The organism is Streptomyces sp. RKAG293 (genome assembly GCF_023701745.1).
GTDB lineage: Bacteria > Actinomycetota > Actinomycetes > Streptomycetales > Streptomycetaceae > Actinacidiphila.
Genome location: NZ_JAJOZB010000001.1, coordinates 6,137,008 through 6,194,678, shown reverse-complemented (window position 1 = coordinate 6,194,678; position 57,671 = coordinate 6,137,008). Strand labels below are relative to the sequence as shown.

Below are 57,671 nucleotides of genomic sequence, written 5' to 3'. Positions count from 1 at the left end.
GCCGAGGTCCGCGCCGATGGACGGCAGCGCCACGTTGATGATCGCGGTGTCGAGGATCAGCAGCAGTTGGGTCGAGGCCAGCAGGGCGAGCGCGTGGCTGCGTCTATGCACCATCGCCTCAGGCCCGGGGCAGCGGCTGCAGTTCGTACCCGTCGAGGCAGGTCCTGGCCAGGCTCTCGCAGGCACCGGTGTCGCCCTCCCACGCCTGCTGCAGCAGATAGACGTGCGGGGCACCGTGGTAGAAGCGCTCGTACTGCTCGTGCCGTCCGGCGAACTCCGTGCCGAGCGCGTCCCAGGCGAGCTTGAGCAGCTTGACGCGGTCCTGCGCCGGGTGTCCCGGCGAGCGGATGTACTTCGCGATGACGGGGCCGATCTCCGGGTGCAGCAGGTCCTGCGCGGAGGCGGGGAGCTGGATGACGCCGCCGCCGGCCAGCAGCTTGATCTCGCTGATCGCCCTGGGGTAGAGGTCACCGGCCATGATCCGGTGGGCGTAGGAGATCTCCTTGTCGGGCATCACGCCGCCGCGTCCGCCGTCGACCTGCTCGTATCCGGCCTCGGCCGCCAGCACCATCGACTTGGCCTGCGCCACCCAGCCCATCAGCCGGCCGATCTGGGTCTGCACCGGCGGCAGCTGGTAGGTGTTGTTGGCCTTGGCGAGCAGGATCGCGACGCCGGTGAGGAACTCCAGCTTGGTCCAGAAGCGGGTGGCGGCCTGGTGGACGAAGTTCACGTACGCGGGGGTCTGCCACCACTGGCCGAAGCAGACGTCGACATTGCGGTACGCGAGCACGTTCTCCCACGGGACGAAGACGTCCTCGCAGACCAGCAGGGCGTCGTTCTCGTCGAAGCGCGAGGAGAGCGGGTTGTCGAAGACGCTGCGCGCCTGGGCCTCGTAGGAGGTGCGGGAGATGAACTTCAGGCCCGGGGTGTCGACCGGTATCGAGAAGCACAGCGCGTGCTCGACGTCCTGCGGGGCCAGCGGCTCGATGGTGCCGACGAGGACCTCGTTGCCGAAGACCGCCGCGGTGCCGATCATCTTGGCGCCGCGGACGACGATGCCGCCGTCGCGCTCCGCCACCACCCGGACGACGAGGTCGTCGCGCTCCTGCTCGGCCGCGGACTTCGTCCGGTCGATCTGCGGATTGGTGATGGTGAACGTCGGGTACAGATCGCCCTCCGACATCCGCCGGTGGTAGGCCGCGACGTTCGGGGCGCCGTCGAAGGTGTCCGTGGTGAACAGCGCGGGCGCCGCCGCGAAGCCCGCGATCCCGGCCGCCATGTAGTCGGGGGTGCGGCCCAGATAGCCGAAACTCGCCTCCGCCCACACCTTGTGCGCCGTGCGACGGGCGACCAGGTCCTCGTACGAACGGGGTATCAGGAAGGCGCGGTGGACGCCGCCTTCGGTGAGTACGGCCGAGTGCGCGGAGTCGTGGGAGAGGTCGTACAGTCCCGCGATGGAGTCGACGGTGTTGCGGAAGGCCGGGTGGCGGGTGATGTCCTTGACCCGCTCCCCGTCGATCCATATCTCGCGTCCGTCGCGCAGCGAATCCTTGTACTCCTGGCCGGACCTGGTCACCGTGTCTCCTCAACGATCTTCGACGCGCCGTTGAAGAGACTGCCTCATACACGTGTGCTAATCAATGAACGTCCTGCCGGTCCCGTTTATGAACCGGCCAGTTGCCGCGGTATTCACCGGGCGTTGTCCCGAACCACTTGCGGAACGCGAGATGGAACCCGACCGCGCTCTGATAGCCGACGCGGGGCGGCACGGCCGCCTGCGGAACCGCCGTCTCGGTCAGCAGCCGGGCGGCCTCCTGCATCCGACGCCCGGTCAGATGCCGGGCCGGCGCCTCGCCCACCAGCTCGCGGAAGGTGGCGGTGAAGGCGGACCGCGACATGCCGACCTCACGGGCCAGCGCCTCGATCGTCCACGGTTCGGAGAAGCGGGTGGAGACGATGATGAGCGCCCTGCTGATGCCCGGGTGGCGCAGTGCGGGCAGCACGGCCGGGTTGTCGGAGAGCTCGCGCAGCAGCGGGCGCAGCGCCAGCACGAAGGCCATCTCGAACGCCCGCAGGGTGACCAGTTGCGATCCCGGCTCGCCGCGCCGCTCGGCGGCGGCGAGCGAGGCCAGGGTGTCGCGCAGCAGCGGTTCCTTGTCGACCTGCGTGCGGTCCAGCACCAGCGACCACGGCAGCGCCCGGTACAGCGAGGTCGCGGCCGTCGCGTCGTAGTGCAGTCCGGCGCACAGGATGCGGCTCCGCTCCCCGGTGCCCTCCACGACGAGCACCCCTGACGTGCCGGGTTCGCGCTCCGGGAGCACCGCCCTGAGCGGGACGCCCTGCCGGCCGGGCAGATCGGAGAGGCGGTGCGCGGTCCCGGTGGGGAAGACCGCCAAGTCGCCCTGGTGGAGCTGGATCGGCGGGCAGTCGCCCGTGCTGATCCAGCAGTCGCCCTCGACCATGTAGTGCAGGATCGCGCAGCTCTGCTCGGAGTCCCCTTCGATCGCCCAGGGCGCCCGCACCGTCCAGAGGCTGTCGAACACGCCGGTCAGGCGCAGTGGCCTGAGCAGTTCACTGAGGAGGTCGTTCCCGCCAGATTCCATGGACGAACCCTTAATCCCCGTCCCGGTTTGCTTATTGCCGCCCCTGTGCGCCCCGACCAGCCTGAGGTGAGGCGGAATCGCTGATTCATTCTAGCGAAGGGCGACACACCGATGTCGGAGGAGATACACCAGCGTTGCTTGGTCGTGGGAGCGACCGGCTTCCAGGGGGGCGCCGTGGCCCGGCTGCTCGCCGGACGCGGGCACCGGGTCCGCAGCCTGACACGGCGGCCGGCCGTAGCGCGCCCGGACATCGCGGGGGTCTCGTTCGTGGCCGGTGACCTCGGTAGCCGGGACGACGTGATGTGGGCGTTCAAGGGCGCCACACACGCAGTAGTGACCATGCCGTTGGAGTACGACCCACTACGTATTGAGACGTATGCGATCCACATCGCGGAGGCCGCGCTCGAATCCGGGGTGACCCGGATCGTGTACAACGCGAACACCCGCGTGCCGTCGGACACCGCCGGAGTGGCCGCGTTCGAGACCCGCCGGATCGCCGAGGCGGTGCTCGCCGACTGCGGGGTGCCGCTGGTCGTGCTGCGGCCCCCGGTGTACCTGGACAACCTGTTCAGTCCCTGGAACGGGCCGGCCCTGGTCGACGAGGGCGTGCTCGCGTACCCGCTGCCGGCCGACCGGCGGGTCGCGTGGATCTCACACGACGACCTGGCGGTCGCGGTGGCCGCCGCGCTCTTCAACGACGGCCTCGACGGCCGGGTCCTGGACATCGGCGGCGGACAGGCCGTCGACGGGAACGAACTCGCCGCCGCGTTCGCCGAGGGCCTCGGCCGGCCCGTCGCCTACCAGGCCCTGCCGCCGGCCGCCTTCGAGGCCGCGCTGGCCAAGGCCATCGGCCCGAACGCGGCCGCCGGCGTGGCCGGGATCTACCACTACATGGCGGAGGGTGCGGACGAGCGGCTGATGGACGGCGACCCCCGGGAGGCCGAGCAGGCGCTGGGGATCAAGCTCACCTCCATCGCCGACTGGGTGGCGTCGCAGCCCTGGCAGACCTGGTCCAGCCGCCCGCTCTGACCGTCCTCCGGCATATTCACCGACCAGCCGTCCGGCCCCTCCCGTCCTGCGGGGCCGGACGGCTTCTCCAACTCCCCGCAAAGTACGCACCGGTACCCCTTCCCGGGAGCTTTTGACTGCCATCCAATGGGAAGGCTCCCGGCAATGCGGAGTCACTCCATCCCCCTCATGACTCCGCCATTCGCCCGACCCTCCAACCGAGTGAACGCGGACAGGAGCGGCCATGCACGCGAGAACACGTCCACAGGAGCAGATACAAAGAGCGGGAGCACGCAAGGAAGCCGCCCGCCGCGCCGCCGCCCGCCGGCGCAAGCAGCCTCCGGAGCATCCCCCTCCTGTCCACTCCCCAGCGCTCCCAGGTGAGGCAATGATCGGTCGCATCCCCGTCCTCGACGTCCGCCCGCTCGTGGACTGCGGCCGCCGGCCCGCCAAAGCGGTCGCCGGCGAGACCTTCCAGGTCACCGCCACGGTCTTCCGTGAAGGCCATGACGCGGTCGCCGCCAATGTCGTACTGCGCGACCCCAACGGCCGTTCGGGACCCTGGACCCCCATGCGGGAGCTGGCCCCCGGCACCGACCGGTGGGGCGCGGACGTCACCCCGCCGGCGGAAGGCCGCTGGACGTACACGGTGGAGGCCTGGAGCGATCCGGTCACCACCTGGCGGCATGTCGCCGGCATCAAGATCCCGGCCGGGATCGACACCGCCCTGGTCCTCGCCGAGGGCGCCCGGCTGCACGAGCTGGCCGCCGCCGGGGTGCCCAAGAACGACGGCCGGGCCGCCGTGCTGGCCGCCGTGGACGCGCTGCTCGACGAGAACAGGACCGCGGCGGAGCGGCACGCCGCGGCCGTGGCCCCCGCGGTCACCGCCGTCCTCGACCGCTTCCCGCTGCGGGAGCTGGTCACCGCCTCCCGTCCGATGCTGCTGCAGGTCGAGCGCCGGCGGGCGCTGTTCGGGTCCTGGTACGAGCTGTTCCCGCGCTCCGAGGGCGCGGTCGTCGAGGCGGGCCGCCCGCCGCGGTCCGGCACCTTCCGCACCGCCGCGGAACGGCTGCCGGCCGTCGCCGCGATGGGCTTCGACGTGCTGTACCTGCCGCCGATCCACCCGATCGGCACCGCCTTCCGCAAGGGCCCGGACAACAGCCTCGTCGCGGGCCCGGACGATGTCGGCTGCCCCTGGGCGATCGGCTCGCCGGAGGGCGGGCACGACGCGATCCACCCCGATCTGGGCACCATCGAGGACTTCGACTTCTTCGTGGCGCAGGCCCGCGAGCTGCGGCTGGAGATCGCCCTCGACTTCGCCCTGCAGTGCTCCCCCGACCACCCCTGGGTCGACAAGCACCCGGAGTGGTTCGCCCACCGGCCGGACGGCAGCATCGCCTACGCCGAGAACCCGCCGAAGAAGTACCAGGACATCTACCCCATCGCCTTCGACGCCGACATGCCCGGCATCGTGCGCGAGACGCTGCGCGTCCTGCGGTACTGGATGGAGCACGGCGTACGGATCTTCCGGGTCGACAACCCGCACACCAAGCCGGTGGTCTTCTGGGAGAAGGTCATCGCCGACATCAACCGCACCGACCCCGACGTGCTCTTCCTGGCCGAGGCGTTCACCCGGCCGGCGATGATGCACACCCTGGCGAAGATCGGCTTCCAGCAGTCGTACACGTACTTCACCTGGCGCACCGCCAAGGAGGAGCTGACCGACTACCTGACGGAGCTGTCCGGGGACGCGGCGAGTTACATGCGGCCGAATTTCTTTGTCAACACGCCGGACATCCTGCACGCGTACCTTCAGCACGGTGGCCGCCCCGCGTTCGAGGTGCGCGCCGTGCTGGCTGCGACGATGTCACCCACCTGGGGGGTCTACGCGGGCTTCGAGCTGTACGAGGGCGACGCCGTACGACACGGCGGCGAGGAATACCTGCACTCCGAGAAGTACGAGCTGCGTCCCCGCGACTGGGCCGCGGCCGAGGCGGAAGGACGCTCGCTGGCCCCGTTCATCACCCGGCTCAACCGGCTGCGGCGCCGCCATCCGGCCCTGCAGCAGCTGCGTGAGCTGGCTTTTCACCCCACGGACAACGACGCGGTGCTCGCGTACTCCAAGCGCAGCGGCGAGGACGTCGTACTGGTGGTCGTCAACCTCGACGCCCACCACACCCAGGAGGCCACCGTCTCGTTGAACATGCCGGAACTCGGCCTGACCTGGCACGAGTCCGTCCCGGTGCGCGACGAGCTCACCGGCGAGACCTACCACTGGGGCAGGGAAAACTATGTGCGCCTCGAACCGGGCCGTACGCCCGCGCACATCGTTCATCTGCGACCGTCTCCTTCGATCGGAGGGTCACTCAGTTGATCGTCAACGAACCCGTTCCCGACACCTTCGAGGACACACCGGCAAAGGACCGAGATCCCGACTGGTTCAAACGGGCGGTGTTCTACGAAGTCCTCGTGCGGTCCTTCCAGGACAGCAACGGCGATGGTGTCGGTGACCTGAAGGGCATCACCGCCAAGCTCGACTACCTGCAATGGCTCGGGGTGGACTGCCTGTGGCTGCCGCCCTTCTTCGCCTCGCCGCTGCGCGACGGGGGCTACGACGTCTCCGACTACACCGCGGTGCTCCCGGAATTCGGCGACCTCGCCGACTTCGTGGAGTTCGTGGACGCGGCGCACCAGCGCGGCATGCGCGTGATCATCGACTTCGTCATGAACCACACGAGTGACCAGCACGACTGGTTCCAGCAGTCCCGTTCCGACCCGGACGGCCCGTACGGCGACTACTACACCTGGGCGGACGACGACAAGGAGTTCCAGGACGCGCGGATCATCTTCGTCGACACCGAGACGTCGAACTGGACCTTCGACCCGGTGCGCAAGCAGTACTACTGGCACCGGTTCTTCTCCCACCAGCCGGATCTCAACTATGAGAACCCGCAGGTCCAGGAGGAGATCCTGGCCGCGCTGCGGTTCTGGCTCGATCTGGGGATCGACGGCTTCCGGCTCGACGCGGTGCCCTACCTCTACCAGCAGGAGGGCACCAACTGCGAGAACCTGCCGCAGACCCACCAGTTCCTGAAGCGGGTCCGCGCCGACATCGAACTGCACTACCCGGACACCGTGCTGCTCGCCGAGGCCAACCAGTGGCCCGAGGACGTCGTCGACTACTTCGGCGACTTCCAGAAGGGCGGCGACGAGTGCCACATGGCGTTCCACTTCCCGGTGATGCCGCGCATCTTCATGGCGGTGCGCCGCGAGTCGCGCTACCCCGTCTCGGAAATCCTGGCCAAGACCCCGGCCATCCCGCAGACCTGCCAGTGGGGCATCTTCCTGCGCAACCATGACGAGCTGACCCTCGAAATGGTCACCGACGAAGAGCGCGACTACATGTACGCGGAGTACGCCAAGGACCCGCGGATGCGGGCCAACATCGGCATCCGCCGCCGGCTCGCCCCGCTGCTGGACAACGACCGGAACCAGATCGAACTGTTCACGGCACTGCTGCTCTCGCTGCCCGGCTCGCCGATCCTGTACTACGGCGACGAGATCGGCATGGGCGACAACATCTGGCTCGGCGACCGGGACGCGGTCCGCACCCCCATGCAGTGGACGCCCGACCGCAACGCGGGCTTCTCCTCGTGCGACCCCGGCCGGCTCTACCTGCCGACCATCATGGATCCGGTCTACGGCTACCAGGTCACCAACGTCGAAGCGGCGATGAGCAGCCCGTCCTCGTTGCTGCACTGGACCCGGCGCATGATCGAGATCCGTAAGCAGAACCCGGCCTTCGGCCTCGGCTCCTACACGGAACTGCCCTCCAGCAACCCCGCTGTGCTGGCGTTCCTGCGGGAATACGGCGACGACCTCGTCCTCTGTGTGCACAACTTCTCCCGCTTCCCCCAGCCCACCGAGCTGGATCTGCGGACGTTCAGCGGCCGGCACCCGGTCGAGCTCATCGGCGGAGTGCGGTTCCCCGCCATCGGCGAACTGCCCTATCTGCTGACCCTCGCCGGTCACGGCTTCTACTGGTTCCGGCTGCGCCGCGACCCGGTGTAGTCCCCCAGCTAACGCTGGGAGGTGCCCCCACAGCTAACGCTGGGAGGTGCCCTCACGGCTACCGCTGGGGGGGGTGCCCCAAGCCCTCAGGCCCCCAGGCCCCCGGCCGGGCGGGCCCGCGGGCCCGCCCGGAACACCCTCCGGGCGGGCCCGTACGGCGGTTTCCTGTCACCCGGCCGGGGCAGGCTCCCCGTGTCGCCGGACAGCCACCGCCCGTCATCCGGGAGGCTTACGCGCACTCCCCGCCGCACGCTTCCGGGCAGGGTGCGCGATTCCCCGGGGAAAGGACGTCATGTCGGACAGCTCCTGGACCCGCACCTCTCCTACCACCGGCCGTTCACCGGCCACAGCCCCCGGGCTGCTGCACTCGCTCAGCCCACTGCTGCTGGAATGGCTACCGCAGCAGCGCTGGTTCGCCGGCAAGGGCCGGCCGATCACCGGCTTCGACCTGGTGTCGGTGACCGAACTGCTGCCCATGGGCGGCCGGCTGGGCACCCCGGGCCTGCTCCATCTGCTGCTCGACGTCGAGCAGGCCGGCCGCCGTGCCGACTGCTACCAACTGCTGCTCGGCACCCGCACCCTGCTGCCGCCCGCGCTCGCGCCCGCCGCCGTCGGCCAGGCCACCGGCGGGCCGCTCGACGGGCTGACGATCTACGAGGGGCTGTACGACCCGCGGCTCACCGCGGTGCTGCTGGAACGTCTCCGCGCCCCCGGCCGCACCGGACGGCTGCGCTTCCTCACCGAGCCCTCGGCCACCGTCCCGGCCGGGCTGGCGCCGCGGCTGTCCACCGCCGAGCAGTCGAACACCTCGGTCATCTACGGCGACGAGTACATCCTCAAGGTGTTCCGCCGGGTCTCCCCCGGCGCCAACCCGGACCTCGAACTCTCCCTCGCCCTGGCCCGTGACGGCTCCCGGCGGGTCGCGGCGCCGGCCGCGTGGTTCGAGGCGCTGGAACTGCCGGAGCCGGCGGGCACCCCGGACGGCATCGGCGCGGAACCGGCGACGCTCGGCGTGCTGCAGCGCTATCTGCCCGGTTCGGCCGACGGCTGGGAGCTGGCCCTGCGGGCCATGGACGACGGTACGGAGTTCACCGCCGACGCCCGCGCCCTGGGCGCCGCCACCGCCGAGGTCCATGCCGCGCTGGCCCGCGCGCTGCCCACCGGTTCACTGGACCGCCGCAGGATCCAGCTGATCGCCGCCACCATGGCGCAGCGGCTGGACACCGCCGCGGCCGAGGTCCCGGAGCTGCGCCCGTACCGCACCCGGCTGCGGGCGGCCTTCCACGACCTGTCGGAACTCGGCGGCACCGGGGCGCGGGTGGCCGCCCAGCGCATCCACGGCGATCTGCACCTCGGCCAGGCGCTGCGCACCGCGGACCACGACTGGCTGCTGATCGACTTCGAGGGCGAGCCCTCGCGCCCGCTGTCGGAGCGCCGGCTGCCCGCACCACCGGTCCAGGACGTCGCGGGCATGCTGCGCTCCTTCGACTACGCCGCCCGGCACCGCGACCCGGCCGCGCCGACGGCCGGCGCGTGGGCGGAACGGCACCGGGACGCGTTCTGCGCGGGCTACGCCGCGACGTCGGGCACCGACCCGCGCGACCAGCCCGTACTGATACGCGCCTACGAGACCGACAAGGCCGTCTACGAAGTCCTGTACGAGGCCCGGCACCGCCCCGCCTGGCTCCCCATCCCGATGTCAGCCATCGACCGCCTCGCCTCCAACCCCCCTCCGAGGAGGATCACACCGTGACCGAGCGCCAGCCGTCTCCCCTCACGCCGGGCGCGCCCGCCGCCGTGCCCACCACCGCCGTACCCCCGGCGGACAAGGCACCGGGCGAGCCGCTCGGCCGGCCGCCGGCTCCCGTGACGCCCGCCGCGCCGGCGCCCGCGCCCACACCCGCGGTGACTCCGGCGCCCACTCCGGCGCCCGCTCCTGCTCCGGCTCCGGCTCCGGCGGTGTCGGAGGCCGCCGCACGGGGATACGAGTCCGGGGTGACCCGCCCGCCCGCCTCGGGGAGCGCCCCCGGCCGACGACGGACGCCGTTCCGCCGTCCCGGGGCGAGACCCGTGACCCCGGCGCCGTCACCACCCCCCGGCCCGGCCCCCCGGCCGACGCGCCCTCTCCCGTGGCTCCCGCAGCCCCTGTCGTGCCCGCCACACCGGTCCCGCCGCCCGTCGCCCCGGCGCGGGTCGCGGTCCGCGGCGTCCGGCCCGCCGATCCGCTGGACGACGCGGACCGCGGCAGGCTGCTGGAGGGGGCGCACCACGATCCGCACGGGCTGCTCGGTGCCCATCCGGTGACCGGTGGCGTGCTGTTCCGGGTGCTGCGGCCGTACGCGCTGGGAGTGGCGGTCACCGCGAAGGGGCTGCGCGCGGAGCTGCTGGACGAGGGCGACGGGCTGTTCGCCGGGGTGCTGCCGCTGCGGGAGATCCCGGAGTACGAACTGCTGGTGCGGTACGCGGACGGCGAGCACCCCGTGCAGGACCCGTACCGGTTCCTGCCCTCGCTCGGCGAGCTGGACCTGCACCTGATCGGTGAGGGCCGCCACGAGCAGCTCTGGGAGGCGCTCGGCGCCCGGCCGATGACCCACCAGGGCGTCACCGGCACCCGGTTCGCCGTCTGGGCGCCCAACGCCCGCGGGGTGCGGGTCGCGGGCGGCTTCAACTTCTGGGACGGCACCGGCTTCCCGATGCGCTCGCTCGGCTCCACCGGTGTGTGGGAGCTGTTCGTGCCGGGTATCGGCGACGGGACGGCGTACAAGTTCGACATCGCCCGCCCGGACGGCGGCCGCACGCTGAAGGCCGACCCGATGGCCCGCAGCACCGAACTGCCGCCCGCGACGGCGTCGATCGTCACGTCCTCGCACCACACCTGGAACGACGGCGAGTGGATGGCCCGGCGGGCCGCGGTCCCCGTCCACCAGGCGCCGTTCTCGGTCTACGAGGTGCATCTGACGTCCTGGCGGCCGGGTCTGACCTACCGCGAGCTGGCGGAGCAGCTGCCCACGTACGTCGCCGACCTGGGGTTCACCCATGTCGAGCTGATGCCGGTGGCCGAGCACCCGTTCGGCGGCTCCTGGGGCTACCAGGTGACGTCGTACTACGCGCCGACCTCGCGGCTGGGCTCCCCCGACGACTTCAAGTTCCTCGTCGACGCGCTGCACCGGGCGGGCCTCGGCGTGATCATGGACTGGGTGCCCGCGCACTTCCCGAAGGACGACTGGGCGCTGGCGAACTTCGACGGTGTCCCGCTCTACGAGCACGGCGACCCGAACCGCGCCGAGCACCCGGACTGGGGCACCCTGGAGTTCGACCTCGGCCGTACCGAGGTCCGGAACTTCATGGTGGCCAACGCCGTCTACTGGTGCGAGGAGTTCCACATCGACGGCCTGCGGGTCGACGCGGTGGCCTCGATGCTCTACCTGGACTACTCGCGTGAGCACGGCGAATGGACGCCCAACCAGCACGGCGGCCGGGAGAACCTGGACGCGGTGGCGTTCCTGCAGGAGATGAACGCGACCGTCTACCGGCGCTGCCCCGGGGTCGTGACGATCGCCGAGGAGTCCACCGCCTGGGACGGCGTCACCCGCTCCACCGACTCCGGCGGGCTCGGCTTCGGGCTGAAGTGGAACATGGGCTGGATGCACGACTCGCTGGAGTACGTGTCGAAGGAGCCCGTGCACCGCAAGTACCACCATCACGAGATGACGTTCTCGATGGTCTACGCCTACTCCGAGAACTACGTGCTGCCGATCTCCCACGACGAGGTCGTGCACGGCAAGCGCTCGCTGGTCTCGAAGATGCCGGGCGACTGGTGGCAGCAGCGCGCCACCCACCGCGCGTACCTCGGCTTCATGTGGGCGCATCCGGGCAAGCAGTTGCTCTTCATGGGGCAGGAGTTCGCGCAGGGCGCGGAGTGGTCGCACGACCACGGGCCCGACTGGTGGCTGCTGGACGAGACGTACGCGGCGGCCGCCGACCACCGCGGGATCCGCGATCTGGTCCGGGAGCTGAACCGCACCTACAACGCGACACCGGCCCTGTGGCAGCGCGACACCGACCCGGGCGGCTTCGCCTGGATCGACGGCGGCGCGGCCGAGGACAACACCTTCTCGTTCCTCCGCTACGACGCGGAGGGCGAACCGCTGGTGTGCGTCAGCAACTTCTCCCCGGTGGTCCGCGAGAACTACCGGGTCGGCGTTCCGGACCGGGCCTGGCAGGAGGTGCTCAACACCGACGACGCGCGCTACGGCGGCAGCGGCACCGCCACCGGCAGCACCGGGCACCCGCTCAAGGCCGAACCGACGTCCTGGCACGGGCAGGAGCAGAGCCTCCTGCTCACCCTCCCGCCGCTGGCCACGGTCTGGCTGCGACCGGCCTGACCTCCGCACTCGTACGTTCCTCCGAACCGGTGGCGTATTCACGCGCCCCGGTTCGGTGGTCCGCACCATGGGGACGCGGCACCGGCACCCCTACGCTGACCCCGTGCACCGACCCTCTTCTGATCCGCCCCGGCTGCCGTTCGACGCATCGGCGATCAGACGGCTGCGTGCCCAGCTCGGGATGAACCACTCCCACATCGCCCATGCCATGTGGACCTCCTACGGCACCCCCGTCAGGCCCGAGACCATCGCCGCCTGGGAGCGCGGTGAGCTCGTGCCGCGCGCCTCCGAGCTGCCCGCTCTGGCCGGCGCCCTGTGGTGCGACCCGTCCGATCTCATGAGCACGCCGACGACCCTGCTGGAACACCGCTGGGCCCGCGGTATCGCCCCTTCCGACCTGGCGCGGGCGGTCGGCATGCCGATCTCCGACTACGAGCGCATGGAGGTCCAGGGCCGCTGGACCGGCAACGAGCGGCAGACCGCCGCGCTGGCCGACGTGCTCGGCCTGTCGCTGCCGGAACTCCTGACGGTCACCGGCGGCGACAAGCGGCTGGACGCGCTGCTGCGGGAAGCCGTGGCGACCCGCTGGCAGGCGTACGTCAAACCCGTCACGGCCCTGGTGCCGCTGCCCCGGCACCGGATAGAACCGGTGCTGCGCGGCATGCACTCGGAGTACCAGTCCGTGATGGTCGCGACCCTCAACTGGGGCAACGACGTGCCCGCGTCGGGCGGCGCGGGCGGCCGGGCCTTCCTGGACACCGTCACCGAGCGCTTCTGGGCCGGTCTGCAGAACCCCTAGGGCCTGTCGTCTGGATCTCCGCCCCGCGCGAGCCGGACGAACCTCTCCGCCCCGCGCGAGCCGCTAGCCGGCCTGCACGGTCTCGCGGTCCCTGGGGGCCGGCATCGGGTCAGGCGTGTCCGCGTCCTTCTTCGGGGCGGCGTCGGCGTGGTCGTCCACCAGCGTGGACTCGTCGAAGGGCAGCTCTCCGGCGAAGACCCGGACGGCGCGTTCCTTGTCGAACTCCTTGGTCCAGGTGCCGACGAGGACGGTCGCGACGGCGTTGCCCGCGAAGTTGGTGAGGGCGCGGGCCTCGCTCATGAAGCGGTCGATGCCGATGATGAGCCCGACCCCGTCGACCAGGGCGGGCTGGTGCGACTGCAGGCCGCCCGCCAGGGTGGCGATGCCCGCGCCGGTGACACCGGCCGCGCCCTTCGAGGCGATGATCATGAACAGCAGCAGCGAGATCTGCTGGCTCACCGACAGCGGGTCGCCCATCGCCTCGGCGATGAACAGCGAGGACATCGTCAGATAGATGGCGGTGCCGTCGAGGTTGAACGAGTAGCCGGTCGGCACGGTGATGCCGACCACCGGGCGGCTGACGCCCAGGTGCTCCATCTTGGCGATCAGCCGCGGCAGGGCCGATTCGGACGACGAGGTCGACAGGATCAGCAGGAACTCGCGGCCGAGGTACTTCAGCAGGTCGAAGAGGTTCACTCCGGCGACCAGCCGCAGCAGCGTGCCGAGCACCACGATCACGAACAGCGCACAGGTGAGATAGAAGCCGATCATGATCACGGCCAGCGACTTCAGCGCGTCCGTGCCGGTCTCGCCGACCACCGCCGCCATCGCGCCGAACGCGCCCACCGGCGCCGCCCACATGATCATCGACAGCACCCGGAAGACGAGCCGCTGGATGTGCCCGATGCCCCGCAGCACCGGCTCCCCGGCCTTTCCGAGCGCCTGCACGGCGAAGCCGACCAGCAGCGCGACCAGCAGCGTCTGCAGCACCTGGCCCTCGGTGAAGGACGACACCATCGTCTTGGGGATGATGCCGAGCAGGAAGTCGACGGTCCCCTCGCTGCCGGCCGCCTGCTTGTGCCCGGCCGCCTTCGCCGCCGAGGTCAGGTGCAGGGTGCTGCCGGGGTGCAGTACGTTGCCGACCACCAGGCCGATGGCGAGCGCCACCGTCGACATCACCATGAAGTAGCCGAGCGCGAGCCCGCCCACGGCGCCGACCTTGGCGGCCTTGCGCACCGATCCGATGCCGAGCACGATCGTGCAGAAGATGATCGGCGAGATCATCATCTTGATCAGGTTCACGAAGCCGGTGCCCAGCGGCTTGAACTCCTTGGCCACACCGGGTGCGGCCAGCCCCAGCACGATCCCGGCGACGACCGCCGCGATCACCGCCAGGTAGAGATAGTGCGTGCGGTCCTTCTTGGCGTTCTGCGGTGTCACGTCGCGGCTCTGCGTCGTCACGTCTGCCTCCCGAGGTCTGCGTAGCTTCGGTGACTATGCGCGTGCGCGTGACCGGGGTCACGTTTGCGTTCATTGAGTTCGCGCCGCGGAGTGCACACTGTGGGGCATGCCGATATCCCGGCGCGGCCCCTCGCGTCCCCGCAGCCTCGCCGGCCAGCTGTTCGCCATGCAGGTGGTGATCGTGGCCGTCGTCGTCGCGGGGTGCGCGGTGCTGGCCTACGTCCAGGCGCACAGCCGGGCCGAGGACGCGGCGGACGGCCGGGTGCGGGCGGCGGCCGTGTCGATCGCCGACTCCCCCACCGTCCGGCAGGCCGCCCTCGCGGCGCCCGGCACCGATCCGAGCACGGTGCTCCAGCCGTACGCGCAGCGGGTGGTCGCGGACGCGCGCGTGGACTTCGTGACGATCATGGCCCCGGACGGCATCCGCTGGACCCACCCCGACCCGAAGCGGATCGGCGAGCCGTTCCTCGGCCACACCGCGCGCGCCCTGCGGGGCGAGACCTTCACCGAGACGTACACCGGCACGCTCGGCCCGTCGGTGCGGGTCGTGGCCCCGGTGCTCGACGGGCCCGGCGGCCGGGTCATCGCGCTGGTCAGCGTCGGCATCAAGGTGGACGCGATCAGCCATGAGGTGCGTGGCCAGCTGACCGTGCTGCTCGCCGTCGCGGCCGCCGCGCTCGCGATCGGCGGCCTCGGCACGTACCTGGCCAACGCCCGGCTGCGCCGCCACACGCACGGCATGGCCGCCACCGAGCTGAGCCGGATGTACGACTACCACCAGGCGACGCTGCACGCGGTGCGCGAGGGGCTGATCCTGCTCGGCGCCGACCGCCGGGTGCTGCTCTGCAACGACGCGGCCCGCGAACTGCTCGGCCTCACCGGCGAGGTCGTCGGCGGCTACGTGGACGGCCTGGGGCTGCCCGCCTCCCTCACCGGCGCGCTGCTCGCGGCAGAGCCCCGCGTCGACGAGGTGCATCTGACCGCCGAGCGGGTCGTGGTCGTCAACACCTCGCCGGTGCTCGGCGGGGAGCACCGCGGCACCGTCGTCACCCTGCGGGACCACACCGATCTGCAGGCGCTGACCGGCGAGCTGGACTCGGTGCGGGGCTTCGCCGAGGCGCTGCGCTCCCAGGCGCACGAGGCCTCCAACCGGCTGCACACCGTGGTCTCGCTGATCGAACTGGGCCGCGCGGACGAGGCGGTGGACTTCGCCACCGCCGAACTGGAGCTGGCGCAGGCGCTCACCGACCAGGTCGTCGGTGCCGTCGGCGAACCGGTGCTCGCCGCGCTGCTGCTGGGCAAGGCGGCCGAGGCCAACGAGCGCGGGGTCGAGCTGACCGTCACCGAGGACAGCCGGATCGACGACGGCGTCCTGCCCGACGGATTCGCGGCGCGCGACCTCGTGACAATCCTGGGCAATCTTGTCGACAATGCCCTGGACGCCGCTGTCGAGGGCGCCGGCCGCCCGAAGGTCGCGGTCACCGCCAGGACCGAAGGGAACGAATTGCTGCTGAAGGTCACCGACACCGGGCGCGGCGTGGACCCCCAGGTGCTGCGCGAGGTGTTCCAGCGCGGCTGGACGACGAAGAGCGAGGGGCGCGGGCTCGGGCTGGCGCTGGTCGAGCAGGCGGCGCGGCGCGGCGGCGGCACGGTGGAACTGGGGCAGGACGACCGGGGCGGCGCGGTGTTCACCGTCCGCATGCCGCTGCTGCGGGAGGCACGGACATGAGCGACATCGCGCACACCGGACAGAAGACCGTCCACAGTCCCGGCACCAGCCGGGTGCTGGTGGTCGAGGACGATCCGATCGCCGCCGCGGCGCACGGGCTGTACGTCGAGCGGGTGGCGGGCTTCACGGTCGTCGGCACGGTGCACTCCGGCGGGGACGCGCTCCGCTTCTTCCGGCAGCACCCGGTGGACCTGGTGCTGCTCGACCTCCATCTGCCGGACGGCCACGGTCTGCAGGTCGTGCAGGCGATGCGGGCGGCCGGTCACACCGCCGACGTGATCGCCGTGACGTCCGCCCGCGACCTCGGGGTGGTGCGGCAGGCGGTGTCCGCCGGTGTCGTCCAGTACCTGCTCAAGCCGTTCACGTTCCCCAGCCTGCGCGACCGCCTCGACCGGTGGGCCCGGTTCCGCCGCGAGCTGGCCGGGGGCGAGGCCTCGGGGCAGGACGAGGTGGACCGGGCGCTGGCGGCGCTGCGCAGCCCGGAGGCACCGGTGCTGCCGAAGGGGCTCAGCGCCCCGACGCTGGAGGCCGTCACGGCCGCGTTGCGCGAGGCGGCGAGCGGGATCTCGGCGAACGCGGCGGCCACGGCCGTCGGTGTCTCGCGGATCACCGCCCGGCGCTATCTGGAGCATCTGGTGGACACCGGGCGCGCGGTGCGCAGCCCGCAGTACGGGCAGGTGGGGCGGCCGGAACTCAGCTACCGCTGGTGCCCGGGGCCCGGCCGGGACGGCCGTGGCAGCGGCTGAACGGCTGCCCTTCCTGCGGCAATAGGAAACTTTCCTAACCAATCTCTTGTCGCAGGCATGCGGGACCACTAGCGTTCACGCAGCGTTCCCAGAGCCAACTCCCGTACACGCTAGGAGTTCTCCCCCATGCTCTTCTTCCCGCACTCCCGCCGCGGCCGCATCGCGCTGGCCGCGACCGTAGGGCTCGCCGCGGCGTCCGCGCTCGGCGCGACCGCGCAGGCCACCACCCCCACCGCCGCGAAGGCCGCCCCGCAGGCCGCCGCCGCTCTCCCCAGCGGCATCGCGGCTCCGTATCTGTACCTCGGCTGGGGCACCCCGCCGTCCGCGACGTCCGTCATGTCGGCCACCGGCATCAAGCAGTTCACCATGGCCTTCATGCTCTCCGACGGCGGCTGCAATCCCAAGTGGGACGGGAGCCGCGCGCTCACCGGAGGCACCGACGCGTCGACGATCAACGCGATCCGCAACGCGGGCGGCGACGTCACCATCTCCTTCGGCGGCTGGAGCGGCAACAAGCTCGAAGAGAAGTGCACTTCGGCCTCCGCACTGGCCGGCGCGTACCAGAAGGCGATCAACGCCTACCAGCTGAAGTCCATCGACATCGACATCGAGGCCTCGGCGGTCGAGAACGCCACGGTCCGCAAGCGCACCGTGGACGCCCTGAAGATCATCAAGACCAACAACAGCGGCGTGAAGGTCTACCTCACCTTCGGCACCACCCCCACGGGGCCCGACTCCAACGGCAAGGACCTGATCAAGAAGGGCGCCGCGGCCGGGTTGAACGCCGACGGCTGGGCGGTCATGCCGTTCGACTACGACCAGGGCGCCGTCGACATGGCCGCCACCACCAAGTCCGCGGTCGACGGTCTGAAGAACGCCGTCGCCAGCGCCTACGGGCTCTCCTCGGACGCGGCCTACCGCAAGGTCGGCTTCTCCTCGATGAACGGCATCACCGACAGCGCCGGCGAAAAGGTCACCCTCGCCAACTTCAAGTCGATGGTCTCCTACGCGACCAGCCACCACCTGGCCCGCGTCAGCTTCTGGGCCGTCAACCGCGACCGCAAGTGCGGTTCCGGCACCGACGCGGACGCCTGCAGCGGAATCAGCCAGAACAACTGGGACTTCACCAAGGCGCTCGCGGCCTACACCGGCTGAGGCCGGCCGACACCGCACCTGTCGCACGCATGGATTCCGCGCCCCGGCCCGCAGCCCCGAGCTGTCGCCCGGGGCGCGGTCACGCGGTGCCGGAGAACGCTCCGCCGAACCGCCGGCAGCCGCGCGCCACCGCGTGCGCGACACCGGCCGCGGCCAGCGCGGGCACGAGCAGCATCAGCAGCCCGGGGCCGCCGGAGAAGAACTGCTCCACGGCACCCTCGGAGGTGAACGCGTCGACGGTGCCCAGCTCCAGCAGGATCACCACCGCGGCGGCCGATGCCGGCGCCGTCCCGGGGGCGAACGCCCAGCGCGGCGGCAGACAGGCCAGCAGCCCGCCGGCCAGACCGCCCGAGACCGCTCCGAGCACACCGCCGACGATCGGCCCGAGGGCGAGATAGGTGTACTGCCCGTACTCGGTCAGTTCGAAGAGAGTGCCGCCCAGCACGCCCCCGAGCAGACCCGCGGCCGCCAGACAGCAGAACAGCGTCCACCGCCAGTCGCCGGGTCGGTGGGCTGAGCCGTAGCCGGGCGCCTCGTCCGCCGTCGTCGCCACGCGGGGCACCTTCCTTCATCCGCCTCCGTCGTCGGATGGATCAGACTGCACCGCCGGTGGCCGCCGGATCAAGTACTTGGCGCGTTCGGGGTACTTCTGCGGAATCGTCCGTCAAGCGGCCGCAATGTCCCCGGCGGAACGGGCCAGCGCCGCGGCCTCGCCGCGGGTGTCGACATCGAGCTTGTTCAGGATGTTCGCGACGTGGAACTTCACCGTGGACTCGCTGATGTGCAGGTCCTCGGCGATGGCCCGGTTGCGGTGTCCCCGCACGAGATGCTCGAGGACTTCCAGCTCCCGTGTGCCCAGGGCGGCGAGCGGGTGGGCGGCCGGGGCGGTGACCGGTCCCAGCGGGACGGTGCCGGTGACGGTGGTGCCCCAGCCAGGGACCGCGTCGAGGACCAGCCGGCCGCCGAGCGCCTTGAGCCGGTCGGTGACCCGGTGGACGGTGAGCGCCTCGGAGGCCAGCGAGCCGGGCCCGTCGTCGCGGACGGTGACCCGCAGGATGTCGTCGTCGACCTGCCAGCCGACGTGGATCCGGCTCAGCTCCGCCTGCTCCAGCATCGCCAGCACCACCGCGCGGGTCACGGCGCGGGCGGCGTGCGCGGTGTCGACGGGCAGCGTCCGCCCGGAGTCCGGGGCGCGCAGGTCGAGTTGGACCGGCCCGTAGCGCACCAGCGGGTCGAGTTCGGCGGCGATCCGGGCGAACGCGGCGTCGGCGGGCTCCTCGCTGAGGCCCTGTTCGCGGTCGGCCGCCGAGCGCAGTTCGATCATCGCGGAGACCGCCAGGTCGGCGGCGGTGCGGCGGGCGGTGGCGTCGTCCAGGTTCCTGGAGCGCAGGGTGCCGAGCAGACCGGAGAGGACCGCGGCCTGGGCCTCGCCGAGTTCGGCGATGACCCTGGCCCGCTCGCTCGCCGTGGCCCGGGAGCGGGCGGCCATCCCCGGCGGCGCGTCGGCGGCCCGGTGGTCCAGATGGACACAGACCAGGTCCCACAGCCGCTGGACGACCCCGGCGGCCGCCTCCGGCAGCGGTTCCACGGGGGTGTCGACGAGGACCAGCAGCGCCCCGTTGCTGCCCGCGGCGGCGGAGGCCGCCGCGAAGACCTGCCGGGTGGCGCCCGCCACGACCGCCTCGCCCTGCCAGGGGCGGCCGACCGGAACGACACCGGCCAGCCGGCTCAATTCCGCGCTGGTGATCCGCTCGGCGACCTCGGCCGCACCCGAGGTCTTCATCGGGTAGTGCGCGCAGTATCCGGTCAGCTTCGCCGCGGCCCGGTGCGGGATCAGTCCGTCCAGTACCGCGGACAGGGTCGGGAGCGTCTGGCCGAGCGGGGCCCGGACGACTTCCAGGGCCACGGTCAGGGCGTGTTCCGGTTCGTTCCAGGCGCTGGATTCCATAGCGTCAACGGTACTGGGCACGGCTCCGGAACGGCCTGGTCTTTCGGACAGGTGGGACTGTCCGAAAGGCGGGGCGGGTTTCCGGGACGCACGGGCCAGGCTGAGAACACGACGACGAGACCGGTCCTGAACGGTTCGGTCCACCACTTTGAGGAGTGCGTTCCCATGACGAAGGCCATTGCGTTCGCGGCGTACGGCGACGCCGACGTCCTGCAGCCCACCGACATCGAGGTGCCCGCTCCCGGACCGGGCCAGGTGCGGCTGACCGTGCACGCCGCCGGAGTGAACCCGCTCGACTGCAAGATCCGCAGCGGCGCGGTGTCCGCCGTCTTCCCGGTGGAACTGCCGCACGTACCCGGCCTGGAGGCGTCAGGCACTGTGGAGGCGGTCGGCGAGGGCGCCACCGGCCTGGCGGTCGGCGACGAGGTCTTCGGTCCGGTCGCCGGGGCCTACGCCGAGCAGCTGGTGGTCGACGCCGGCCGGCTGGCGGTCAAGCCCGCCTCACTGTCCTGGGCGGAGGCCGCGGCACTGCCCGTCGCCGCCGAGACCGCCTGGCGCACCCTGGAACTGCTGGACGTGAAAGCGGGCGAGACACTGCTGATCCACGCCGCGGCCGGCGGCGTCGGCACACTGGCGGTGCAGTTCGCGGTGGCCCGCGGCGTCCGCGTCATCGGCACGGCGAGCGAGGCGAACCACGAGTACCTGCGCTCGCTGGGCGCCGTTCCCGTCACGTACGGCGACGGCCTGGCCGAGCGGGTCCGCGCCGTGTCCGACGGTCCCGTCGACGCCGTCCTGGACGCGGCGGGCCGGGACGTGCTGGGCGTCTCGGTGGAGCTGGCCGGCGGCCCCGAGCGGGTGGTGACCATCGCCGACGCGATGCACGCCCCCGCTCACCAGGTGCGCTTCTCCGGCGGCGGCCCCGGCCAGGACCGTACCGAGGCGGCGCTGGCCGACGCGCTGGCCCTGCACGCGGAGGGTTCGCTGCAGGTGCGCATCGCCCGCACGTACCCGCTGGCGGACGCCGCCGAGGCGCACCGCGCCAGCGAGCACGGCCACCACACCGGGAAGATCGTCCTCAGCATCGGCTGAACCACGGCCCTGGAATGGGCCCCGAGGGCGGGTGCAAGGACCGGCCGGTCAGAACACCGACTCGGCCTCGTCCATCCGCTCGTCCGGGACCCGCTTCAGTTCCACCACCGCGTCCGCGAGCGGCACCATCTCGATCTGGGTGCCGCGCAGCGCGGTCATGTGCCCGAAGGCGCCCTTGTGGACGCCTTCGACCGCGTGCCAGCCGAAGCGGTTGGCCAGCACCCGGTCGTAGGCGGTGGGGACGCCACCGCGCTGGACGTGGCCGAGGATGACGGGACGCGCCTCCTTGCCGAGGCGCTCCTCCAGTTCGACGGCGAGCCGGGTCCCGATGCCGGTGAACCGCTCGTGGCCGAACTTGTCGACCTCGCCGACGCCGTAGTCCATGGTGCCCTCGGCGGGGTGGGCGCCCTCGGCGACGCAGATGACGGCGAACTTCTTGCCGCGGGCGAAGCGCTCCTCGACCATCGCGACCAGGTCGGCGGGGTCGAACGGCCGCTCCGGGATGCAGATGCCGTGCGCGCCGCCCGCCATGCCGGACTCCAGGGCGATCCAGCCGGCGTGCCGGCCCATCACCTCGACGACCATGACGCGCTGGTGGGATTCGGCGGTGGTCTTCAAACGGTCGATGGCCTCGGTGGCGACCATGACGGCGGTGTCGAAGCCGAAGGTGCGGTCGGTGGCCGAGATGTCGTTGTCGATGGTCTTCGGCACGCCGACGACCGGCATTCCGGCGTCCGACAGCATCTTCGCGGCGGTCAGGGTGCCCTCGCCGCCGATCGGGATGAGGGCGTCGATGCCGTACTGGCGGCACAGCTCCTCGGCGTTGTCCGCGGCCTCGCGCAGCCGGCCGCGCTCCAGGCGCGCGGAGCCGAGGATGGTGCCGCCGCGGGCCAGGATGCCGCTGACCGAGTTGAGGCCGAGCGGCCGGTAGCGGCCTTCGAGCAGCCCGACGAAGCCGTCCTCGAAGCCGATGACCTCGTCGCCGTGCCCGGTGAGCGCGCGGTGCACGACCGATCGGATCACGGCGTTGAGGCCGGGGCAGTCGCCGCCTGCGGTGAGGACTCCGATACGCATGGGCTGGTCTCTCCTGGATGGTTTCGGGGCCTGGGGTGTCACGGGGCGGGGGCCGGGCTCGCCGGGTGTTTCGGGACCAGGGTGCCGGCGCCGACCCGGCCGGCCAGGAAGTCGTCGACGTTGCGGACCGTGGCCTCGACGATCTGGTCGAGCGCGTCCACGGTGTAGTACGCCTGGTGCGAGGTGATCAGGACGTTGGAGAAGGTGAGCAGGCGGGCGAGCGTGTCGTCCGTCATGATCTCCAGCGACTTGTCGAAGAAGAAGACGCCGGCCTCCTCCTCGTAGACGTCCAGGCCCACGCCGTCGAGCCGGCCGGCTCGCAGCGTCTCGACCAGGGCCGCGGAGTCGATGAGCCCGCCGCGGCTGGAGTTGATGAGGATCGCGTCGTCCTTCATCCGGGCCAGCGCGTGCGCGCCGACGAGGTGGTGGGTGTCGGGAAGCAGCGGTACATGCAGGGAGATCAGGTCGGACTCGGTGAGCAGCACGTCCAGTTCGACATACTCCATGCCCAGCTCGACACAGGCTGGATCGGGCGCGACGTCCCAGCCCAGCAGCTTCATCCCGAAACCGTGCGCGATCCTCGTGAACGCCGCGCCGATCTTGCCGGTGCCGACGACGCCGACCGTACGGCCCCGGAAGTCCCGGCCGAGCAGGCCGTCGAGGCGGAAGTCGAAGTCGCGGGTGCGGGTGGCGGCGCGGACGATCCGGCGGTTGAGGGCGGTGGCCAGCGTCCAGGCGAATTCGGCCACCGAGTACGGGGAGTAGTACGCGACGCGGGCGACGGTGAGGCCGAGGCGTTCGGCCGCGTCCAGGTCGATGTTGTTGAATCCGGTGGACCGCTGGGCGATCAGCTTGGTGCCGCCCTCGGCGAGCACCTCCAGGACGTCGGCGTCCAGCTGCGCGTTCACGCTGGTGCTGACGATCTCGTAACCTGCGGCGAGCGGCACGGTGTCGATGGTCAGGAAGGTCTCCAGACACCGCAGCTGGTAGCGGCCGGCGAATTCCCGCTCCAGCAGGGCCCGCTCGTCCTTCTGCACTCCGGTCGCCAGGATCTCCACCGACACTCCTCCCTCATCACCTTATTTCACCCTATGGGAACTGTGCGGAGATGCGTACCACCCGCGTCCCCGCGGCCGGCGGGAACCTCCTGCCGAGCGCCACGTACTTTCCCGCACCGAGCTTGTGGAAGGGCAAAGCGTCCACCCGGGTGACGTTCGGCAGGCTCCCGGTACAGCGCCGGCTCCCAGGACTTGATGTCCAGCAGGACGAGGTCGGTGTCGGCCGGCAGCGCGTCATGGGCCCGGCCGCCGAGGAAGCCGGAGGTGTGCAGGCCGAGTTCGCGCCGGAAGCGGTGCAGCAGCCTCACCGGTGAAGACCGGCTGCAGCAGCGGTTCGCCGCCGCTGGGCCGCGGGCGACCTCCTGCGGGAGCGTCCCCAGCACCCGGTGCCAGACCTTCTCGGTACGCTCGGTCGGACCGGCCAGGAAGGAGCCCTAGCCGTCGTGCACCGGAGCTGTTCCGCTGTTGGACCTTTCCAGTCTCCTCCCGGTGTTTTCGCTGGTGAGCAGGCGAATGGCATCTTGGGGAGGGCCGAAGGTCACCTCCGGGCGGGCCCTGTGCCGGCAAGCGACGGCACCAGCGTCGCGTTAGCGTCTTGGAGTAGGTACGAAGTGGAGAGCGGCCGCACCGGGAACGGAGCGCGGCACGAAGAGAGCAGTGGCGGGAAGCAGTGGTGAGCCGGCAGCGATGAGCAGCAACCCAGCGCGACGATGGATCGGAGAACGCGCGTGACGCGCAGCGTCTATGTAACGGGGATCGGCCGCGGCGACGGCCGCCAGGTGGTCGAGCTGGGGGTGATGGAGCTCCTGACCCGCCAGGTCGACCGGGTGGGGGTGTTCCGGCCGCTGATGCACGACGGGCCCGACCGGCTGTTCGATCTGCTGCGCAGCCGCTACCGGCTGTCCCAGGACCCGTCCACGGTCTACGGCATGGGGTACGCGGAGGCGGCGGCCCTCCAGGCCGAGCAGGGGCGCGACGCGCTGACCGCCCGGCTGGTGGAACGGTTCCACGAGGTCGCCCGGGAGTACGAGGCGGTGCTGATTCTCGGCTCCGACTTCGCGGAAACGAATCTTCCGGCGGAGCTGGGCATCAACGCCCGGCTCGCCAACGAATGCGGCGCCTCCGTGCTGCCGGTGATCGGCGGCATCGACCAGACGGCCGAATCGGTGGTCGCCGAGGTCCGCAACGCCTACCTCGCCTACACCAACCTCGGCTGCGACGTCATCGCCATGGTCGCCAACCGCGTCGGCACGGCAGAGGCGGAGGAGGCCGGCCGCCGGCTCGCCCGCCGGCCCGAGGTGCCCGTCTACGTCATCCCCGAGGAGCCCGCGCTGTCGGCGCCCACCGTGGCGCAGATCGTCGAGGCGCTCGGCGCCGACGTGCTGCTCGGCGACGACGCCGGGCTCTCCCGCGACGCGCTGGACTTCGTCTTCGGCGGCGCGATGCTGCCGGCCTTCCTGCCCGCGCTGACCCCCGGCTGTCTGGTGGTCACCCCCGGGGACCGCGCCGACCTCATCATCGGCTCGCTCGCCGCACACTCGGCCGGCGCCCCGCCGATCGCGGGCGTGCTGCTCACCCTCGACGAGCGGCCGGGCCCGGACATCCTGGCGCTGGCGGCGCGGCTCGCGCCCGGCACCCCCGTGATCGCGGTCGCGGCCGGCAGCTTCCCCACCGCGGCCGAGCTGTTCGCGCTGGACGGCAAGCTCGGTGCGGGCACCCCGCGCAAGGCGGAGACCGCGCTCGGACTGTTCGAAACCCATGTGGACACCGCCGAGTTGACGCAGCGGCTGTCGGTCGCCCGCAGCGAGCGCGTCACCCCGATGATGTTCGAGCACACCCTGATCGAACGGGCCCGCTCCGGGCGCCGCCGCATCGTGCTGCCGGAGGGCGCGGAGGAGCGCATCCTGCGCGCCGCCGAGGTGCTGCTGCGGCGCGGGGTGTGCGACCTGATCCTGCTCGGCGACGAGGACGCGGTCCGCAAGAAGGCCGCCGACCTGGGCATCTCCCTCGACCAGGCGGGCGTCACCGTCGTCGACCCGCAGACCTCACCGCTGCGGGAGCGGTTCGCCGAGCAGTACGCGAAGCTGCGCGCCCACAAGGGCGTCTCCTACGAGCTGGCCTACGACGTCGTCGCCGACGTCTCGTACTTCGGCACCCTGATGGTGCAGGAGGGCCTGGCCGACGGCATGGTGTCGGGCGCGGTCCACTCCACCGCCGCCACCATCCGCCCGGCCTTCGAGATCATCAAGACCGCGCCGGGCGCGGCGATCGTCAGCTCGGTGTTCTTCATGTGCCTGGCCGACAAGGTCCTCGTCTACGGCGACTGCGCCGTCAACCCGGACCCGGACGCCGAGCAGCTGGCGGACATCGCCATCCAGGCGGCGGCCACCGCCGCCCAGTTCGGTGTGCAGCCGCGGATCGCCATGCTGTCGTACTCCACCGGAACCTCGGGCTCCGGCGCGGACGTCGACAAGGTCCGCAGGGCCACCGAGCTGGTCCGCGAGCGCCGCCCCGACCTGGCCGTCGACGGTCCGATCCAGTACGACGCGGCCGTCGAACCGTCGGTCGCGGCCACCAAGATGCCGGACTCGGCGGTGGCGGGCCAGGCCACCGTGCTGGTCTTCCCCGACCTCAACACGGGCAACAACACCTACAAGGCCGTCCAGCGGTCGGCCGGCGCGGTCGCCGTCGGCCCGGTGCTGCAGGGCCTGCGCAAGCCGGTCAACGACCTGTCGCGCGGTGCGCTGGTCCAGGACATCGTGAACACGGTCGCCATCACGGCCATCCAGGCGCAGGGCGAATCCCCGGCGCGGCAGCAGGGCGAAGGAGACACCCAGTGAGCAGCCCCGCCGGCCCGGCCGGCAGCCCCTCCCGCGTGCTCGTCCTCAATTCCGGCTCGTCCTCCGTCAAGTACCAGCTGCTGGACATGGCGGCCGGTCCCGGCACGGACGCCCGGCTCGCCGCCGGGCTGGTCGAGCGGATCGGCGAGGGCGAGGTCGCCGATCACGACGCCGCGCTGCGGATCATCGCCGCCGAGCTGGACGGACAGGGCCTCGGCCTGGACTCCCCCGAGCTGGCGGCGGTCGGCCACCGCGTCGTGCACGGCGGCACCCGCTTCACCGAGCCGACGCTGATCACCGACGAGGTCGTCGCGGCGATCGAGAAGCTGGTGCCGCTCGCCCCGCTGCACAACCCGGCGAACATCACCGGCATCAAGGTCGCCCGCGAGCTGCGCCCCGACCTGCCGCAGGTCGCGGTCTTCGACACCGCGTTCCACTCGACGATCCCCGAGCACGCCGCCCGGTACGCGATCGACACCGGGACGGCGGACCGGTACGAGATCCGCCGCTACGGCTTCCACGGCACCTCGCACGCGTTCGTCTCACGCGCCGCCGCGGACCTGCTCGGCAAGGAGTCGTCGCAGGTCAACGTCATCGTGCTGCATCTGGGGAACGGCGCCTCCGCCTCCGCTGTGGCGGGCGGAAGCTGCGTGGAGACCTCGATGGGGCTGACGCCGCTGGAGGGTCTGGTCATGGGCACCCGTTCGGGCGATCTCGACCCGGCGGTAGTCTTCCACCTGGCGCGCGTAGGTGGAATGACGGTGGACGAGATCGACACCCTGCTCAACAAACGCAGTGGCTTGCTCGGCCTGTGCGGTGACAACGACATGCGCGAGATCGGACGCCGCATGGCCGAGGGCGACAAAGCCGCCCGGCTGGCGTTCGACATCTACATCCACCGCCTGCGCAAATACATCGGCGCGTACACCGCCGTACTGGGCCGGGTGGACGCCATCGCCTTCACCGCCGGGGTCGGGGAGAACTCCGCCGCGGTGCGCGAAGCGGCCCTGCGGGGCCTGGAGACCCTCGGCATCGAGGTCGACGCCGTACGCAACGCCATCCGCGGCCACGCCGCGCGGCTGATCTCCACGGACACCAGCAGAGTCGCGGTGGCCGTGGTGCCCACCGACGAAGAGCTCGAGATCGCCCGTGCCACCTATGCGCTCGCCCAACGCTGACCCCGCTTCATACCCACGACGCCCCAGGAATATTCCGGAGCGGAACAAACCCGATAGGATTGCGCCCATGCGCCGAGCAAAGATCGTTTGCACCCTGGGACCCGCCGTCGACTCCTACGACCAGCTGAAGACGCTGGCCGAGGCCGGCATGAACGTGGCCCGTTTCAACTTCAGCCACGGAACTCACGCCGAGCACGAGGAGCGCTATCAGCGCGTGCGCAAGGTGGCCGAGGAGACCGGCCGTGCGATCGGCGTCCTCGCCGACCTGCAGGGCCCCAAGATCCGGCTGGCCAAGTTCGCCGACGGACCCGTCGAGCTGGTCGCGGGTGACGAGTTCACCATCACCGCCGAGGACGTCCCCGGCGACAAGACCATCTGCGGCACCACGTACAAGGGCCTGCCCGGCGATGTCAGCAAGGGCGACCCGATCCTGATCAACGACGGCAACGTCGCGCTGCGGGTCATCCAGGTCGAGGGCCCCCGGGTGCGGTGTCTGGTCGTCGAGGGCGGAGTGATCTCCGACCACAAGGGCATCAACCTTCCCGGCGCGGCCGTGAACGTCCCGGCGCTGTCCGAGAAGGACATCGAGGACCTGCGCTTCGCGCTGGCGATGGGCGTCGACATGGTCGCCCTGTCGTTCGTCCGCGACGCCTCGGACGTCAAGGACGTCCACCGCGTCATGGACGAGGAGGGCCGCCGGGTCCCCGTCATCGCCAAGGTGGAGAAGCCGCAGGCGGTCGAGAACATGGAGGCCGTCGTCATGGCCTTCGACGCGGTCATGGTCGCCCGCGGCGACCTCGCCGTGGAGTACCCGCTGGAGCGGGTGCCGGTCGTCCAGAAGCAGCTCATCGAGCTCTGCCGCCGCAACGCCAAGCCGGTGATCGTCGCGACCCAGATGATGGAGTCGATGATCACCAACTCGCGCCCGACGCGCGCCGAGGCCTCCGACGTCGCCAACGCGATCCTCGACGGCGCGGACGCGGTCATGCTCTCCGCCGAGTCCTCGGTGGGCAAGTACCCGATCGACACGGTCAAGACGATGTCCCGCATCGTCGAGGCCGCCGAGGAGGAGCTGCTCAAGCGCGGCCTGCAGCCGCTGGCGCCCGGCAAGAAGCCGCGCACCCAGGGCGGCGCCGTGGCCCGCGCCGCGGCCGAGCTGGCCGACTTCCTGGACGCCAAGACCCTGGTCGCGTTCACCCAGTCCGGCGACACCGCCCGCCGACTGGCCCGCTACCGCGTCCCGGCCCCGGTGCTGGCGTTCACCACCGACCCCTCGACCCGCAACCAGCTCGCGCTGACCTGGGGCGTCGAGACGTACGTGGTCCCGTACGTCGACAACACCGACGCCATGGTGGACGTCGTCGACACCGAGATGCTCAAGCTCAAGGAGTACAACGCGGGTGACACCGTGATCATCACCGCCGGTTCGCCCCCCGGCGTCCCCGGCAACACCAACATGGTCCGGGTGCACCACCTGGGCGACGACATCCGCAAGTAGCCGCACGGCCCGCGACGCCGCCGCACACGGCGTCGCGGCACGGAAGGTCGCGGCACGGCGTCGCGGCACGCGACGCGCCGAGGGCGCCGGACCCCTGACGGGTTCGGCGCCCTCGGCGTTTGTGCGGCTCCCGGACGGGCTCTGGGGGCACCCGCGGTTTACGGGTAGGTGCCCTTGGTGATCGACTGGTGCAGGTTGCTGATGTGCAGCGTGCCGCCGAACTGTCCGGCCTGACGGATCTTGACGTTGGTGAAGACCGCCAGCGGAACGTTGATCGGCGGGGGCGTGTCCGGGCTGAACGTCACCGGGATGAGGCCGAAGAGGTTGCCCTTCAGCTCCTCGGTGTACATCGTCACCGTGCCGTTCTGGATCGTGGACGTCGTGCCGGGACCCTGGACGTGGTGGACGTAGCCGGCGCCGTTGACGAGCTGGTGCAGATCCTTGATGTCCAGCGAGGACGCGGTGAACTTCAGGACCTTCTTCATCGTGCCGTTGGTCGTCCGGACCGTGACGATGCCCTTGTAGTCCAGGCCCTTCAGCGTCAGCACGCTGGATTCCAGGTACCAGGGCTGGTCCGGCAGCAGACCGTGCTCCGTCTCGTACGGCGCGTCGGCCAGTGCCTTGGCGTCGTGCGTCGGACACGGGAACGGGACCTTGCCGTCCACGGTGGTCGGGGTGGCCGACGGCGTGGGGGTGGCGGACTTCTCGGCCGCCTTCTCGGCGGCGTCGGCCGCCTTGGTGGCCGCCTCGGCCGCGGCCTTGGCGGACTTCTCCGCCACGGCGGCCGGGGACGACGACTTCGCCGCCGGTGCCTTCGCAGGGCTCGTACTCGGCGCCTTGGGCGGTGCCGTCGTGGGCGCGGTCGTCGGCGGCGCGGTGGTGGGCGCCGTCGTCGGGGCGGCCGGCTTGTTCAGACCGAGAACGTCCTTGATCGCGTCACCGACACCCAGCGGGTCCCACGGGTTGTAGGACTTCGTCGGACTCGGCGTCGCCTTGGGAGCGGCCGGAGTCGTCGGCGCGGTGGTGGGTGCGGTCTTCGGCGCGGTCGTCGGCAGGGTCTTCGGCAGCGCCTTGAGGGCGCTCTTCGGCTCGGCCGTGCTCGCGGACGGGCTCGGCGAGGAGCTCGGCTTCGTGCTGGGCGCGGAACTCTCCGTCGCGGAGGGCGTCGCGCTGGGCTTGGCCGTGGTGGCATCCGGCGCCGGTGTGTCGGACTGCGTGACACACGGGCCGGGAGCGTACGGGTTCTTCGGCATCTCGTCGGCGAGGGCGAGATGCGGGGTTATGCCCATGCCCATCAGTACCGCTGTGGGCATCGCGGCGATGGCTATCGCCTTGCCCGCGGGCATCTGGAGCTTGGTGAAGAGCGACTTTCTCGGCGCCGCGTGGCGCGGCACCATTCTCGTACGGGGTCCGTCGCCGTCGGCCGGCAGAGCCTCGTCACCCCGCACTACGCCTCCCATGGTCGTCTGTGGTCACTTCGTCCACTCCGGCACCCGGCGACACCGAGTGCTTCTCCAGCTGTGGTGCGGGGTAGTACTCGGGCTCCGGGCCGGAGTCGTGACCACCGGTCGGCGCACCGTCCGGCAGTTCGGCCTTCTGGCCGGGATCGTCGGCCGCCGGAACGCCGGGCGCCCAGGCGATGGCGAGGGAGCCGCCCACCAGGCCCAGCAGGAAGCCGATCAGGAAGCCGCCGAAGTTGGACACGGGGATCGACACCAGTGCCAACAGGATCGCGGCGACACCCGCGAAGATGCGGACGACCGGCTGGAACCACATGGTCAGCCCGAGCACCATCAACAGGATGCCGATGATCAGCGACCCGGCACCCGCCGTGGTGGACATCCGCACGGTGAGCTGGCCGAGGGTCAGGTTCGCGTACGGGAGGTACGCGATGGGGATGCCCCCCAGGAGGGTCAGCAGGCCCGCCCAGAACGGCCGCTGCCACCGCCAGTTACGGAAACGCGTGTGGGCGGTATGGAAGGCGTTTGGTTCGTGACCCTGCAGCCCTGTCGACTCGGCACTCATGGAACAGCTCCCTGGGACTGACTTTTTCGCGCAAGAAAGTTGGAGGGCGACCGGGTGAGGGGCGCTGGGCCCCTCACCCGGCCGGTCAAGTGCCTAGTAGCACTCGTTGTTGCCCTTCTTGACCGACAGGCTCAGGCCGCTGAGCTTGAAGGTGCCCGCGCTGGTCGCCCAGGCGGTCTGCTGGACCTTCGTCAGGGTGGCCTCCTGGGCCTCCTGGGCGAAGGCGCCGGGCTGCTGCGGACCCTGGCCGGCCTTGTGCGGGCCGTCGATGCCCGTGGCGTCCTTGTTGTTACCCGCCGCGCCGGCCGGAACACCGATGTTGATGTTCTTGAACTCGGCATCGGCGTCGAGCTGGTCCAGGTCGATGTACAGGTTCTCGGCGTGGACCGGAGTGCCCTTGCCGCCGGCCTGCAGTCGCAGCGTCACGTCACCGAAGAGCGGGACGTGCGTGATGACCGACTGGCACATGTTGGTGATGTCGGCGTTGTTGAAGCCCGAGACCGCGACCGGCACGGTGGTGCCGCCAACCTGTGCGTCCATCGCGCCGTACTGGACGAACCCGAAGCCGTGCAGCTGGTCAGCGCTGACCTTGAAGTTCTGGCCGGACACCGCGAAGGACGCGGCAAGCGCGCCCTGTGCGAGCGCCATGCCGATTACTGCCGTGGCAGCAACACCCGGCACCATGACAACGGCGAACCGCTTCCACTTGGTGCCGCCTCTAACGACCGACTCCATGACTTTCCTCCTGATCGGACGTACACATCCGGCCGGATATGGAGATCCGGGGCCGGGATGGGGAGAAGAGCTACGTCCTCGGGAAAGGGAGCGCCGTCATCGAAGGCCGGTCCGCGGGTATGCGGACGGCGCAGTCCGAATCATCAGCGATCACCCCCGAGCGACAACCACTGGCCACGCTCTCGCGCAACCTGCTGGACAGGCCCTGCTGGGTGGGCAGAGACCCCCCTGTCCGGAAGCGGCGGCAGTTACGCCGTGCACTTCCACTCGGTGGGGACCCTCCCCCGGCTACCGCTGGGGGTCGCCCCCAGCCGCACCAGCTGGCTGCCGGATGGTCGGGGGAACAGGACCGAGCTTGGCCGATGGTGGTCCATTCCCAGCCGCTGCACAAGAGGTCTCGTTACCAGCGAGTAACGGAAGGATGTCGAGAGCGCGATCATCAAACGTCGCGATATCACGCAGCGTAGTTGCGGCGAGGTCGTGAATGTCCGACAAAGGGAAAGATTTCCGTAAGAAAAGGGGTCGCTCTCTTACCGGAAGTAACAGCGACCGCACTTCATCACGATTGCGTAAAGTGCGGTCGCCGTATCGATGAATCAGCTGTGGTCAGAACAGCACGCGAGCAAGTGCGACACGCGCTGTCACCACGCGGGGGTCGTCGGCGCCGATGACGTCGAAGAGTTCCAGCAGACGCAGCCGTGCCGTGTCCCGGTCGTCACCGGCCGTACGGCGCACGGTGTCCACGAGTCGCCCGAAGGCGTCCTCGACATGTCCGCCGACGAGGTCGAGATCCGCCGCGGCCAGCTGGGCCGCGACATCGGCCGGGTTGTCGGCGGCGGCCTTGCGGACCGCCTGCGGGTCGGCGTCCTGCACCCGCTGCAGCAGTTCGGCCTGGGCCAGGCCGAGCTTGGCCTCGGCGTTGGCCGGCTCGTCCGCCAGTACGTTCCGGTACGCCTGGACGGCGCCGCCCAGATCGCCCGCGTCCAGCGCGTCGTGCGCGGCGGACAGCGCCAGCTCCTGCGGAGTGGCGGGCCGGGGCGCGGGGGTGGCGGCGGCGGCCGGAACCGCGCCCGCCTCGACCGGAGTGCCGACGATGCCGAAGCGCTGCTCGCCCACCTGGATCAGCTGGTCCAGCACCTCGCGGATCTGGTCGTCGGCGGCCGCACCCTGGAAGAGCGGCATCGCCTGACCGGCGAGCACCGCGAAGACGGCCGGCACGCCCTGGGCGCCGAACTGCTGGAACAGCAGCTGGTTGGCGTACACATCGGCGCGGGCCAGCAGGAAGCGGCCGGCGTACTCGCCGACCAGCCGTTCCAGCGTCTCGTTGAGCTGCTTGCTCTGCTCGGCCTGTTCGGCCCAGAAGCTGATGACGACCGGGACCTCGGAGGAGCGCTGCAGTACTTCGCTCTCGAAAGTCTCCTCGGTGACATCGATGACGAGCGGGGAGGCGGCGGAAGGGGCGGGGGCGCCGGCGTCCTGCCGTTGCGCCCTGGCCTGCTCGGCCTTCGCCTTGGCCTCACCGGCCGCCTTCAGCGCGGCGAGGTCGACCACGCCGCTCATGGACATGTTCCGTGGCTGCATGAGGTCAATCCTCCCCCCTCGTCGTAAAAAAGTGTGAACGGCCCCCGAACCGTCCGCCGGATCGCGGACAGCCGGGAGCGTTCACCGCTGTTCAAGAGTGTCCTTCTCGGCGTGGGTCCCCACCTGCGCCAGTGGTCATCGCTCTTTCGCTACGAGTCGTAGCGTAACTCCTGACTGTCCGATCCCCGCAAGCTTCAACCGCACGAGGCGGCGTGATCCCGGTCACGGAGCGGTCGCGGGCCACCCGACGTACTGACCGGTATGGTCCCAGCCATGCACAACGGCACTCCCAACGGCACTTCAGCGAAGAAGACGGGCCGCCCCCGCAGCGCCGACGCCGACCACGCGATCCTGGAAGCCACCCGGGCCGCCCTGGTCGAACTGGGCTGGGGCGGGCTGACGATGGGCGACGTCGCCACCCGGGCCGGTGTCGCCAAGACCACCCTCTACCGCCGCTGGGCGGGCAAGAACGAGCTGGTCGTCGATGCGGTCGCGGTGCTCTTCGACGAACTGGAGCTGCCCGACCGGGGAAGCCTCCAGGCCGATATCGAGGACGTGGTGCTGCAGTTCGCGGCGCTGCTGGCCCTCCCCGAGGCCAGGACCGCCCTGATGGCCGTCGTCGCCGAGTCCACCCACGACGAAGCCCTGCGGCTGCGGATCCGCGAGGCCATCGTGGACCGGCAGAAGTGCCTCGTGGTCCTCGGCCGCCGGCGCGCCCAGGAGCGCGGCGAACTCCCGCCGGACGGCCCGCCCCTGGGCCCCCACGGCACGGACACCGCCACCCAGATCGACCTCATCTTCGACGTCATCGCGGGCGCCGTCGTCCACCGCACCCTGGTCAGCGGCGAACCGGTGGACCCGGCCTGGGCCCACACCTTCACGACGTTGCTGTTGGGCGGCCTGGCGGCCATCCGCTGATTCTCCTGAACGCTCGTGCAAACCGAAGCCGGGGCAGATAAGGAGAACGGTCCCGCCCGGAAACTCCGGACGGGACCATTTTCTCTTCGCCACGAACCAGGAGTCCTTCGTCGCCGGCATTGACAGCGGACTCCCCGGGAGCTTGCTATTCGAGCTTGCTGAGGAGTAGCGGTAGTTCGCCCTTGTCGAAGATTTCCCGGAGAACGCCGACCATGGCAGGTACTCCTGGGTCACGGATGATCACGAGATCCGGGCAATGGAAGTACCGACCGCCCAAGCTTTCACCCGTGATGCTCCAGCGCTCAAGGATTCGTGCGATCTCTTCCATCGTCAGGAAGGTAGCGCTCCAGCGGGACCCATCGCGCAGGGTGACTTCGGCATCAACGTTGGCGACGGTCTCGGGGTCGTCGCCGCCGCCGAGCATGAAGACGACGTCGAAGTGAGGCGTCGTCACGGCATGCAGAGGATCACCCATAGATCTTCCTCAATCTCGCGATGACTGCGGGCTCGTTGCCCTTATCGGCTTTGGCAACGATCTGGATGCCACCCTTCACATTGCGGAAGAAGATCCGGGCACCGTTACTGCCCCGAGCATAGGTGAGACCAGTGCCCGTCAGGGATTTGCTGCCCAATCCGGGGTTCATGCTGCCATCCATGAGCTGATCGCGAAGAGTATTGAGTTCCTGCTGTACCCTCTCGTTCTTTCCGGCCTCTTCGGCGGCCTTGCTGACCGCCCCGATCTTCGCGATGGGGATGGCGAGGGCGACAGCGTTCACCAAGGTCCGCAGGCAGCTCTCGACGTCCCCCTGGGTAAAGCAGCGCTTGAGATCGTTGACGCCGATGAACTCGAGGAGAACCTCGGCGCCATTGGCCTTGATCCAGTCGATGACGTCCATGGCGGCAAGCGACTTGGACTCTCGGAACTCGTCAACGCACTCCTGTCCGCATGCGGACAGGAGGAGTGTCTCTTCATCCGGGGACAGTTCCGCCCCGGTGTCGGGGCTGCCCGATGTGACCCGATCCGCCCGCTCTGTTAGATCCTCCTGACGTTGAGCCTCCTCGGCTCGGTCTGCGGCCTGATCGGCCTCCGTCGCGCTGCTCTGGGCGTTGGCGGCGGCGGTTTCAGCGACGGTCGCGTCGCCTTCCGCCTGGGTTGCAATGCCCCGGGCCGCGCTCGCATCGCCTTCCGCGGTGGTTGCGGCGCTGCGGGCTGCGGTGGCGTCCTGCTCGGCATCCGTGGCCGAGGCGCGCGCGGCGCCCGCTTGGGCCGCTGCCTCCCCCGCCGCCTTGCCCGCCACGAGGGCGTCCTGGGTGGCTTGCTGGTCGTAGGCAACAGTGTGTGCTTCCGCTGTGCTGGCGGCTTTGGCGGCTGCTGCCGCCTCGGCTGCGGAGCCACGTGCTTGAGTGAGGGATGCTTCCGCCCTCGAAGCTGAAGCGGCTGCCTCGGATGCTGCGGTGGCAGCGGCCTTTGCATCGGCGGAAGCGGCAGCGGCCAGTGCTGCGGCCTCTGCGGCTGCCTTAGCCGCCTGGTTGGCCTTGGCCTGGGCGAGGGCTTCCTGCTGCTGGGCGCCGGTCTTGGCGGCCTGGCCGATCAGGACGGCCAGTCCCGCCGAAGCGTCGGTCTCCTTGTAGGGGGAGCCGAGTTCGATGGCGTCGTTCGCGGGGTTGATGACCTGCGCAGCGGAATCGCGTGCTGCCAGAGCTGCTTGAGCGGTGGCGTAGGCGAATCCCGCGGTGCGGACACTATCGGCTGCCGCCAGGACCGCTTCGCTTTGGGCTGCGGTGGCGTCCTGACGTGCCTTGATTGCCTGCGTGGCGGCCGTCTTCGCGAACGCCTCCGCGTTCTTGACGTTCTGTGCAGCTGCCTCGGACGCGCCGATTGCCTCCGCCGCCGCGGCATGAGCTGCCTTGACCGCGGCGCCGGTGATCGCGGCGTCGGCTGCTGCCGCGTCGGCGGAGGCCTTGGACCGGGCGGAAGCGCCTTCGGCCTGCGTCGCTGCTGTGCGCGAGGCGATGGCCGCGGAACCGGCTTGATTGGCGGCGGAGCGGGAGTTCGTGGCGGCAGTCGTGGCCTGGTTGGCAGCGGTGCGTGCCTCGGTTGCCGCTTGCCGCGTCTCACCCGCTGCTGCGGTACCCTCCGCGGCAGCCGCAACCGCCTCCAACGCCTTCGCCCGGGCGCCGGCAGCGTCCTTGTTACGTTCAGCTGTCACAGCGCCGTCGCGGGCCGTGTTCGCCCTGGCCTCCGCCATGACCGCGACTTCCGACCGGGTGTCGGCGAGATCGCCGGCGGTCTGGGCGGTCCCCCGTGCCGTGGCGGCTGCCGCCTGCTGGTTCTGGGCGAGGACCTCGGCGTTGTGCGCCTTGGTCCGCTCCGCGTCCGCAGTGGCGCGGTAGGCGGCTGCCTTGTCGCGCTCGGTCTCGGCGGTGGCGCGCTTGGCCTTCGCGTCGGCGGCTGCGGTCTTGGCGGTCTGCTCGGCGGCCTCGGCCTTGGCCTGCGCGGCCTTGGCCTTGACCGCGTTCGCGGCGGCCTTGGTGGCCTGGACTGCGGCGCCGTCGGCGGCTGCCTTCGCCTGGGCTGCGGCCTCCTGGGCGGCGATGCGGCGGAACTCGGCCTGCGAGGCGTGCGCCTGCGTCTGGGCGAGAGCCATCAGCGTCTTGCTGTCGGCAGCCGAGGCCAACGTGGCGTTCGACGCGGTCTCTGTTGCCTTGGCCACCGCAGTCGCGGCGGCGGCCGAAGCGCGGGTGACCTGGACGGCCTGCTGCCCGTACATGAGCCCGCGCCCGCGAGGAAGCCCGGCTGCATCCGCGATGTTGTAAGCGGTCTGCTGAGCGGCTACGGCGGCGGCCGCGTGCTGCTGTGCGGCTTGTGCGGACCGTGACGCGACATGGACCCGGCCCAGCGCCAAGGCCTGCGCCTTGACGATGTCAACCTTGACCTTCGCGAAATCGGCAGCCGGAGGATAGGACAGACCGGCGCTGGCGGGGGTCTGCTTGAGCCAATAGGCCTGCCAGTCTGCCAAACGACTGGCAGTGATCGACTGAGCCAGTGCTTCGCCCATCGCCTGCGTGGCTACCTGCAGATCGGCCGAGGCCTGTGCCTCAGCGTTCAGGATCGTGTCGCGAGCGCCGGTCTGACCGGTCAGCTCGCTCTGCCACTCCACCGACGCCTGTGCAACCTCGGCACCCAGCACCTGATGCGGGTCCAAGGGGTTGGTGCTGTCGCAGGATGCGAAGCGGGCTTTCAAGCCCTCGACGTCGATCCGGAACTCCATCGAGTCGGGATCCGGTGCGCTGGTGGGAAATCCGCCGTACTGCAGGAAGAGCCGGGCGTCATCGGAAGAGATGGGTTTGGCACCCGTTCCTGCCAGGTCGGACCAGGCGCGCCGGTCCTCATAGGACGCCGGGCCGCCGTCGGCGTACTGGGAGTTCCCCAGGGCCCGCACCGCGTCAGCCGAGGCTTTCCCGGCACGTGGTACCAGGTCCTCGTGGAACAGGTCGTACTCACTCTGCCAGGACTGGTCAGCAATCCAACCGGACAGCCCGGTCGTATTGAACGGGTTGTCCTTCCACTCGATCCACTGGAATCCGACGACCGTGAACCGGCCGGGGGTTGTTCCGTGAGGGACTTGTTCCATTCATTGGACCGGTTGTAGAGCTCGTCCGTCTTGGCCGTGGCCCAGGTACGGTCCTTCTTGTAGGCAACGTCGAGCGGCACACCGTTGTCGTAGTCGGTTCTGGCCGCCTGCAACAGGTCTGCGTTTGTGCCGTTCAATCCGGCACGGGCGACGCTCTTGAGTTCTTGGCCGCCCTTGCGCTGCATCAGATTGAGCGTGCACTGAGCTGTGCGGGTCGCCGCGGCTTCCGTCGGGCTGAACACAGGTGCGTCCTGGGCTGCACCGGCCGGGGTGTTGAAGGAGCTCCATCCGGACGAGCCGATCTGCACCCGGGCGGGCTGAAGCCAGACCGGAAGCACGGATCACCGCCCGGCGGATCGGGCGTTTGACGAAATTGAGCATGCGGACGAACGTCCTCACAAGCGGCACGAGAGCGGACATGCGCGCAGGCGCAGGCGCGACGGATCCGCCTGGCCACCCCCCACGGATGAACACACGCCAGGTCCACGACCATGGCCAACGCACGCTATGGGAACTTGTGTTCGCTTGTGAAGACCGTGTGAGGGTGGCTTGCGGCCGCTTGAGCCACTGCGTCCTGATGCGGCCCTGTCGCGCGCCCTACACCTGGTAGCGGTCCGCCGCGAAGAGGTTCAGGTTCTCCGCGACCCACTCCGAGGTGCGGCGCAGTCCCTCCTCCAGGGACACCTGGGGCTCCCACCCCGCCCACTCGCGCGCCCGGGAGTTGTCCGACAGCAGGCGCTGGACCTCGCTGCCCGAGGGGCGCAGGCGGGCCGGGTCGACGACGATCTCCGCTGTGCGGCCGGAGGCGGCGATCAGGGAGCGGGCGAGGTCGCCGATGGAGACCTCGCGGCCGGTGCCGAGGTTGACCACCTCGCCGAGGGCCCGGTCGCAGCCGGCCAGTGCCAGGAAGCCGGCGGCGGTGTCGGTGGCGTAGGTGAAGTCGCGGGTCGGCGCGAGGGATCCGAGGCGGATCTGCTCGGCGCCGGAGTGCAGTTGGGCCAGGATCGCCGGGATGACGGCGCGCGCGGACTGCCGGGGGCCGTAGGTGTTGAAGGGCCGGACGACGGTGACGGGCAGCTCGAAGGAGTGGAAGTACGACAGCGCCGTCATGTCCGCGCCGATCTTCGAGGCGGAGTACGGGGACTGCGGCTGCAGCGGGTGGCTCTCGCTGATCGGCACGGTGAGCGCGCTGCCGTAGACCTCGCTGGTGGAGGTGTGGACGAGCCGGCGCACTCCGTGCCGCAGACAGGCCCCGGCGACGTTCTGGGTGCCGGCCACGTTCGTCTGCACATAGGCCTCGGGGGCCTGGTAGCTGTACGGGATGCCGATCAGCGCCGCGAGGTGGAAGACGGTGTCGCAGCCGTCGACGGCGTCCATGACGCGGCCCGCGTCGCGGACGTCGCCGGCGAGCATCTCGACGGGGCTGTCCGGCCGCAGATAGCGGGCGAGGTGGCCGCGTTCGCCGTAGGGCTTGTAGTGCACCAGGGCGCGGACGTTCGCGCCGCGCTCGACCAGCAGGTCGACCAGAGTGCTGCCGATGAAGCCCTCGGCACCGGTCACCAGGACGGTACGGCCGGTCCAGTCGACAGGGTTCAACGATGTGGTCGCGGTCATGCGGCGTTCCTCAGTTCGAGAGTCTTGGCGGCGAGCAGGTCGGCCGCCCGGGCGTGGGTGCCGGGGTCGGCGGCGCCGCTCATCGCGGCGAGCCGGCGGGGGTCGCGCAGCAGCGGCTCGACGAGCGCGGCCAGCCGGTCGGCGGTCGCGTCGGCGTCGGGGAGCAGCACGGCGGCGCCGGCGTCCGACAGGACGCGGGCGTTGTGCGTCTGGTGGTCGCCGGGCGCGTGCGGATAGGGGACGAGCACGGCGGGCACCCCGGTGGTGGCCAGCTCGGCGATGGTCGCCGACCCGGCTCGGCAGATCACCAGGTCGGCGGCCGCGTAGGCGAGGTCCATCCGGTCCAGGTACGCGACGGCCTCGGCGACCGGGTTCCCGGCCAGCCGGGTCGTGGCCTCGGCCAGCGCGGCGGGGCCGGTCTTGATGAGCAGCCGTACGTCGTTCCGGTCCCGCCAGCGCGCGGCGAGTCCGATGGCCGCCTCGGTCAGCCGGGTGGCGCCCAGGCTGCCGCCGTTGACGAGGACCAGCCGGGCCCCGGCCGGCACGCCCAGTTCGGCGCGGGCCCGGCCGCGCAGGGCGGCCCGGTCCAGGGTGGCCAGCGGCCCGGACAGCGGCATGCCCACGGTCTCCGCGGTAATGCCGGACGGCAGGTGCGCGCGGCTGCGGTCGAAGGCCAGCGCGATGTGCGGGGTGAGCCGGGCCGCGAACTGGTTGGCGCGGCCCGGCACCGCGTTGGACTCGTGGACCAGGCTCGGCAGCCCGGCCAGCCGCGCCCCGAGGATCACCGGCGCGCTGGGGTAGCCGCCCATCCCCACGGCGATCTGCGCGCCCTGCTCGCGCAGGATCGTCCGGCAGCGCACCGCCGAGCTCAGCAGCGCGGCGGGCAGCAGATAGCGGCGGGCGCCGAGCGACCGGTCGAACGGGATCATGTTGACGGTGTGCAGCCGGTAGCCGGCTTCCGGTATCAGCCGGGTCTCCAGCCCGCGTTCGGTGCCGACGAAGGTGACGACCGCCCGTGGATCGGCCCGGCGCAGCGCGTCGGCGAGTGCCAGTCCTGGATAGATGTGCCCACCGGTGCCGCCCGCCCCGATGACCACTGACAGTGGGATGTCCTGTGAGGTCCGCATGGCCGCAACGCTGACGGGACGGTCTAAGAGGGTTCTAAGAGCCCGGTTTGGGACCCTTGGGCCCATGGACACTGCACCACCGCCCGCCCGCATCCTCGTCGTGGACGACGAACCCGAGGTACGCGCCGCCGTCGAGGACGGCCTCACCGTCGAGGGCTACGCGGTGCGCGGGGCCGCCGACGGGCTCGCCGCGCTGTCGGAGGTGGCGGCCTGGCAGCCGGACGCGATCGTGCTGGACGTGATGATGCCGGTGCTCGACGGGCTGGCGGTCTGCCGGCGGCTGCGCGGGCTGGGCGACCGTACGCCCGTCCTCGTCCTCACGGCGCTCGACTCGGTGAGCGAGCGGGTCGACGGCCTGGACGCGGGCGCCGACGACTACCTCGTCAAGCCCTTCGCCCTGGACGAACTGCTGGCCCGGCTGCGGGCGTTGCTGCGCCGGGCCGCGTCGGGGGGCGGCGAGGAACCGGAGCTGTCGTACGCGGACCTGGTCGTCCAGCCGGTCACCCGCACCGGCAGCAGGGGCGGCCGCCCGCTGGAGTTCAGCCGTACCGAGTTCGCGCTGCTGGAGCTGCTGATGCGGCACCCGGGGCAGGCGCTGCCGCGCGAGGTGATCCTGGAGCGGGTCTGGGGCCATGACTTCGGCCCGGACTCCAACTCGCTGGCCGTCTACATCGGTTATCTGCGGCGGAAGCTGGAGGCGGGCGGCGAGCCGCGGCTGGTGCAGACCGTGCACGGTGTCGGCTACCGGCTGGACCTCGGATGACGGGGACCCGCGGGATGGCGCGCTGGCGCCGGCACCGGCCGCTGCGCACCCGGCTGGCGGTCGCGGCGTCCGCCGCCGTCGCCCTGGTCGCGGTCGGGGTCTGCGCGGCGGCCTTCTTCGTCATCCGCTACGAACTCGTCCACCAACTGGATCTGCATCTCACCCAGTCGGCGACGCTGGTCAAGCAGCAGCACCGCGGCGAGAGTCCGCAGGTGGTGGCCGGGGAGTGCGTGTACCTGTCGGCGCCCGCCTGCTCGCAGATCGTCCCGGCGGACCCGGCGGCCGACCCGCGGGAGCCGTACCCGCTGCCGGTCTCCGCGCCGGTTCGGGAGGTCGCGGCCGGGGACCGTCCGGCGTACTTCAGCAACGTCACGCTGTCCGGGCATCCGGCGCGGATGTTCACCAGCGGCTTCGGAGGTGGCCGGGCGCTGCAGGTGGCGGTGCGGTCCGACACCGTCGAGCAGGGCGTCCGGCAGGCCGCCTGGCTGCTGGCGGGCGTCGGCGGCACGGGGGTGCTGCTCGCCGCCCTCCTCGGCTACTGGGTCTCCCGGACGGGACTGGCGCCGGTCGCCCGGCTGACGGCCACGGCGGAACGGATCGCCGCCACCCGGGACGCCCGGCACCGGATCGAGATCCCGGCCGGTCCCGAACACCGCCAGGACGAGGTCACCCGGCTCGCCACCGCCTTCAACACCATGCTCGGCGAGCTGGAACAGTCCGTCGCGGCGCAGCGCCGGCTGGTCGCCGACGCCTCGCACGAGCTGCGCACACCGCTCACCGCGCTGCGCACCAACGCCGACCTGCTGGCGCGCGCCGACCGGCTCACCGACGCCCAGCGGGACCGCGCCTCCGGCGCCCTGCAGCGGCAGCTGCGCGAGGTCACCCAGCTCGTCAACGACCTGATCGAGCTGGCGCGGGACGAGGAACCGCTGCCGCTGGTCGAGGACGTGGGCCTCGCCGACCTGGCGGGCCATGCCGTACGGGCCGCCCGCGGCCACTGGCCCGACGTCCCCTTCACCCTGGCCACGGACCCGGCCGCCGCCCCGGCGCACGTGCCCGGCGTCCCGGCCCGGCTCAGCCGGCTGCTGACCAACCTCCTGGACAACGCGGCCAAGTTCAGCCCGCCGGGAGCCCCGGTCGAGGTCGCCCTCACCCGGACCGGCTCCGAGTCACGTCGCGGGCAGGCGGTGGAGCTGACCGTCCGCGACCACGGGCCGGGGATCGCCGCGCAGGACGCCCCGTACGTCTTCGACCGCTTCTACCGCGCGGACTCCGCCCGCGCGCTGCCCGGCTCCGGCCTCGGTCTCGCCATGGCCCGGCAGATCGCCCACGCACACGGCGCCACCATCACCGCGGAACCGGCACCGGGCGGCGGCGCCCTGTTCCGGGTGAGCTTCCAGGACCACCCATCGGGCAAGTCCTAGCGAGTGTCGGAGGCGGAGGTTCCGTCCGGCTCCTCCGCGAACGCGTCGAACTCCCCCGCCTTGACGCCCTTCACGAACGCCTCCCACTTGGCGGGGCTGGTGACGGCCACGATCTCCGGCTCGTCCGTCTCGCGGATGTAGATCATCCCGTCGTCGCCGACGGTCGCCTCAAGTGCCACGGGCTGCGCCTTTCGGTGGTGCGGTGTGATGCGGTGCGCTGCGTGATGCGGTGCGCTGCGAAGCGTCATCGTCACCCGCCCACCCGGGCGCACGCAACGGCGCGGAGCCGTCGCGTGCGCCACCGGTTCGGGAACCGGTCCCGGAACCGGTCCCGGAACCGGCCTCAGAAGCGGGCCGGCTCGGTGTACGTGCCCCACTCCTCGCGCAGCACACCGCAGATCTCGCCGAGGGTGGCCTCGGCACGGGCCGCCGCGAGCATCGGGACGATCATGTTCGAGCCGTCCCGGGCCGCGGCGAGCATGGCGGCGAGGGCGTCCTGGACGGCGCTGTCGTCGCGGGCCGCCTTGCGGGCGGCCAGCACGCGCACCTGCTCGCGCTCGACCTCGTGGCTGACCCGGAGGATCTCCAGGTCGCCGGTGACCGAGCCGTGGTGGCAGTTGACGCCGACGACGCGCTTCTCGCCCTTCTCCAGGGCGCGCTGGTACTGGAAGGCCGACTCGGCGGTCTCGCCGGTGAAGTAGCCGTCCTCGATACCGCGCAGGATGCCGCTGGTGATGGGGCCGACGGAGTGCTTGCCGCTGGGGACCGCCTTCGCGCCGAGCGCCCTGATCTTGTCGAAGATCTTCTCGGCGTCGGCCTCGATCCGGTCGGTGAGGGCCTCGACGTACCAGGAGCCGCCCAGCGGGTCGGCCACGTTCGCGACGCCGGTCTCCTCCATCAGGACCTGCTGGGTGCGCAGCGCGATCTCCGCGGCCTGCTCGCTCGGCAGCGCGAGGGTCTCGTCGAGGGCGTTGGTGTGCAGGGAGTTGGTGCCGCCCAGGACGGCGGCCAGCGCCTCCACTGCGGTGCGCACGACGTTGTTGTAGGGCTGCTGGGCGGTGAGCGAGACGCCCGCGGTCTGGGTGTGGAACCGCAGCCACTGCGCCTTGTCGGTCTTGGCGCCGTACTCGTCGCGCATCCAGCGCGCCCAGATGCGGCGGGCGGCGCGGAACTTGGCGATCTCCTCGAAGAAGTCGAGGTGCGCGTCGAAGAAGAACGACAGGCCGGGGGCGAACGCGTCGACGTCCATTCCGCGCGACAGCCCCAGCTCCACGTACCCGAAGCCGTCGGCGAGGGTGTACGCGAGCTCCTGCGCGGCCGTGGAGCCGGCCTCGCGGATGTGGTAGCCGGAGACGGAGAGCGGCTTGTACGCGGGGATGCCCGTCGCGCAGTGCTCCATGAGGTCGCCGATGAGGCGCAGATGGGGCTCGGGAGAGAAGAGCCACTCCTTCTGCGCGATGTACTCCTTGAAGATGTCGGTCTGCAGCGTGCCGTTGAGCAGGGCCGGGTCGACGCCCTGCCGCTCGGCGGCGACCAGGTACATGCAGAAGACCGGGACGGCCGGGCCGGAGATCGTCATCGAGGTGGTGACGTCGCCGAGCGGGATGCCCGCGAAGAGCACCTCCATGTCGGCGGCCGAGTCGATGGCGACACCGCAGTGGCCGACCTCGCCCAGCGCCATGCCGTCGTCGGAGTCGCGGCCCATCAGGGTCGGCATGTCGAAGGCGACGGAGAGACCGCCACCGCCGGCCTCCAGGATCATCTTGTAGCGCTCGTTGGTCTGCTCGGCGTTGCCGAAGCCGGCGAACTGCCGGATCGTCCACGTACGGCCCCGGTACCCGGTCGGGTGCAGACCGCGGGTGAACGGGTACTCGCCGGGCCATCCGATCCGCTCGAAGCCGTCCACGGTGTCGCCGGGGGCGGGCCCGTACACGGGCTCGACCGGATCCCCGGAGAGCGTGGTGAAGTCCGCGTCCCGCTTACGAGCCGCGTCGTACCGGGCCTGCCAGCGCTGGCGGCCCTCTTCGATGCCTTCGGCGTCCATACCCTCGAATTTACTAGGACGTCCTAGTAAATGTCGATGGCAAACCGCCCACCCCTTGCGGGAAGGGCGGTGCGATGCGTCACGTGCGATGCGTCACACACCGTGTGTCACCCCTCAGGTCACCCTGTGGGCCACCCCCTGGGGCACCCACTGTGCGTCACGACCAAGGTGCCACACGACGGGCGTCAGGCCTGCGCGGGCTCGCCGTTCGCGGTGACGACCAGCGGGGCCACCTCGCGCGTCACGTTGCGCTCGACGAAGAAGGCGGCGGTCGGGATCGTGCCCGCGAGCAGCACCCAGGCCAGCTTGCCCAGCGGCCACTTCGCCTTGGAGCCCAGGTCGAAGGCGAACACCACGTAGACCACGTAGAGCCAGCCGTGGGCGATCCCGACGGCGGTGACGAAGCCGGCCGCCCCGTTCATGTCGAGGAGGTACTTCGCGATCACGCCCAGGGTGAGGAGGACCAGCAGGACGCCGGTCACATAGGCCATCACGCGGTAGCGGGTCAGCGTCCCTTGTTTCATGGCATTGAGCGTAACCGGTGCGATTCCGGCGCCTTCACGCCCCTCCTCGAACGCCGGCCCGCTTCAGTGCCCGTCCTCGAAGTCGCCCGCGGCTATCCGCAGCGGGCGCAGCGACGCGAAGATCTCGCCGCACTCCTCGGCGTCGTAGACACCGAGGCCGAAGTCCATCGCCATCAGGTCCCGGGTGGCCGCGTCGACGACCTCGCGGCCCTTGTCGGTGATGGAGGCGAGGGTGCCGCGTCCGTCGTTCGGGTTGGGCCGCTTGGCGACCAGGCCGGAGCCGACGAGGCGGTCCACGGTGTTGGTGACCGACGTGGGGTGCACCATCAGCCGCTCGCCGATCTTCGACATCGGCAATTCGCCGGCCTTGCTGAAGGTGAGCAGCACCAGCGCCTCGTACCGGGCGAAGGTCAGCCCGTACGGCTTGACGACGGCGTCCACCTGGCCCAGCAGGATCTGCTGGGCCCGCATGATCGAGGTGATGGCGCCCATCGACGGAACGCGTCCCCAGCGCTGGGTCCACAGCTCGTCGGCGCGGGCGATGGGGTCGAAGGGCAGGCTCAGGGGCTTCGGCACGCCGATGAGCCTACCCGTCGGTCACATAGTGGGAGGGGCTGTCTCGTCCATCGGAACCGGAGACACCCGGGCCGGTTCGGGAACGGGTTCGAGCACAGGCTCGGTGACCGGTTCGGGAACGGGCCCGGGGACGGATTCCGGGGCGGGTCAGGACAGGGCGCTCAGCTTGGCCCACGCCTCGGCGCTGAGGTTCCAGTCGCCGTAGCCGTTGCCCTTGTCGACGGTGGCGCGGGTCGATCCGGCGACCTCGACGACATCACCGCGGACGGCCTTGTCGAAGAACCACTTGGCGTCTGCGTCCGACATCCCGACGCAGCCGTGGCTGGTGTTCGCCTTGCCCATGTTGGCGTCGTTCCACGGAGCGGCGTGGACGAAGGTGCCCGAAGTGGTCAGGTGCACCGCCATCTTGACGTCCTTGTCGTAGAAGTCCGCGGCGTCCTTGTTGGTGGCGATGCCGACGGACGCCGACGTCATCTTGATCGTGGACTCCTTGCTGAGCACGACCATGCGGCCGTTCCAGGTCGGGAAGTCGCTCTTGCCCGCCGAGACGTTGATGACCTTGATGGTCTTGCCGTCCTCGGTGACCGTCATCTTCTTGGCGCCGATGTCGACCTTGGAGACCCGGGCGGTGCCGATGGTGAAGGTGGAGGTGACATCGCGGCGCAGGTAGCGGCCGCCGCCGGTGTCGAGGCCGCTGAGCTTGGCCGTCATCGTGACCTTGGTGCCCTTGGCCCAGTAAGCGGCCGGGCGCCAGTCGGCGCGCTGGGTGCCGGTCAGCGGGTCGGTGATCCAGCCCCAGCTGCCCTGCACGGCGGGCGTCGTCGTCACGGACAGCTGCTTCTCGACGGCCGCGCGGTTGGTGACCGGCTTGTCGAAGGCGATGGAGACCGGCTGGCCCACGCCGACCACCGCGTTGCCCACCGGGGTGACGGTGACGCCGTTGGTCTTGGCCGCGGCCAGCGTGGTGAAGGTGCTGGTCTGCTCCTTCTGCGCGCCGGACTTGTCGGCCGCGGTGACCTTCACCGTGTAGGCGGTGCCGGGGGTCATCGTGCGGTCGGACTGCCAGCTGTGCTTGGCGGCGTCCAGCTTGCCGGTGACCGCCACGGCCTCGACGCCGTCGCTGCTCTTGGCCGCGGCGGTGACGGTCACGGCGCCGATGGTGCCCTCGGTCAGCGACACCTTCACCGGGCTGCCGGGGTCGACCCCGGTCTTGCCGTTGGCGGGCGACACGGTGACCGGCACGGCCGCCGGAGCGTCGGCGCCGCCCTTGTCGCTGCCGCCCTTGGCGTTGTCACCGCCACCGCCGCCGCCACAGGCGGTGAGCGCGACGGCCAGCAGGGCCGGCACGGCCAGGGCACGTATACGGGAGAAGGGAATGCGGGACGTTCGTATGGGTGTCACGGGAAATGTCCTCATCAGCAGCGGTCAGGAGAAGTCGAAGGGAAGTAGCCCGGCGGGAACTTCGCATCGGGTGGCGGGTCCGCCGGGACCCCGCCCCCGGTCGTCTGGTCGACGCCGCCGCCGACCGAGCCCCCGGCGAATGCGGAAGACGGAGAAGTACTGGGGGTGCCGGGGGTGGCCTGGGTGGAAGGGGGAGCGAGCCGTTCGAGGGACCGCGCCATGCACTGCACCGGCGTCCCGTCGAAGTACGGCGGATTCGGTCCCTTGCGCACCGGCATGACCACCTGGAGCACCGACACGTACCGGCCCCGGTTCGCCAGCCACACCTGGTTCATCCGGCCGCCCTGTTTCGTTGCCGCGTAGACGCGGAACACGGTCTCCATAGTTCCCCCCTCCTTCCCAGTGTAAGCAGCAACAAGTCCACATTTGCCCAATTCGTCACGTATGCGGTTCAGTTCGGCAGCGGCCTTGGCCTCGTTACTGAGGGCGTGGATCGCGTACCGCGCGCTGCTGTTCTCGTTCCCCTGAAAGAAACGGACACTCGCCGAGGCCGGATCGTACAGCGACGCTCCGCAGTGCATGAGCGGGATCTTCGCCGAGACATCCCCCGCGACGGTGCGCCAGTGCCAGTAGGAGTCCCAGGGCAGCGCGGTCGGCGGGAGCAGTTCACCGGTCAGCGGGTCGGTCGGCAGCGGGTCCGGCGAGGAGGAGCCACCGACCGCCGGGGTCTGCGCGCCGTTCTCCAGCCGCGGCAGGACCGCCCAACTGCCGACGGCCAGCGCGGCCGCGGCCACCACGGCCACCGCGCCCACCCGGCGCCGGGCACGGCGGCGCTCCCCCCGCCTGCGGACATCGGCGGGACGGGCGAGGACGATCAGCGGCTCGGTGTCGCGAGCCAGGTCCCGGAGGCGGTCGTCGAGCGGGTCAGCCATGGAGGGGCACCTCCTCTTCCTCGGTCAGCCGGTCGCCCAGCGCCTTGCGTGCGCGGCTGAGCCGGGTTCGTACCGCCGCGTTGGACACTCCGGTCTCCCGGGCGACCTCCTCGATCGGCAGGTCCATCAAATGGTGCAGCACGACGGCCGTGCGCTGCTCCGCGCCGAGCTCGCGCAGAGCGGCGATCAGAGCCACCCGGTCGGGTGCCAGTGCGGGCGCGTCCGACGGAACCCCGTACCTGAAGTGTGCCCGTACCCGGTTGCGGGTCTTGCGCCACGTGCTCACCGCCAGTCGCAGAGCCACCGTCCGCACCCACGGCGTCGGGTCGCCCTCGGCCGTGAGCTTCGCCCACCGCTGCCACGCGCGGGCATACGCCTCCTGCACGGCGTCCTCGGCCTCGCCGAGATCGCCGGTCACCGCGTACACCGCGGCCACCAGGCGTTTCGCGGTGACGGCGTAGAACTCGTCGAAGTCGTTCTGCGGCGTCGCGCCCGGGCTCACACCCACCCCGGAGGCGCGTGTGTCGTACGGATGTTCAATGTCCCTCCCGCTACGTACACGCACGGCGGGCTCGAAAGGTGACAACGAAATCGGGAAAACTTTTCAGCGACCGGGCAGCCGCCGCAGGAGCGGGGCGGCCAGCGACCGCACTTCGGTCAGCCGCAACGGGCCCGCCAGGGCCAGGACGGAGCAGCCGAGCGCGGCGCCGCCGAGCAGCAGTCCGGCGCTGTCCCCGGCGAAGCCGGTGCCGAGCAGCCGCCCGCTGCCCTGCGCGATCCCGTACGCGGCGGCCGCGCCCGGCAGGCACGCGACGGCCAGCCGGACATGCGTGCCCAGGACGGCGGGCCGCCAGTTCAGCCGCCGGCGCAGCACCCAGGTGGTGCACGCCAGCCCGGCGCAGCAGGCGATCGCGTAACCGCCCGCCATGCCGGCCACGGCCCAGCGGGCGGGCAGCAGGGTGTACGAGGCGACGGCGAGCCCGGCGTTGACGGCGGCGATGACGACGTTGAGGAAGAAGGGCGTACGGGTGTCGCCGAGCGCGTAGAAGCCGCGGGCCAGCAGGTACTGGCCGGCGAAGGCCGGCAGGCCGAGGGCGAACGCCATCAGGATCCAGGCGATGGCCTGGGCGTCCGCGTCGGTGGTGCGGCCGTGCTGGAAGACGACCCCGGTGATCTGCGGGCCGAGTGCCAGGAAGGCCAGCACCGCCGGCACGATCGCGGCGGCCGAGCCGCGCAGCCCGTACGACAGGTCGGCGCCGATCCGCGCGTGGTCGCCCTCGGTGGCGGCCCGGCTCATCCGCGGCAGCAGAGCGGTGACGAGGGAGACGGTGATGATCCCCTGGGGCACGACCCACAGCAGATAGGCGTTGCTGTAGGCGGCGAAGCCGACACCCACCGGGCTGCCGCCGGCCAGCGCGTGGGCACCGGCCGAGGTGGCCAGCCGGGTGACGACCCAGTACGCGATCTGGTTGACGAAGACCAGCAGCAGCGTCCACCCGGCGGCCCGCATCGGCTGCATGAGCCCGGAGCCGCGCCAGTCGAAACGGGGCCGCCAGCGGAATCCGGCGCCGCGCAGGGCCGGGATCAGCGCCAGGGCCTGCACGGCGATGCCCGCGGTGGAGCCGAGCCCGAGGAGCAGCGCGTTGGCGTCGCTCATGGTGCCGGCGGCGGTCGTGTCGTGCGCGACCGCGAGGTACAGGCCGAACACCGCGATGACGACGACGTTGTTGAGGACCGGCGACCACATCATGGCGCCGAACCGGTCGCGGGCGGTGAGGATCTGGCCGAGCAGCGTGAAGACGCCGTAGAAGAGGATCTGCGGCAGGCAGTACCGGGCGAGCGCGATCGTCAGGTCGCGCTGGCCGCTGGTGAAGTCCGGCCCGTACGCGCTGACCAGCCAGGGGGCGGCGAGCGCCGCCCCGGCCGTGATCACCAGCAGCGCGGCCAGGCAGACGGTGAGCAGCCGGTCGGTGTAGGCGGCGCCGCCGTCGGCGTGCTCCTTGGCGGCGCGCACCAGCTGCGGGACGAACACCGAGTTCAGCGCCCCGCCGATGAGCATGATGTACAGGATGTTCGGGACGGTGTTCGCGACGCTGAACGCGTCACCGAGCAGGGTGGTGCCGAGCGCGGCGGTGATGATGCCGCTGCGCACGAAACCGGTGGCGCGCGAGGCGAGCGAGCCCAGCGCCATGACGCTGCCGCTGCGTTTCAGCGAGGCGGCGGTGTCGGTCGTGGTGGAAGCGGCGGCCGGTTCCGTGGGAGCGGGAGGGGCCGCGGCCTCCGGCGGGCAGGGACCGCCGAAGGGGGCGCCGCGCACCGCGTCCTGACCGCCGGGATCGCCGGTCCCGGCGTCACTGCCCACTGCTGATGTCACCCGTTGTGCTCCCCGGCCGGTCGCGGCCGTCGGCCGCGCAGACGCCGAAGTCTGCCCGTCCCGGGGCCGCTTGGGAAACCGGTGCGCGCTGTCGCGAACATCTCTGTCACATAGCGGTCCCGTCGGGCGTGAGACAGGTGAGCGGGCCATCAGGCCCACCGCACCGCGGAGGACGAGCCTTGACGATGACCACCCACCAGGACGCCGCCCGCAACGCCTTCCCCGGCCCGGCGGCACGGCTGCGACTGCGTCCCGTCACGGAGGACGAACACCTGGAGTTCGTGCGGCGGCGCGGCCCGCGCGCGGTCAGTTTCCTGCAGAGCCCCTCCTGGGCCCGGGTCAAACCGGGCTGGTCGGCCGAGAGTCTGGGCTGGTTCGACGACACCGGGGCGATGGTCGGCTCGGCGCTGGTGCTGTACCGGCAGCTGCCCGGCACCCGGAGATCGTTCGCGTACCTCCCGGAGGGCCCGGTGCTGGACTGGTCCGCGCCGGACCTGGACCGCTGGCTGGAGCCGCTGCTGGACCATCTGCGGGGCACCGGGGCCTTCGCCGTACGGATGGGGCCGCCGCTGCCGTACCGGCGGTGGTCGGCGCGCACCCTCAAGGACGCGGTGGCGCCCGGCCGCCGGATGGGCGACGTCCTGCCGGACCTGGTCGACCCGCTGGGGGCGGCGGTCGCGGACCGGCTGCGCGAGGCGGGCTGGCGGCGCGGCGGCGAGGACGGCGCCAACGGGGACGCCCAGCCCCGGCTGATCTTCGAGATACCGCTGGCGGGCCGCGGCCTGGACGACCTGTGGACCGGGCTGAACCAGGAGTGGCGGCGGAACGTCAAGAAGGCCGCCAAGGCGGGGGTGGAGACCGCGGTCGGGGGCCTGGAGGAGCTGGCGGCCTTCCATGAGCTGCTGGGCGTCACCGAGCGGCGCGACGGCTTCCGGCTGGGGCGCGATCTGGCCTACTACCGGCGCCAGTACGAGGTGCTGAACGCGGAACGGCCGGGCGCCATGCGGCTCTACACCGCCCGCCACGGCGGCGAGATCCTCGCCGCGCACACCCTGCTCGTCTCACCGGACGGGTCCCGGGTCTGGTACCAGACGGGTGCCTCCGCCGATCACCGCCGCGAGGTGCGGCCGAGCAACGCGCTGCAGTGGCGGATGCTCTGTGACGCGCACGTGCTGGGCGCGTCCGTGTACGACATGCGGGGCGTACCGGACAGCCTGGACCCGGACGCGCGCTCGTTCGGCCTGTTGCGCTGGAAGCTCGGTACGGGCGGCGAGGCGGTGGAGACGCTCGGCGAGTGGGAGCTGCCGCTCCAGGGCGCGGTCAACAAGACCCTGCACCGGGCGATGAACGCGTATCTGGCGCGGCGCTGAACCCGTGCCTGGCGCGGCGCTGAACGCGTATCCGGGCGCCGCTGAACCGTACGGCGCCGCGGCCGGGCGCCGCCCCCAGGAACGGGGCCGCAGCGCGCGCCGCCGGCCGGCCCGGAACCGGCCGGTGCCCGCCCGGTGTTACGCGCGTCGACCAGCGGCAAAGGGGTGTCCGTCCTCAGACCGCCTCCACCACGCCGCGGCCGGTCGCCGCCACGGAGCGCAGCACCAGCAGCGTGCTCACCAGACCGAGCATCCCGGCCCCGGCGATCACGGCGTACGGCGGGGCCACCTCGGCGATCGCGCCGCCGATCGTCATGCCCAGGCCCTGGAGCGTCATCATGCCCGCGCCCAGCAACGACATCGCCTGGCCGCGCATCTCCTCCGGCACCGCTTCGACGAACCACTTGTCCATACCGAGCGCGTAGGCGGAACACAGCCCCACCACCAGCATGATGCCGATCGCCACCGGCAGCGGCGGGTGGAAGGCGAACAGCGCCATCGGCACCAGGGCCAGACCGGCGAGCGGCATCGCGATCCAGGTGCGCGCGGCCGGCGAGAGCAGCGTGCCGGCCGCCAGCTCGCTGACCACCGTTCCGGCCGGCATCGCCGCCAGCAGCAGCCCGACCCCGGCCGAACCGGCGCCGGCCGCGGCGGCGAACGGTGTCGCCAGCCCCTCGGCCACCGCGAAGAACATCGGCGGCACCCACCACCACAGCAGCAGCGCCCGGATCCTGCGGTGGCTCAGCAGCTGGCGGGCGCCGAGCAGCGACTGCCGCATCATCGAGCCGCTGCCGGTGACCCGTGCGGGACGGTTCAGGGTGCCGAGGCGCAGCAGCGCGGCCGAGCAGAGGAAGGTCCCCACGGCCACCGTGAGCGCGGCGCGCGGCGACAGCACCACCAGCACCAGGCCGCCGATCCCGAACCCGACGATCTGCGCGCTCTGCGAGACGATCCTCAGCAGGGAGCGTCCCAGGACGTACGCATCGCCCTCCAGGATGTCCGCGAGGCTCGCGGCCCGCGTCCCCTGGAAGAGCGGCGTGATCATCGCGAGGACCGCCCGCAGCAGGAACAGCAGTGCCAGCGGGGTGAACGGCAGCGCCAGGACTCCGACGCAGGCCGCGCAGAGCAGGTCGCACGTCACGAGCACCCGGCGGGCCGGATACCGGTCGGAGACCCCCGCGAGCAGCACCCCGCTGAGCGCGTACGGCAGCATGCCGAGCGCGAAGATCAGAGACGTCAGCAACGGGGACCCGGTGCGCTGGAACACCAGCACCGCCAGTGCGACCTCGGCGAAGAAACTGCCGAACATGGACAGTACGTGTGCGGCGAAGATCGGCCGGAACTCACGGACCGCGAACACCGTGCGATATCCGACGGGCTGCGGCTCGACGGGATCGGCCGTCGTCCCCGCTGTCCCGTCGCACGTCGGCTCGTCACTTTTCTGAAGTCCCGAGTCTGAGTTTTCCGTTGTCATGGACGCAGCCTGGCGGACATCGGGACATGGCTTCTACAGTTTCGGCTGAAAACGAAACTTGGGAGAGATCATGCCGTTCCACATGCACTTCACGGCCGACGATCTGCTGTCCTCCCGGTTCGCGATCTCACCCCTCTGGGAGACCCAGGAGGCGATCCGCACCCTCCGGACACCGGCGCGCCAGGGGTACCACCTGCCGTGGCTGCGACAGGTCCGGTCGGTGGCCCGCGGGCTCGACCTCAGCCCGTTCGAGCTGGTGATGCCGCGGCGCGGCCACAACCCGGATTTCCTGTGCCCGCCGCCCGACGGGGTCTTCGCCACGATCGACGAGGAGCTGGCCCGGGTCCGCGGCACCGACCCCGCCGTGGCCCACGCGGACCTGGCCGGGGCGCTGGCGGCGACTCCGGGTGCCGACGACGACGAGCGGGTCCGGGCGCTGCTCGACGACCCGGCGCGCACGGTGGACGAGCTCGCGGAACTGATGGCCCGGGTCTGGGACACGCTCCTCGCCCCGTTCTGGCCCCGGATGCGCGCCGTGCTGGAGGCCGATGTCGCCTTCCACTCCCGCCGGCTGGCCGACGGCGGCCCGGAGCGGCTCTTCGCCGATCTGCACCCGAAGGTGAGCTGGTCGGACGGCACGCTCACGGTGGACCAGCGGGCCGAGCACGTCAGGACGCTGGGCGGCGAGGGGCTGCTGCTGGTGCCGAGCGTCTTCGTCCGGCCGGACGTGGTGAGCGGCTTCGACCCGCCCTGGCAGGCCACGATGGTCTACCCGGCGCGCGGCACCGCCACCCTGTGGACCGTGCCGGGCCCCGCGCCCGCCGAGCCGCTGATCCGGCTGCTGGGCCCCAACCGGGCGGCGATCCTCACCAACCTCGACGCGCCCGCGACCACCAGCGGGCTCGCCCGCCGTCACGACCTGGCGCTGTCGTCCGTCTCGGCCCATCTGTCGGTACTGCGCGACGCGGGCCTGCTCACCTCGCACCGCGACGGCCACCGGGTGCTGTACGAAAGGACCCCGCTCGGCCTCACCCTGGCCACGGGCGGGGGGTAGCGGCGTCCGTCAGCTCCCCGCGTCCCTCAGCTCCCGGCGGCGGGATCCGCGGCGGGGTCCGCGTCGGGGGCGAGGTACCGCTCGACGGTCTCGACCTTCGACGTCATCCCGTCCGTCACGCCGGGCCGGATGTCGGCCTTCAGCACGAGGGAGACGCGCGGCGCACGGGCCTCGACGGCGGCGACGGCGCGCTTGACGACGTCCATCACCTCGTCCCACTCGCCCTCGATGGAGGTGAACATCGCATCGGTGCGGTTCGGGAGACCGGACTCCCGGACGACGCGGACGGCGTCGGCGACGTACTCGCCCACGTCCTCGCCGACGCCCAGCGGGGAGACCGAGAAGGCGACGATCACGCGACGACGCCTTCCTGGCGGGCACGGGCGGCGATGATCTCCGACTCGGCCTCGCGGCGCAGCATGCGCTCGGCGAAGAAGCCGCCGGTGGGGAGCACGGACAGCACCGCGTAGAGCGCGCCGCGGCCCAGCGTCCACTTGGCCCGGTACCAGGCCAGGGCCCACAGGACGACATAGAGGACGAACAGCACTCCGTGGACCATGCCCATGACCGGGACGGCGTTGAAGTCGGTGGTGCGCTTCAGGATCGAGCAGAGCAGCAGCAGCAGGAAGGAGACCGCCTCGGGGGCGGAGACCAGGCGGAGCCGGCGCAGGGCGGAGGCGGTCTTGATGTCCACGGATTCCTCATCATCGACGGGGGCGGTTCTTGTGAACGTGATCACAAAGCCCGTCCATTATCGCCGCCTCCTCCCCCGGACCCCGCCCCGGGGGTCGAGAACCGCACGGAGGGCGATAGCGTCCCCCTCCACGTAGAACACGTGAATGACACCGACGGACGACAACAAACGGGGGAACGGGACCCATGAAGTTCGACTGGGACCGGCGCCACTGCTCGCGCCGGGGCCACATCACCTACGCGCCGGACGAACGCCATCTGCGCGAGCGGCTGCACGCCACCACGTCCGTCGGCGAGGTCTGGCGCTGTCTGCGCTGCGGTGACTTCGCACTGGGCGAGCCGCACGGCTCGGGGCCGGCCGACCAGGCACCCGAGGTACCGCGCGGGCGGGCGCTGCGCGATCTGTTCATCCTGCGGTTCCTGGCGGTCGAGCGGCTGGTGCGCGGCGTCTTCATCGTGCTCGCCGCGTGGGCGGTGTGGAGGTTCAGCAACTCCCAGGACTCCGTCCGCAAGCTCTTCGAGGACCAGCTCTCGGTCTTCGGCCCGGTCGCCAAGCACTTCCACTACGACCTGGACCACTCCCCGGTCGTCGACACCATCCGCAAGACCTTCGACTACAAGCACTCGACGCTGGTGATCGTCGCCGTCGCGCTGCTCGTGTACGCGCTGATCGAGATCGTCGAGGCGTTCGGGCTCTGGTGGGGCAAGCGCTGGGCGGAGTACCTGACGGTCGTCGCGACCGCCGCGTTCCTGCCGCTGGAGGTCTACGAGCTGACCGAGAAGGTCAGCTGGGTCAAGGTCGCGACGCTGACGCTCAACGTGCTGGCGGTGCTGTGGATCGCGCTGTCGAAGCGGCTGTTCGGGCTGCGCGGCGGCGTCGAGGCGTTCGAGGCCGAGCGCCGTGGCGCTTCGCTGCTGGAGGTCGAGGTCGCCGCCGGGGAAGAGCCTGTTCGCCCGATTCCGGTGACGGCTCCCGCACGGACGGATAGCGTCTGACCGTGGCCATGTTCCGATTGCAGGGCAGCAAAGTACTCGCCGTGGAGATGACCGGCGACGCCGTCAAGGCGAAGAACGGCGCGATGGTGGCCTACGACGGCCAGATGGCGTTCAAGAAGATGTCCGGGGGCGGTGAGGGGATCCGCGGCATGGTGACCCGCCGGCTGACCGGCGAATCCATGGAGGTCATGGAGGTGAAGGGGCACGGCACGTGCTACTTCGCCGACCGTGCGAGCGAGATCAACCTGGTGCGGCTGAACGGCGAGAAGCTCTACGTCGAGGCCAGCAACCTGCTGGCGACCGACCCCGGGCTGCGCACCGGCACCACCTTCACCGGGCTGCGCGGCGCGAGCCAGGGCAACGGCCTGTTCACCACGACCGTCGAGGGCGTCGGCCAGGCCGCGATCACCTCGGACGGTCCGGCGATCGTGCTGCGGGTCTCGGCGGGCATGCCGCTGCAGGTCGACCCGGGCGCTTACGTGGCGCACACCGGCAATCTGCAGCAGCACTTCCAGACCGGCATCAGCTGGCGGACGGTGATGGGCGAGGGGTCCGGGGAGAGCTTCCAGATCCGTTTCGAGGGCGAGGGGCTGGTCTACGTGCAGCCCAGCGAGCGCAACACGATCGGGGGACAGCTCTAGTGCCGTTCACCAAGATCAATTCCAAGATGGTCGAGGCGCAGATCCTGCCCGGCCAGCGGCTGTTCAGCCAGCGCGGCGCGATGCTCGCGTACCGCGGCGAGGTGTCGTTCACACCGAACATCCAGGGCGGCCAGGGCGGCATCGCCTCGATGATCGGCCGGCGGGTCGCCAACGAGGCGACACCGCTGATGACCGTCGAGGGCCAGGGCTCGGTGATGTTCGGGCACGGCGGCCACCACATCCACACCATCGATCTGAGCGGCGAGACGCTCTACGTCGAGGCGGACCGGTTGCTGGCCTTCGACGGCACGCTGCAGCAGTCCACGATGTTCATGGGCTCGCAGGGCGGCGTCATGGGCGTGATCCGCGGCCAGGTCACCGGCCAGGGGCTGTTCACCACCACACTGCAGGGCAAGGGCTCGGTCGCCGTCATGGCGCACGGCGGCGTCATCGAGCTGCCGATCACCCACCAGGGCCCGGTGCACGTCGACCCGCAGGCGTACGTCGCGCACCGCGGCGACGTGCGCAACAAGCTGTCCACGGCGCTGGGCTGGCGGGACATGGTCGGGCGGGGCTCGGGCGAGGCGTTCCAGCTGGAACTGTCGGGCCAGGGCACGGTGTACGTACAGGCGTCGGAGGACAAGCTGTGACCGCGATGGCCGGTGGGCCCGTCATTCACGATCCGCGCACGCTGCCGGTCGACGACAACGTCAACCCGTACGCGTTCAGCGTCGAGCTCAAGGGACAGTGGTTCCTGCAGAAGGGGAAGATGATCGCCTATTACGGGCAGATCGACTTCCACGGCATCGGCAACGGCCGGCTCGACCGGCTGGTCGCCGCCAACTTCCACTCCCCCATGCACGCGTCGGACTGGGTGGTCGCCGAGGGCCAGGGCAAGCTGCTGCTCGCGGACCGGGCGTACGACGTCAACTCGTTCGACCTGGAGAACGGCAACCTGACCATCCGGTCGGGCAACCTGCTGGCCTTCCAGCCCGGCCTCGCGCTGAAGCAGTCGATCATCCCCGGCTTCCTCACCCTGATCGGGACCGGCAAGTTCGTCGCCGCCTCGAACGGGGCGGTGCACTTCGTGGAGCCGCCGATCCGGGTGGACCCGCAGGCGCTGGTCGG

The 57,671-nt window shown here is 71.1% G+C and carries 49 protein-coding genes and 1 pseudogene (2 of these 50 only partly in view); 22 read left to right on the top strand and 28 right to left on the bottom strand.

Going from position 1 to position 57,671, the window contains the following annotated elements; all coding sequences use genetic code 11:
* From LNW72_RS27590 to LNW72_RS27580, 3 genes are all read right to left on the bottom strand, one after another.
* Positions 1-114: the 5' portion of an MFS transporter gene (locus LNW72_RS27590; protein ID WP_250977817.1), read on the bottom strand. 1,332 nt of this gene lie to the left of the window's left edge; 114 of the gene's 1,446 nt are visible here — the first part of the coding sequence; its start codon is at positions 112-114; its stop codon lies off the left edge, out of view.
* A gap of 4 nt (positions 115-118) precedes the next feature.
* Positions 119-1,576 (bottom strand): 4-hydroxyphenylacetate 3-hydroxylase N-terminal domain-containing protein, encoded by a 1,458-nt coding sequence (locus LNW72_RS27585; RefSeq protein ID WP_250977816.1) that lies wholly within the window; start codon positions 1,574-1,576, stop codon positions 119-121.
* A 61-nt stretch (positions 1,577-1,637) separates the two neighbouring features.
* On the bottom strand, positions 1,638-2,603 hold the full coding sequence (locus tag LNW72_RS27580; RefSeq protein ID WP_250977815.1) for an AraC family transcriptional regulator: 966 nt from the start codon (positions 2,601-2,603) through the stop codon (positions 1,638-1,640).
* A 144-nt stretch (positions 2,604-2,747) separates the two neighbouring features.
* Between LNW72_RS27580 and LNW72_RS27575 the strand changes: the two genes are divergently transcribed.
* The 6 genes from LNW72_RS27575 to LNW72_RS27550 all read left to right on the top strand — a co-directional run bounded on the left by LNW72_RS27575 (position 2,748) and on the right by LNW72_RS27550 (position 12,866).
* Positions 2,748-3,632, top strand: a complete 885-nt coding sequence (locus LNW72_RS27575; protein WP_308402037.1) for an NmrA family NAD(P)-binding protein — start codon at positions 2,748-2,750, stop codon at positions 3,630-3,632.
* A gap of 367 nt (positions 3,633-3,999) precedes the next feature.
* Complete coding sequence (locus LNW72_RS27570; protein WP_250977813.1) at positions 4,000-5,985, top strand: alpha-1,4-glucan--maltose-1-phosphate maltosyltransferase; 1,986 nt, start codon at positions 4,000-4,002, stop codon at positions 5,983-5,985.
* A complete protein-coding gene (gene treS, locus LNW72_RS27565; RefSeq protein WP_250977812.1) occupies positions 5,982-7,682 on the top strand; it encodes a maltose alpha-D-glucosyltransferase in 1,701 nt (566 codons plus the stop codon). The genes LNW72_RS27570 and treS overlap by 4 nt, the downstream gene beginning before the upstream one ends.
* Positions 7,683-7,974: 292 nt before the next feature.
* A complete protein-coding gene (locus LNW72_RS27560; protein WP_250977811.1) occupies positions 7,975-9,435 on the top strand; it encodes a maltokinase in 1,461 nt (486 codons plus the stop codon).
* Positions 9,436-9,832: 397 nt separating this feature from the next.
* On the top strand, positions 9,833-12,067 hold the full coding sequence (glgB, locus tag LNW72_RS27555; RefSeq protein ID WP_250977810.1) for a 1,4-alpha-glucan branching enzyme: 2,235 nt from the start codon (positions 9,833-9,835) through the stop codon (positions 12,065-12,067).
* A gap of 103 nt (positions 12,068-12,170) precedes the next feature.
* On the top strand, positions 12,171-12,866 hold the full coding sequence (locus LNW72_RS27550) for a helix-turn-helix transcriptional regulator (RefSeq protein ID WP_250977809.1): 696 nt from the start codon (positions 12,171-12,173) through the stop codon (positions 12,864-12,866).
* A gap of 63 nt (positions 12,867-12,929) precedes the next feature.
* On the opposite strand, the gene LNW72_RS27545 is transcribed toward LNW72_RS27550, so the two are convergent.
* Positions 12,930-14,327 (bottom strand): cation:dicarboxylate symporter family transporter, encoded by a 1,398-nt coding sequence (locus tag LNW72_RS27545; protein WP_374117336.1) that lies wholly within the window; start codon positions 14,325-14,327, stop codon positions 12,930-12,932.
* A gap of 106 nt (positions 14,328-14,433) precedes the next feature.
* Here LNW72_RS27545 and LNW72_RS27540 point away from each other — a divergent pair, with 106 nt between their 5' ends.
* The 3 genes from LNW72_RS27540 to LNW72_RS27530 all read left to right on the top strand — a co-directional run bounded on the left by LNW72_RS27540 (position 14,434) and on the right by LNW72_RS27530 (position 17,957).
* Positions 14,434-16,056, top strand: a complete 1,623-nt coding sequence (locus LNW72_RS27540; protein ID WP_250977808.1) for a sensor histidine kinase — start codon at positions 14,434-14,436, stop codon at positions 16,054-16,056.
* On the top strand, positions 16,053-16,802 hold the full coding sequence (locus tag LNW72_RS27535; protein WP_250977807.1) for a response regulator: 750 nt from the start codon (positions 16,053-16,055) through the stop codon (positions 16,800-16,802). Before LNW72_RS27540 ends, LNW72_RS27535 begins: the two co-directional genes overlap by 4 nt.
* A gap of 126 nt (positions 16,803-16,928) precedes the next feature.
* Positions 16,929-17,957, top strand: a complete 1,029-nt coding sequence (locus tag LNW72_RS27530; protein WP_250977806.1) for a chitinase — start codon at positions 16,929-16,931, stop codon at positions 17,955-17,957.
* Between the two features lie 79 nt (positions 17,958-18,036).
* On the opposite strand, the gene LNW72_RS27525 is transcribed toward LNW72_RS27530, so the two are convergent.
* Together LNW72_RS27525 and LNW72_RS27520 are read right to left on the bottom strand one after the other, a co-directional pair.
* The gene (locus tag LNW72_RS27525; protein ID WP_250977805.1) at positions 18,037-18,510 is read right to left on the bottom strand and encodes a hypothetical protein; all 474 of its coding nucleotides are present in this window, start codon (positions 18,508-18,510) and stop codon (positions 18,037-18,039) included.
* 111 nt (positions 18,511-18,621) lie between these two features.
* Entirely contained in the window at positions 18,622-19,905 is a 1,284-nt protein-coding gene (locus LNW72_RS27520) for a LuxR C-terminal-related transcriptional regulator (protein ID WP_250977804.1), read from the bottom strand.
* Positions 19,906-20,070: 165 nt separating this feature from the next.
* Between LNW72_RS27520 and LNW72_RS27515 the strand changes: the two genes are divergently transcribed.
* Positions 20,071-20,994 (top strand): NADP-dependent oxidoreductase, encoded by a 924-nt coding sequence (locus LNW72_RS27515; RefSeq protein WP_250977803.1) that lies wholly within the window; start codon positions 20,071-20,073, stop codon positions 20,992-20,994.
* Positions 20,995-21,042: 48 nt separating this feature from the next.
* On the opposite strand, the gene LNW72_RS27510 is transcribed toward LNW72_RS27515, so the two are convergent.
* From LNW72_RS27510 to LNW72_RS27500, 3 genes and pseudogenes are all read right to left on the bottom strand, one after another.
* Complete coding sequence (locus LNW72_RS27510; RefSeq protein WP_250977802.1) at positions 21,043-22,068, bottom strand: ATP-dependent 6-phosphofructokinase; 1,026 nt, start codon at positions 22,066-22,068, stop codon at positions 21,043-21,045.
* A 38-nt stretch (positions 22,069-22,106) separates the two neighbouring features.
* Entirely contained in the window at positions 22,107-23,126 is a 1,020-nt protein-coding gene (locus LNW72_RS27505; protein WP_250977801.1) for a 2-hydroxyacid dehydrogenase, read from the bottom strand.
* A gap of 31 nt (positions 23,127-23,157) precedes the next feature.
* Positions 23,158-23,492, bottom strand: a pseudogene (locus tag LNW72_RS27500) (pyruvate formate-lyase 1-activating enzyme); the annotation flags it as partial.
* A 362-nt stretch (positions 23,493-23,854) separates the two neighbouring features.
* Between LNW72_RS27500 and pta the strand changes: the two are divergent.
* The 3 genes from pta to pyk all read left to right on the top strand — a co-directional run bounded on the left by pta (position 23,855) and on the right by pyk (position 28,642).
* Positions 23,855-25,966: a phosphate acetyltransferase gene (pta, locus tag LNW72_RS27495; RefSeq protein ID WP_250977800.1), complete on the top strand. Its 2,112-nt coding sequence runs from the start codon at positions 23,855-23,857 to the stop codon at positions 25,964-25,966.
* Positions 25,963-27,144: an acetate kinase gene (locus LNW72_RS27490; protein WP_308402036.1), complete on the top strand. Its 1,182-nt coding sequence runs from the start codon at positions 25,963-25,965 to the stop codon at positions 27,142-27,144. The genes pta and LNW72_RS27490 overlap by 4 nt, the downstream gene beginning before the upstream one ends.
* A gap of 67 nt (positions 27,145-27,211) precedes the next feature.
* Positions 27,212-28,642 (top strand): pyruvate kinase, encoded by a 1,431-nt coding sequence (pyk, locus tag LNW72_RS27485; RefSeq protein WP_250977799.1) that lies wholly within the window; start codon positions 27,212-27,214, stop codon positions 28,640-28,642.
* Between the two features lie 158 nt (positions 28,643-28,800).
* Here the strand turns inward: pyk and LNW72_RS27480 are convergent, their stop codons facing one another.
* The 4 genes from LNW72_RS27480 to LNW72_RS27465 all read right to left on the bottom strand — a co-directional run bounded on the left by LNW72_RS27480 (position 28,801) and on the right by LNW72_RS27465 (position 32,983).
* Positions 28,801-30,090 carry a hydrogenase expression protein HypF gene (locus LNW72_RS27480; RefSeq protein ID WP_250977798.1) on the bottom strand — a complete coding sequence of 430 codons (1,290 nt, stop codon included), beginning with the start codon at positions 30,088-30,090 and terminating at the stop codon, positions 28,801-28,803.
* Positions 30,080-30,667: a DUF6114 domain-containing protein gene (locus tag LNW72_RS27475; protein WP_250977797.1), complete on the bottom strand. Its 588-nt coding sequence runs from the start codon at positions 30,665-30,667 to the stop codon at positions 30,080-30,082. The genes LNW72_RS27480 and LNW72_RS27475 overlap by 11 nt, the downstream gene beginning before the upstream one ends.
* Before the next feature lie 93 nt (positions 30,668-30,760).
* Entirely contained in the window at positions 30,761-31,402 is a 642-nt protein-coding gene (locus tag LNW72_RS27470) for a DUF6230 family protein (protein ID WP_250977796.1), read from the bottom strand.
* Between the two features lie 606 nt (positions 31,403-32,008).
* Positions 32,009-32,983: a tetratricopeptide repeat protein gene (locus LNW72_RS27465; RefSeq protein WP_250977795.1), complete on the bottom strand. Its 975-nt coding sequence runs from the start codon at positions 32,981-32,983 to the stop codon at positions 32,009-32,011.
* A gap of 261 nt (positions 32,984-33,244) precedes the next feature.
* On the opposite strand from LNW72_RS27465, the gene LNW72_RS27460 reads away from it, so the two are divergent.
* Positions 33,245-33,901 (top strand): TetR/AcrR family transcriptional regulator, encoded by a 657-nt coding sequence (locus LNW72_RS27460; RefSeq protein WP_374117335.1) that lies wholly within the window; start codon positions 33,245-33,247, stop codon positions 33,899-33,901.
* 145 nt (positions 33,902-34,046) lie between these two features.
* Here LNW72_RS27460 and LNW72_RS27455 read toward each other — a convergent pair whose 3' ends face one another.
* From LNW72_RS27455 to LNW72_RS27440, 4 genes are all read right to left on the bottom strand, one after another.
* On the bottom strand, positions 34,047-34,376 hold the full coding sequence (locus LNW72_RS27455) for a hypothetical protein (protein ID WP_250977793.1): 330 nt from the start codon (positions 34,374-34,376) through the stop codon (positions 34,047-34,049).
* Positions 34,369-37,536 carry a hypothetical protein gene (locus LNW72_RS27450; protein WP_250977792.1) on the bottom strand — a complete coding sequence of 1,056 codons (3,168 nt, stop codon included), beginning with the start codon at positions 37,534-37,536 and terminating at the stop codon, positions 34,369-34,371. The genes LNW72_RS27455 and LNW72_RS27450 overlap by 8 nt, the downstream gene beginning before the upstream one ends.
* Positions 37,537-38,133: 597 nt before the next feature.
* Positions 38,134-39,150 carry an SDR family NAD(P)-dependent oxidoreductase gene (locus LNW72_RS27445; RefSeq protein ID WP_250977791.1) on the bottom strand — a complete coding sequence of 339 codons (1,017 nt, stop codon included), beginning with the start codon at positions 39,148-39,150 and terminating at the stop codon, positions 38,134-38,136.
* The gene (locus tag LNW72_RS27440; protein ID WP_250977790.1) at positions 39,147-40,277 is read right to left on the bottom strand and encodes a UDP-N-acetylglucosamine--N-acetylmuramyl-(pentapeptide) pyrophosphoryl-undecaprenol N-acetylglucosamine transferase; all 1,131 of its coding nucleotides are present in this window, start codon (positions 40,275-40,277) and stop codon (positions 39,147-39,149) included. The genes LNW72_RS27445 and LNW72_RS27440 overlap by 4 nt, the downstream gene beginning before the upstream one ends.
* Before the next feature lie 64 nt (positions 40,278-40,341).
* Between LNW72_RS27440 and LNW72_RS27435 the strand changes: the two genes are divergently transcribed.
* Positions 40,342-41,040: a response regulator transcription factor gene (locus tag LNW72_RS27435; RefSeq protein WP_138357126.1), complete on the top strand. Its 699-nt coding sequence runs from the start codon at positions 40,342-40,344 to the stop codon at positions 41,038-41,040.
* Positions 41,037-42,464 (top strand): HAMP domain-containing sensor histidine kinase, encoded by a 1,428-nt coding sequence (locus LNW72_RS27430; RefSeq protein ID WP_250977789.1) that lies wholly within the window; start codon positions 41,037-41,039, stop codon positions 42,462-42,464. The genes LNW72_RS27435 and LNW72_RS27430 overlap by 4 nt, the downstream gene beginning before the upstream one ends.
* On the opposite strand, the gene LNW72_RS27425 is transcribed toward LNW72_RS27430, so the two are convergent.
* The 8 genes from LNW72_RS27425 to murJ all read right to left on the bottom strand — a co-directional run bounded on the left by LNW72_RS27425 (position 42,461) and on the right by murJ (position 50,132).
* A complete protein-coding gene (locus LNW72_RS27425) occupies positions 42,461-42,643 on the bottom strand; it encodes a DUF397 domain-containing protein (protein WP_250977788.1) in 183 nt (60 codons plus the stop codon). The genes LNW72_RS27430 and LNW72_RS27425 overlap by 4 nt on opposite strands.
* 164 nt (positions 42,644-42,807) lie before the next feature.
* Positions 42,808-44,508, bottom strand: coding sequence for a methylmalonyl-CoA mutase family protein (locus LNW72_RS27420; protein ID WP_250977787.1), 1,701 nt, complete (start codon positions 44,506-44,508; stop codon positions 42,808-42,810).
* Positions 44,509-44,693: 185 nt separating this feature from the next.
* Positions 44,694-45,032, bottom strand: coding sequence for a DUF3817 domain-containing protein (locus LNW72_RS27415; protein WP_250977786.1), 339 nt, complete (start codon positions 45,030-45,032; stop codon positions 44,694-44,696).
* A gap of 63 nt (positions 45,033-45,095) precedes the next feature.
* Positions 45,096-45,608, bottom strand: coding sequence for a MarR family transcriptional regulator (locus LNW72_RS27410; protein WP_250977785.1), 513 nt, complete (start codon positions 45,606-45,608; stop codon positions 45,096-45,098).
* A 147-nt stretch (positions 45,609-45,755) separates the two neighbouring features.
* On the bottom strand, positions 45,756-47,009 hold the full coding sequence (locus LNW72_RS27405) for an Ig-like domain-containing protein (protein WP_250977784.1): 1,254 nt from the start codon (positions 47,007-47,009) through the stop codon (positions 45,756-45,758).
* Positions 47,010-47,023: 14 nt separating this feature from the next.
* Positions 47,024-47,941 carry a DUF2635 domain-containing protein gene (locus LNW72_RS27400; RefSeq protein ID WP_250977783.1) on the bottom strand — a complete coding sequence of 306 codons (918 nt, stop codon included), beginning with the start codon at positions 47,939-47,941 and terminating at the stop codon, positions 47,024-47,026.
* Positions 47,934-48,443, bottom strand: coding sequence for a SigE family RNA polymerase sigma factor (locus LNW72_RS27395; protein WP_250977782.1), 510 nt, complete (start codon positions 48,441-48,443; stop codon positions 47,934-47,936). Before LNW72_RS27395 ends, LNW72_RS27400 begins: the two co-directional genes overlap by 8 nt.
* Before the next feature lie 102 nt (positions 48,444-48,545).
* The gene (murJ, locus tag LNW72_RS27390) at positions 48,546-50,132 is read right to left on the bottom strand and encodes a murein biosynthesis integral membrane protein MurJ (RefSeq protein WP_250980334.1); all 1,587 of its coding nucleotides are present in this window, start codon (positions 50,130-50,132) and stop codon (positions 48,546-48,548) included.
* A gap of 368 nt (positions 50,133-50,500) precedes the next feature.
* Between murJ and LNW72_RS27385 the strand changes: the two genes are divergently transcribed.
* Positions 50,501-51,685, top strand: a complete 1,185-nt coding sequence (locus LNW72_RS27385) for a peptidoglycan bridge formation glycyltransferase FemA/FemB family protein (protein WP_250977781.1) — start codon at positions 50,501-50,503, stop codon at positions 51,683-51,685.
* Between the two features lie 175 nt (positions 51,686-51,860).
* Here LNW72_RS27385 and LNW72_RS27380 read toward each other — a convergent pair whose 3' ends face one another.
* Positions 51,861-53,045 carry an MFS transporter gene (locus LNW72_RS27380; RefSeq protein WP_250977780.1) on the bottom strand — a complete coding sequence of 395 codons (1,185 nt, stop codon included), beginning with the start codon at positions 53,043-53,045 and terminating at the stop codon, positions 51,861-51,863.
* A 184-nt stretch (positions 53,046-53,229) separates the two neighbouring features.
* On the opposite strand from LNW72_RS27380, the gene LNW72_RS27375 reads away from it, so the two are divergent.
* Positions 53,230-54,213, top strand: coding sequence for a DUF5937 family protein (locus tag LNW72_RS27375; RefSeq protein WP_250977779.1), 984 nt, complete (start codon positions 53,230-53,232; stop codon positions 54,211-54,213).
* 26 nt (positions 54,214-54,239) lie between these two features.
* On the opposite strand, the gene LNW72_RS27370 is transcribed toward LNW72_RS27375, so the two are convergent.
* Both LNW72_RS27370 and LNW72_RS27365 read right to left on the bottom strand, forming a co-directional pair.
* Complete coding sequence (locus tag LNW72_RS27370) at positions 54,240-54,569, bottom strand: MTH1187 family thiamine-binding protein (protein ID WP_250977778.1); 330 nt, start codon at positions 54,567-54,569, stop codon at positions 54,240-54,242.
* Positions 54,566-54,907: a DUF3817 domain-containing protein gene (locus tag LNW72_RS27365; protein WP_138357140.1), complete on the bottom strand. Its 342-nt coding sequence runs from the start codon at positions 54,905-54,907 to the stop codon at positions 54,566-54,568. The genes LNW72_RS27370 and LNW72_RS27365 overlap by 4 nt, the downstream gene beginning before the upstream one ends.
* A gap of 185 nt (positions 54,908-55,092) precedes the next feature.
* On the opposite strand from LNW72_RS27365, the gene LNW72_RS27360 reads away from it, so the two are divergent.
* The 4 genes in view from LNW72_RS27360 to LNW72_RS27345 are tightly spaced (at most 5 nt apart) and all read left to right on the top strand, a layout consistent with a single transcriptional unit that may run on beyond the window.
* Entirely contained in the window at positions 55,093-55,902 is an 810-nt protein-coding gene (locus tag LNW72_RS27360) for a DUF2127 domain-containing protein (RefSeq protein ID WP_250977777.1), read from the top strand.
* Positions 55,903-55,904: 2 nt separating this feature from the next.
* Positions 55,905-56,543, top strand: a complete 639-nt coding sequence (locus LNW72_RS27355) for an AIM24 family protein (protein ID WP_138357143.1) — start codon at positions 55,905-55,907, stop codon at positions 56,541-56,543.
* Positions 56,543-57,193, top strand: coding sequence for an AIM24 family protein (locus tag LNW72_RS27350; RefSeq protein WP_138357144.1), 651 nt, complete (start codon positions 56,543-56,545; stop codon positions 57,191-57,193). The genes LNW72_RS27355 and LNW72_RS27350 overlap by 1 nt, the downstream gene beginning before the upstream one ends.
* Positions 57,194-57,198: 5 nt before the next feature.
* Positions 57,199-57,671 carry the 5' portion of an AIM24 family protein gene (locus LNW72_RS27345; protein ID WP_250980333.1) on the top strand. Its footprint extends 316 nt past the window's final position, so 473 of the gene's 789 nt are visible here — the first part of the coding sequence; its start codon is at positions 57,199-57,201; its stop codon lies beyond the right edge, outside the window.

What these genes read in the sequence shown, in the direction of transcription:
- LNW72_RS27375 (WP_250977779.1), top strand. Translation starts at nt 53,230, where the DNA reads ATGCCGTTCCACATGCACTTCACGGCCGACGATCTGCTGTCCTCCCGG.
- LNW72_RS27470 (WP_250977796.1), bottom strand. Translation starts at nt 31,402, where the DNA reads ATGGAGTCGGTCGTTAGAGGCGGCACCAAGTGGAAGCGGTTCGCCGTT.
- LNW72_RS27515 (WP_250977803.1), top strand. Translation starts at nt 20,071, where the DNA reads ATGACGAAGGCCATTGCGTTCGCGGCGTACGGCGACGCCGACGTCCTG.
- LNW72_RS27360 (WP_250977777.1), top strand. Translation starts at nt 55,093, where the DNA reads ATGAAGTTCGACTGGGACCGGCGCCACTGCTCGCGCCGGGGCCACATC.
- LNW72_RS27570 (WP_250977813.1), top strand. Translation starts at nt 4,000, where the DNA reads ATGATCGGTCGCATCCCCGTCCTCGACGTCCGCCCGCTCGTGGACTGC.
- LNW72_RS27430 (WP_250977789.1), top strand. Translation starts at nt 41,037, where the DNA reads ATGACGGGGACCCGCGGGATGGCGCGCTGGCGCCGGCACCGGCCGCTG.
- LNW72_RS27540 (WP_250977808.1), top strand. Translation starts at nt 14,434, where the DNA reads ATGCCGATATCCCGGCGCGGCCCCTCGCGTCCCCGCAGCCTCGCCGGC.
- LNW72_RS27560 (WP_250977811.1), top strand. Translation starts at nt 7,975, where the DNA reads ATGTCGGACAGCTCCTGGACCCGCACCTCTCCTACCACCGGCCGTTCA.
- LNW72_RS27475 (WP_250977797.1), bottom strand. Translation starts at nt 30,667, where the DNA reads ATGAGTGCCGAGTCGACAGGGCTGCAGGGTCACGAACCAAACGCCTTC.
- LNW72_RS27520 (WP_250977804.1), bottom strand. Translation starts at nt 19,905, where the DNA reads ATGGAATCCAGCGCCTGGAACGAACCGGAACACGCCCTGACCGTGGCC.
- LNW72_RS27580 (WP_250977815.1), bottom strand. Translation starts at nt 2,603, where the DNA reads ATGGAATCTGGCGGGAACGACCTCCTCAGTGAACTGCTCAGGCCACTG.
- LNW72_RS27415 (WP_250977786.1), bottom strand. Translation starts at nt 45,032, where the DNA reads ATGAAACAAGGGACGCTGACCCGCTACCGCGTGATGGCCTATGTGACC.
- murJ (WP_250980334.1), bottom strand. Translation starts at nt 50,132, where the DNA reads ATGGCGCTGGGCTCGCTCGCCTCGCGCGCCACCGGTTTCGTGCGCAGC.
- pyk (WP_250977799.1), top strand. Translation starts at nt 27,212, where the DNA reads ATGCGCCGAGCAAAGATCGTTTGCACCCTGGGACCCGCCGTCGACTCC.
- LNW72_RS27420 (WP_250977787.1), bottom strand. Translation starts at nt 44,508, where the DNA reads ATGGACGCCGAAGGCATCGAAGAGGGCCGCCAGCGCTGGCAGGCCCGG.
- LNW72_RS27510 (WP_250977802.1), bottom strand. Translation starts at nt 22,068, where the DNA reads ATGCGTATCGGAGTCCTCACCGCAGGCGGCGACTGCCCCGGCCTCAAC.
- LNW72_RS27440 (WP_250977790.1), bottom strand. Translation starts at nt 40,277, where the DNA reads ATGCGGACCTCACAGGACATCCCACTGTCAGTGGTCATCGGGGCGGGC.
- LNW72_RS27450 (WP_250977792.1), bottom strand. Translation starts at nt 37,536, where the DNA reads ATGGAACAAGTCCCTCACGGAACAACCCCCGGCCGGTTCACGGTCGTC.
- LNW72_RS27535 (WP_250977807.1), top strand. Translation starts at nt 16,053, where the DNA reads ATGAGCGACATCGCGCACACCGGACAGAAGACCGTCCACAGTCCCGGC.
- LNW72_RS27460 (WP_374117335.1), top strand. Translation starts at nt 33,245, where the DNA reads ATGGTCCCAGCCATGCACAACGGCACTCCCAACGGCACTTCAGCGAAG.
- LNW72_RS27400 (WP_250977783.1), bottom strand. Translation starts at nt 47,941, where the DNA reads ATGGCTGACCCGCTCGACGACCGCCTCCGGGACCTGGCTCGCGACACC.
- LNW72_RS27445 (WP_250977791.1), bottom strand. Translation starts at nt 39,150, where the DNA reads ATGACCGCGACCACATCGTTGAACCCTGTCGACTGGACCGGCCGTACC.
- LNW72_RS27385 (WP_250977781.1), top strand. Translation starts at nt 50,501, where the DNA reads ATGACCACCCACCAGGACGCCGCCCGCAACGCCTTCCCCGGCCCGGCG.
- LNW72_RS27455 (WP_250977793.1), bottom strand. Translation starts at nt 34,376, where the DNA reads ATGGGTGATCCTCTGCATGCCGTGACGACGCCTCACTTCGACGTCGTC.
- LNW72_RS27530 (WP_250977806.1), top strand. Translation starts at nt 16,929, where the DNA reads ATGCTCTTCTTCCCGCACTCCCGCCGCGGCCGCATCGCGCTGGCCGCG.
- LNW72_RS27465 (WP_250977795.1), bottom strand. Translation starts at nt 32,983, where the DNA reads ATGCAGCCACGGAACATGTCCATGAGCGGCGTGGTCGACCTCGCCGCG.
- LNW72_RS27435 (WP_138357126.1), top strand. Translation starts at nt 40,342, where the DNA reads ATGGACACTGCACCACCGCCCGCCCGCATCCTCGTCGTGGACGACGAA.